This window comes from Rhizobium sp. 10N414 (assembly GCF_056394785.1).
The window spans coordinates 341,364-386,088 of sequence record NZ_JBFTIN010000002.1; the positions used below are offsets into that span (position 1 = coordinate 341,364).

At 58.2% G+C, this 44,725-nt stretch carries 39 protein-coding genes and 1 pseudogene (1 of these 40 running past the window's edge); 27 read left to right on the forward strand and 13 right to left on the reverse strand.

Translation table 11 applies throughout. The features are described 5' to 3' along the window. The 6 genes from AC1DE4_RS04820 to AC1DE4_RS04845 all read left to right on the forward strand — a co-directional run. Positions 1 to 1,605, forward strand: the 3' portion of a protein-coding gene (locus AC1DE4_RS04820; protein ID WP_477880286.1) for an ABC transporter substrate-binding protein. It extends 336 nt beyond the left edge of the window; the window shows 1,605 of its 1,941 coding nt (coding positions 337-1,941); the start codon falls outside the window, past its left edge; its stop codon occupies positions 1,603 to 1,605. A gap of 69 nt (positions 1,606 to 1,674) precedes the next feature. Further along, positions 1,675 to 2,661 carry an ABC transporter permease gene (locus tag AC1DE4_RS04825; protein WP_025658556.1) on the forward strand — a complete coding sequence of 329 codons (987 nt, stop codon included), beginning with the start codon at positions 1,675 to 1,677 and terminating at the stop codon, positions 2,659 to 2,661. Next, a complete protein-coding gene (locus tag AC1DE4_RS04830; protein WP_025658557.1) occupies positions 2,658 to 3,812 on the forward strand; it encodes an ABC transporter permease subunit in 1,155 nt (384 codons plus the stop codon). Before AC1DE4_RS04825 ends, AC1DE4_RS04830 begins: the two co-directional genes overlap by 4 nt. Next, positions 3,809 to 5,509: an ABC transporter ATP-binding protein gene (locus AC1DE4_RS04835; protein ID WP_025658558.1), complete on the forward strand. Its 1,701-nt coding sequence runs from the start codon at positions 3,809 to 3,811 to the stop codon at positions 5,507 to 5,509. The genes AC1DE4_RS04830 and AC1DE4_RS04835 overlap by 4 nt, the downstream gene beginning before the upstream one ends. A 3-nt stretch (positions 5,510 to 5,512) precedes the next feature. Next, positions 5,513 to 6,721 carry a D-mannonate dehydratase ManD gene (gene manD / locus AC1DE4_RS04840; RefSeq protein ID WP_025658559.1) on the forward strand — a complete coding sequence of 403 codons (1,209 nt, stop codon included), beginning with the start codon at positions 5,513 to 5,515 and terminating at the stop codon, positions 6,719 to 6,721. Positions 6,722 to 6,734: 13 nt separating this feature from the next. Further along, the gene (locus AC1DE4_RS04845) at positions 6,735 to 7,889 is read left to right on the forward strand and encodes a mandelate racemase/muconate lactonizing enzyme family protein (RefSeq protein ID WP_025658560.1); all 1,155 of its coding nucleotides are present in this window, start codon (positions 6,735 to 6,737) and stop codon (positions 7,887 to 7,889) included. 280 nt (positions 7,890 to 8,169) lie between these two features. Here the strand turns inward: AC1DE4_RS04845 and AC1DE4_RS04850 are convergent, their stop codons facing one another. The 3 genes from AC1DE4_RS04850 to AC1DE4_RS04860 are packed head-to-tail and all read right to left on the reverse strand — an operon-like array spanning position 8,170 to position 11,778. After that, positions 8,170 to 9,324 (reverse strand): amidohydrolase, encoded by a 1,155-nt coding sequence (locus tag AC1DE4_RS04850; protein ID WP_025658561.1) that lies wholly within the window; start codon positions 9,322 to 9,324, stop codon positions 8,170 to 8,172. 4 nt (positions 9,325 to 9,328) lie between these two features. Further along, a complete protein-coding gene (locus AC1DE4_RS04855; RefSeq protein WP_477880291.1) occupies positions 9,329 to 10,573 on the reverse strand; it encodes an allantoate amidohydrolase in 1,245 nt (414 codons plus the stop codon). Then, positions 10,570 to 11,778: a diaminopropionate ammonia-lyase gene (locus AC1DE4_RS04860; protein WP_477880293.1), complete on the reverse strand. Its 1,209-nt coding sequence runs from the start codon at positions 11,776 to 11,778 to the stop codon at positions 10,570 to 10,572. The genes AC1DE4_RS04855 and AC1DE4_RS04860 overlap by 4 nt, the downstream gene beginning before the upstream one ends. A 109-nt stretch (positions 11,779 to 11,887) precedes the next feature. On the opposite strand from AC1DE4_RS04860, the gene AC1DE4_RS04865 reads away from it, so the two are divergent. The 3 genes from AC1DE4_RS04865 to AC1DE4_RS04875 all read left to right on the forward strand — a co-directional run bounded on the left by AC1DE4_RS04865 (position 11,888) and on the right by AC1DE4_RS04875 (position 15,036). After that, positions 11,888 to 12,370 (forward strand): Lrp/AsnC family transcriptional regulator, encoded by a 483-nt coding sequence (locus AC1DE4_RS04865; RefSeq protein ID WP_025658564.1) that lies wholly within the window; start codon positions 11,888 to 11,890, stop codon positions 12,368 to 12,370. Between the two features lie 357 nt (positions 12,371 to 12,727). Beyond that, a complete protein-coding gene (locus AC1DE4_RS04870) occupies positions 12,728 to 13,543 on the forward strand; it encodes a PDZ domain-containing protein (protein ID WP_477880295.1) in 816 nt (271 codons plus the stop codon). A gap of 320 nt (positions 13,544 to 13,863) precedes the next feature. Further along, a complete protein-coding gene (locus AC1DE4_RS04875; protein WP_025658566.1) occupies positions 13,864 to 15,036 on the forward strand; it encodes an adenylate/guanylate cyclase domain-containing protein in 1,173 nt (390 codons plus the stop codon). 814 nt (positions 15,037 to 15,850) lie between these two features. Here AC1DE4_RS04875 and AC1DE4_RS04880 read toward each other — a convergent pair. After that, entirely contained in the window at positions 15,851 to 16,723 is an 873-nt protein-coding gene (locus AC1DE4_RS04880) for a LysR family transcriptional regulator (RefSeq protein ID WP_025658568.1), read from the reverse strand. Positions 16,724 to 16,805: 82 nt separating this feature from the next. Here AC1DE4_RS04880 and AC1DE4_RS04885 point away from each other — a divergent pair, with 82 nt between their 5' ends. The 4 genes from AC1DE4_RS04885 (at position 16,806) to pmtA (ending at position 20,095) form a co-directional block, all read left to right on the forward strand. Then, entirely contained in the window at positions 16,806 to 17,720 is a 915-nt protein-coding gene (locus tag AC1DE4_RS04885; RefSeq protein ID WP_477880298.1) for a DMT family transporter, read from the forward strand. Positions 17,721 to 18,119: 399 nt separating this feature from the next. Next, the gene (locus AC1DE4_RS04890; RefSeq protein WP_051420122.1) at positions 18,120 to 18,473 is read left to right on the forward strand and encodes a hypothetical protein; all 354 of its coding nucleotides are present in this window, start codon (positions 18,120 to 18,122) and stop codon (positions 18,471 to 18,473) included. A 498-nt stretch (positions 18,474 to 18,971) separates the two neighbouring features. Next, the gene (gene panD / locus AC1DE4_RS04895) at positions 18,972 to 19,427 is read left to right on the forward strand and encodes an aspartate 1-decarboxylase (protein ID WP_025662241.1); all 456 of its coding nucleotides are present in this window, start codon (positions 18,972 to 18,974) and stop codon (positions 19,425 to 19,427) included. Between the two features lie 77 nt (positions 19,428 to 19,504). Then, entirely contained in the window at positions 19,505 to 20,095 is a 591-nt protein-coding gene (gene pmtA / locus AC1DE4_RS04900) for a phospholipid N-methyltransferase PmtA (RefSeq protein WP_477880301.1), read from the forward strand. 95 nt (positions 20,096 to 20,190) lie between these two features. On the opposite strand, the gene AC1DE4_RS04905 is transcribed toward pmtA, so the two are convergent. Beyond that, positions 20,191 to 20,523, reverse strand: a complete 333-nt coding sequence (locus AC1DE4_RS04905) for a DUF982 domain-containing protein (RefSeq protein WP_025662243.1) — start codon at positions 20,521 to 20,523, stop codon at positions 20,191 to 20,193. Between the two features lie 1,047 nt (positions 20,524 to 21,570). Between AC1DE4_RS04905 and AC1DE4_RS04910 the strand changes: the two genes are divergently transcribed. Next, a complete protein-coding gene (locus tag AC1DE4_RS04910; RefSeq protein ID WP_018855691.1) occupies positions 21,571 to 21,843 on the forward strand; it encodes a hypothetical protein in 273 nt (90 codons plus the stop codon). 372 nt (positions 21,844 to 22,215) lie between these two features. On the opposite strand, the gene AC1DE4_RS04915 is transcribed toward AC1DE4_RS04910, so the two are convergent. Beyond that, complete coding sequence (locus AC1DE4_RS04915; RefSeq protein WP_025662244.1) at positions 22,216 to 22,752, reverse strand: Lrp/AsnC family transcriptional regulator; 537 nt, start codon at positions 22,750 to 22,752, stop codon at positions 22,216 to 22,218. A gap of 101 nt (positions 22,753 to 22,853) precedes the next feature. Here AC1DE4_RS04915 and AC1DE4_RS04920 point away from each other — a divergent pair, with 101 nt between their 5' ends. From AC1DE4_RS04920 to AC1DE4_RS04935, 4 genes are all read left to right on the forward strand, one after another. Then, on the forward strand, positions 22,854 to 24,353 hold the full coding sequence (locus tag AC1DE4_RS04920; protein WP_025662245.1) for an aminotransferase class V-fold PLP-dependent enzyme: 1,500 nt from the start codon (positions 22,854 to 22,856) through the stop codon (positions 24,351 to 24,353). After that, positions 24,340 to 25,218, forward strand: a complete 879-nt coding sequence (locus AC1DE4_RS04925) for an MBL fold metallo-hydrolase (protein ID WP_025662246.1) — start codon at positions 24,340 to 24,342, stop codon at positions 25,216 to 25,218. The genes AC1DE4_RS04920 and AC1DE4_RS04925 overlap by 14 nt, the downstream gene beginning before the upstream one ends. Next, positions 25,187 to 26,005: a sulfite exporter TauE/SafE family protein gene (locus tag AC1DE4_RS04930; protein ID WP_477880305.1), complete on the forward strand. Its 819-nt coding sequence runs from the start codon at positions 25,187 to 25,189 to the stop codon at positions 26,003 to 26,005. Before AC1DE4_RS04925 ends, AC1DE4_RS04930 begins: the two co-directional genes overlap by 32 nt. A 472-nt stretch (positions 26,006 to 26,477) precedes the next feature. Beyond that, positions 26,478 to 26,720, forward strand: coding sequence for a DUF982 domain-containing protein (locus AC1DE4_RS04935; protein WP_025662248.1), 243 nt, complete (start codon positions 26,478 to 26,480; stop codon positions 26,718 to 26,720). Between the two features lie 140 nt (positions 26,721 to 26,860). Here AC1DE4_RS04935 and AC1DE4_RS04940 read toward each other — a convergent pair whose 3' ends face one another. After that, a complete protein-coding gene (locus tag AC1DE4_RS04940; RefSeq protein ID WP_025662249.1) occupies positions 26,861 to 27,349 on the reverse strand; it encodes an SRPBCC family protein in 489 nt (162 codons plus the stop codon). After that, complete coding sequence (locus AC1DE4_RS04945) at positions 27,349 to 27,684, reverse strand: ArsR/SmtB family transcription factor (protein ID WP_025662250.1); 336 nt, start codon at positions 27,682 to 27,684, stop codon at positions 27,349 to 27,351. The genes AC1DE4_RS04940 and AC1DE4_RS04945 overlap by 1 nt, the downstream gene beginning before the upstream one ends. A 145-nt stretch (positions 27,685 to 27,829) precedes the next feature. Between AC1DE4_RS04945 and AC1DE4_RS04950 the strand changes: the two genes are divergently transcribed. After that, positions 27,830 to 28,471, forward strand: coding sequence for a dihydrofolate reductase family protein (locus tag AC1DE4_RS04950; RefSeq protein ID WP_477880307.1), 642 nt, complete (start codon positions 27,830 to 27,832; stop codon positions 28,469 to 28,471). A gap of 160 nt (positions 28,472 to 28,631) precedes the next feature. Here the strand turns inward: AC1DE4_RS04950 and AC1DE4_RS04955 are convergent, their stop codons facing one another. After that, a complete protein-coding gene (locus AC1DE4_RS04955) occupies positions 28,632 to 29,648 on the reverse strand; it encodes an Lnb N-terminal periplasmic domain-containing protein (RefSeq protein ID WP_477880309.1) in 1,017 nt (338 codons plus the stop codon). A 365-nt stretch (positions 29,649 to 30,013) separates the two neighbouring features. Next, a complete protein-coding gene (locus tag AC1DE4_RS04960) occupies positions 30,014 to 31,096 on the reverse strand; it encodes a LacI family DNA-binding transcriptional regulator (RefSeq protein ID WP_025662253.1) in 1,083 nt (360 codons plus the stop codon). A gap of 249 nt (positions 31,097 to 31,345) precedes the next feature. On the opposite strand from AC1DE4_RS04960, the gene AC1DE4_RS04965 reads away from it, so the two are divergent. From AC1DE4_RS04965 to AC1DE4_RS04995, 7 genes are all read left to right on the forward strand, one after another. Continuing rightward, entirely contained in the window at positions 31,346 to 32,320 is a 975-nt protein-coding gene (locus AC1DE4_RS04965) for an autoinducer 2 ABC transporter substrate-binding protein (RefSeq protein WP_025662254.1), read from the forward strand. 115 nt (positions 32,321 to 32,435) lie between these two features. Beyond that, complete coding sequence (locus tag AC1DE4_RS04970) at positions 32,436 to 33,926, forward strand: sugar ABC transporter ATP-binding protein (RefSeq protein WP_477880312.1); 1,491 nt, start codon at positions 32,436 to 32,438, stop codon at positions 33,924 to 33,926. Next, a complete protein-coding gene (locus AC1DE4_RS04975) occupies positions 33,919 to 34,935 on the forward strand; it encodes an ABC transporter permease (protein WP_477880314.1) in 1,017 nt (338 codons plus the stop codon). The genes AC1DE4_RS04970 and AC1DE4_RS04975 overlap by 8 nt, the downstream gene beginning before the upstream one ends. Continuing rightward, positions 34,932 to 35,927 (forward strand): ABC transporter permease, encoded by a 996-nt coding sequence (locus AC1DE4_RS04980; RefSeq protein ID WP_025662257.1) that lies wholly within the window; start codon positions 34,932 to 34,934, stop codon positions 35,925 to 35,927. The genes AC1DE4_RS04975 and AC1DE4_RS04980 overlap by 4 nt, the downstream gene beginning before the upstream one ends. A gap of 2 nt (positions 35,928 to 35,929) precedes the next feature. Next, positions 35,930 to 36,778 (forward strand): TIM barrel protein, encoded by an 849-nt coding sequence (locus AC1DE4_RS04985; protein ID WP_113160778.1) that lies wholly within the window; start codon positions 35,930 to 35,932, stop codon positions 36,776 to 36,778. 69 nt (positions 36,779 to 36,847) lie between these two features. Continuing rightward, a complete protein-coding gene (locus AC1DE4_RS04990) occupies positions 36,848 to 37,495 on the forward strand; it encodes a nucleoside triphosphate hydrolase (protein ID WP_477880316.1) in 648 nt (215 codons plus the stop codon). 89 nt (positions 37,496 to 37,584) lie between these two features. Then, positions 37,585 to 38,454: a D-psicose 3-epimerase gene (locus tag AC1DE4_RS04995; RefSeq protein WP_025662260.1), complete on the forward strand. Its 870-nt coding sequence runs from the start codon at positions 37,585 to 37,587 to the stop codon at positions 38,452 to 38,454. Positions 38,455 to 38,874: 420 nt separating this feature from the next. Here the strand turns inward: AC1DE4_RS04995 and AC1DE4_RS05000 are convergent, their stop codons facing one another. Continuing rightward, positions 38,875 to 40,422, reverse strand: coding sequence for an acetolactate synthase large subunit (locus AC1DE4_RS05000; RefSeq protein ID WP_477880319.1), 1,548 nt, complete (start codon positions 40,420 to 40,422; stop codon positions 38,875 to 38,877). A 262-nt stretch (positions 40,423 to 40,684) separates the two neighbouring features. Then, positions 40,685 to 42,622 (reverse strand): GTP-binding protein, encoded by a 1,938-nt coding sequence (locus AC1DE4_RS05005; protein ID WP_477880321.1) that lies wholly within the window; start codon positions 42,620 to 42,622, stop codon positions 40,685 to 40,687. Positions 42,623 to 43,066: 444 nt separating this feature from the next. On the opposite strand from AC1DE4_RS05005, the gene AC1DE4_RS05010 reads away from it, so the two are divergent. Further along, the gene (locus AC1DE4_RS05010) at positions 43,067 to 44,170 is read left to right on the forward strand and encodes an NADH:flavin oxidoreductase/NADH oxidase (protein WP_477880342.1); all 1,104 of its coding nucleotides are present in this window, start codon (positions 43,067 to 43,069) and stop codon (positions 44,168 to 44,170) included. A 162-nt stretch (positions 44,171 to 44,332) separates the two neighbouring features. Here AC1DE4_RS05010 and AC1DE4_RS05015 read toward each other — a convergent pair. Then, positions 44,333 to 44,725, reverse strand: a pseudogene (locus AC1DE4_RS05015) (sugar-binding domain-containing protein); the annotation flags it as partial.

The window sequence follows — 44,725 nt, forward strand, 5'->3', positions numbered from 1 at the left end:
GAGGAATTCACCGCATCGGATGATGCCACCACCTATACCTTCAAGCTTCGCAAGGGGCTGAAGTGGAGCGACGGCCAGTCTTTCACGGCCGACGACATCATGTTCTGGTACGAAGACGTGTTCATGAACGACGCGCTTTCGCCGGCCAAGAACCCGACCTTTACGGTCGCGGGAAAACCGGTAAAAGTGCGCAAGATCGACGACCTGACAGTCGAATTCAAATTCGACAGCCCCTATGGCCTGTTCCTGCAGCAACTCGCCTACGGCCAGGGTCATCTGCCGGTCATCTACCCCAAGCACTACCTCAGCCAGTTCCACGAGAGGTATAACAAGGACGGCATCCCCGCTCTGCTGAAAGCCAATCCGGCTGCAGGCGATTGGGTGGCGCTGTTCAACTCGAAGGTCTCCCTGACCTTCCAGCCGCCTTACTGGCAAAACCTTGAGCTGCCAACGATGAACCCTTGGATCCTGACGGTACCCTATGCCGACAGCGAACGCGTCGTCGCGACCCGCAATCCCTACTATTGGAAGGTGGATCCTGAGGGCAACCAGCTGCCTTATATCGACGGCGTCACCTGGGCAAAGCTCGACGACCCACAGCTGATGGCGCTGAAGATGACCTCGGGCGAGTTCGATTTCGCGTTCCGCCACATCAATAATTCGACCTTCAAGTCGGTGCTCTTCGATGGCCAGGAAAGCGGCAATTATCGCTTTGTCGACGTGAAGGACCTGCCGGCGAATGATGCCGTCATCCTGCTCAATCTCAACTCGACCGACGACACCAAGCGCAAGCTTTTCCAGAACAAGGATTTCCGCATCGCGCTCAGCCACGCAATCAACCGACAGGAGATTATCGATCTCGTCTATGTCGGCCAGGGCGCCCCGGCGCAGGTGGCGACGCAGCCCGAGCACGAGCTTTTCAACGAGCGTGAAGCCAAGCAATACACGGAATTTGATCCGAAGCTTGCCAACGACATGCTCGACAAGATCATGCCGAAGAAAGACGCGGAAGGTTTCCGTCTCGACGACAGCGGCAAGCGCTTCACCATCAACTTCATGGTGGCGGACGTTTTCGGGCTCTCCTATCCCGACGTGATGCAGATGGTGCAGAAATACGCCAAGGACGTCGGGCTCGACATCCAGCTGCGGACCACGGATCGCGCTCGCTTGAACACCATGTGGGCAGCAAACGAGCAGGACGCCTATATCTGGAACTGCGTTGGCGGCCTGTCTGAAGTCTACACCGACCCGCGTTGTTACATGCCGTTCCAGAAGGCAGACATCTTCTTCGCGATGAAGTGGAGCGAATGGTATTCGAACCACGCCACGGGCGAGGAACCTCCAGCCGAGATCAAGGCTCTCATGGCAGCCTACGACAAGGTCAACGCTGCCGTAGGCGACAACGATCGCCGCGAGAAGATGAAGGAATTCCTCAGTCTTTCCGCTGACAACTTCCTCAACATCGGCATTTCGCGCCCCATGCCGAAATACATGATGGTGTCGAAGAACCTGAAGAATGTCGTCAACGGCATTCCGATCACCGGCAATCTCTGGCATCCGGCCCCGACGCTGACCCAGTGGTACTTCGACAAGCCGGCTAACTAAACTCCTCCGGGCCGGCGGGGAAACTTCCCCCCGGTCCGCCCCTTCGATCCTATCGAGCGGTCAGAAATCATGCTCCGTTATATCGCCAAACGGCTGGTGTTCGCGATACCGACACTCCTTGCCGTTTCCATCATCGCCTTCGTCATCATCCAACTCCCGCCCGGTGATTATCTCACGACTCTGATGGCCGACTGGGCAAGCCAGGGTGGGGCGGTCGAAGAGGGCACGGTTGCCGCCATGCGTGAGCGCTACGGTCTCGATCAACCGATGTATTTCCAATATTACAAATGGATGGCCGGGATCCTCATGCATGGCGATTTCGGGATTTCATTCGAGCTCGGCAAGCCGGTCACCGAATTGATCTGGGGCCGCCTTGGCTTCTCTCTCCTCCTGTCCTTGCTGACGCTCTGCTTCGTATGGGCGATCGCCATTCCGATCGGCATCCTGTCGGCCGTGCGCCAGTATTCGATCTCCGACTATTCCGCGACCTTCCTTGCCTTCTTCTTTCTGGCCGTGCCTGACTTCCTGATGGCGCTTTCGGCGATGTACGTCATGTCGGCCTATTTCGGCCAAAGTGTCGGCGGCCTGTTTTCGCCCGCTTTCGTCGACGCGGCCTGGAGTTTTGCCAAGCTTGGCGATTTTGCCAAACACGTCTGGCTGCCTGTGCTCGTCATCGGCCTCGGCTCGCTTGCAGCACTCGTTCGCATCATGCGCGCCAACCTGCTCGACGAATTGTCCAAGCCCTACGTGACGACGGCCCGCGCCAAGGGCATGTCCGAATTCGAGCTTCTCATTCGCTACCCGGTGCGCCTTGCACTCAATCCGCTGATCTCGACGCTCGGCTGGATCCTGCCCGCCGTTATTTCGGGTGAGATCATTGTCTCGGTTGTCATGAGCTTGCCGACGACGGGACCGCTGCTGCTGCGCGCCTTGCTTGCACAAGACATGTATCTCGCTGGCTCGCTCATCCTGTTGATTTCGGTGCTTACCATCATCGGCACGCTGATTTCCGACATCCTGCTCGCCATCACTGACCCGCGGATCCGGTTCCAATGACAGACATCACTCAGCTCCCGCCGGAGACCGGCACATCGATCGACCTTCACCGCAGTGATATTGCCGTTGCCGGCCAATGGCGGCTCTTCTGGCTGAAATTCAAGAAGCACAAGATCGCTCTGGCAAGCCTTGTCGTCATCGTGTTCATGTATCTCGTCGCTGCCTTCGCGGATTTCATCGCACCGTTCGATCCCAACGCGACCAATGCGCGTTTCACCTACGCCCCTCCACAGGGTATATCGCTTCTGCTGGACGGCTCCTTGCGCCCACACGTCAATCAGCTGAAGATGACGTTGAACACAGAATCCATGCGGCGTGAGTTCACCCCGGATCCTGCCAAGCCGATCCCGGTCGGCTTTTTCGTACCTGCGGCGCAACCATACACTCTCCTCGGCTTCATCCCTATGAGGACCAAGCTCTTTGGCCTCACCAACCCGATGCCGGGAGACAGCATGTACATCTTTGGCGCAGATCGCCTCGGACGAGACATCTTCTCGCGCGTGGTCCATGGTGCACAGATCTCCCTCTCGATCGGCCTTGTCGGCGTCTTCATGAGCCTGATCCTTGGCGTCACGATCGGCGGCATATCCGGATTTTTCGGGGGCTGGGCCGATATCGCCATCCAGCGTTTCATCGAGCTGTTGCGCTCGATCCCAACGATCCCGCTATGGATGGGGCTGGCGGCAGCAATCCCCGTTGGCTGGCCACCGCTCAGGACGTATTTCGTCATCACCCTGATCGTTTCGCTGATTGGCTGGACGAGCCTGGCGCGGGAGGTGCGTGGCAAGTTTCTCTCTCTGCGCAATGAGGACTTCGTGATTGCCGCACGTCTCGACGGCATGAGCGAGCTCGGCATCATCTTCCACCATCTGGTGCCGTCCTTCATGAGCCACATCATCGCCACGCTGACGCTGGCGATCCCCTCGATGATCCTGGCTGAAACCGCACTCTCGTTCCTCGGCGTCGGTCTACAGCCGCCGATCATTTCCTGGGGCGTGCTCCTTCAGGAGGCGCAGAACATCCGTGCGGTCGCTCAAGCGCCCTGGCTCCTGTTCACGCCGGCTGCCGCAATTGTCATCTCGGTGCTTTCCCTCAACTTCCTCGGCGACGGCCTCCGCGATGCCGCAGATCCCTACGAGTCGGTGTCATGACCATGAACAACGATACACTCCTCAAGGTCGACAACCTGAAAACCTACTTCCCGACGCGAACGGGTCTGTTCAAGGCGGTCGACGACGTGTCCTTCGAGCTGAAACGCGGAAAGACACTCTGTGTTGTCGGCGAATCCGGATCCGGGAAGTCGGTTACGGCGCGCTCCATCCTGCAGATCGTCGATAAACCCGGTCGTATCGAGGATGGTTCGATCGTATTGACGCGGGGAGACGGCACATCGGTGGATCTCGCCAAGCTCGACCCGCGCGGCAAGGAAATTCGCGGCGTTCGCGGCAAGGAGATCGCCATGATTTTCCAGGAGCCGATGAGTTCACTGTCGCCCGTCCATCGTATCGGCGCGCAGATCGGCGAAGCGCTGCGCATACATTTCGGCGTTCGCGGCAAGGCGCAGCGCGACCGCGTTCTCGAGCTGCTGCGCCAGGTCGAAATACCGCGCCCTGAAACCGCAATCGACCGCTACACTTTCGAATTCTCAGGAGGCATGCGCCAGCGGGTCATGATCGCCATGGCGCTCGCCTGCAATCCCCAGGTTCTGATCGCCGATGAGCCGACGACAGCACTCGACGTCACCACCCAGGCCGAAATTCTCGATCTGATCAAACGACTGCAGCACAGCCACGGCATGGCCGTGCTCTTCATTACCCACGACATGGGTGTCGTTGCCGAAATCGCCGACGAAGTCTTGGTGATGTATCGGGGCAAGGTGATGGAGCGTGGCTCCGTGGAGCAGATTTTCCACGCACCAAAGGACGACTACACGCGCCGCCTGATCGGTTCGGTCGTCAAGTTGGAGAAGAAGGCGGAAGTTCGGCTGACACGATCCGAAATCCCCGTTGGCGCGCCGCCGCTACTCGCGGTCAAGAACCTCTCGCTGACTTTCCCATCCGGCCTGAAGGCAGTGGACGACGTGTCGCTGATCGTTCGTGCCGGTGAAACCCTCGGCATCGTCGGTGAATCCGGCTCGGGCAAGACGACAATGGGACGTTGCTTGCTGCGCATTTACGATCCGCAAGCCGGCGCTATGAATTACCGCCGCGCTGACGGCAGCACGGTCGATCTTTGCTCGGCCGACAAAACGACATTGAAGGATGTTCGCCACGATATCCGGATGATCTTCCAGGACCCGGTCGGATCGCTCAGCCCACGCAAGACGGTCGGCCAGATCATTGCCGAGCCGCTGAAGCTCGCTGGCGTGAAGGGCAGATCCCTCGATGATCGGGTCTCGGAACTTATGCAGCAGGTCGGCCTCGAACCGGCCTGGCGTGAACGCTACCCGCATGCTTTTTCCGGCGGTCAGCGACAGCGTATCGGTATTGCGCGGGCGATTGCGCTCAAGCCGCGGCTGATTGTTGCCGATGAAGCAACCTCGGCACTCGATGTGTCGTTGCGCTCACAGATGCTTGACCTCATGATGAAGTTGCAGGACGAGCTCGGTCTCTCCTACGTCTTCATCTCGCACGATATGTCGGTTATCCGCTACATGTGCGACCGCGTTGCTGTGATGTATCGCGGCAAGATCGTCGAGGCGGGCGACACCGATCAGGTCGTCAACAATCCGGCGCATGACTATACCCGCGCGCTGCTCTCCGCCATTCCTCATCCCGACCCGCGCAACCGGCGCATCCACAACCGGTTCCGCTACGACCCCGCACGTACAGTTTCAGCCAACGGATAAGTCATGAAAATTACCGACGTCAAAATCATTGTCTGCTCGCCCGGACGCAATTTCGTCACCGTCAAGATCTTCACCGACGAGGGGCTGACAGGGGTCGGCGACGCCACTCTGAACGGTCGTGAAAAGGCCGTCGTAGCCTATCTTCAGGATCATCTTGCACCATTGCTCATCGGCCGCGATCCAAGCCGCATCGAGGATATCTGGCAGTATTTCTACAAGGGAGCCTATTGGCGCCGCGGTCCTGTGACGATGGCGGCGATCGCCGGTATCGATACCGCACTTTGGGACATCAAGGCGAAAGCCGCCAACATGCCGCTTTACCAGCTGCTGGGCGGCGCCAGCCGCGAGAAGGTGCTGTGCTACACACACGCGCAGGGCACTGATATTGCCGAAGCGGTCGAAGCGGTCGGCAAGCGGATAGAGCAGGGCTACAAGGCGATCCGTGTTCAGGTCGGCATTCCCGGCCTGCCCGACGTCTATGGCACCGGCAAGAAGTCGGTCACCAACAACGCTGCAGACGATGCCATTCCCCACGAAGAAACATGGTCGACGTCGAAATATCTGCGCTATGTTCCCGAACTCTTCAAGGCGGTCCGCGAGGCGCATGGCTGGGACATTGAGCTCCTGCATGACAGCCACCATCGCCTCACGCCGATCGAAGCGGCGCGGTTGGGTAAAGACCTCGAATTTGCACGGCTCTTCTGGTTGGAAGACACGGTGGCGGCCGAGTATCAGGAGGGCTTCCGTCTGATCCGCAAACACACCACGACACCGCTTGCCGTGGGTGAAGTCTTCAACACCATCTGGGACGCGCGGCTATTGATGGAAGAGCAGCTGATCGACTACATCAGGACGACCACGGTACATGCCGGCGGTGTGACCGCCCAAAGGCGCATCATGGATTTCGCCAGCGTCTACAATGTCCGCACTGCCTGCCACGGCGCAATGGACATGTCGCCGATCTGCCTCGGCGCCAACCTGCATCTCGACCTCTGGGTGCCGAATTTCGGCATCCAGGAATATTCGGGCTACCTGCCGGAAATCCTTGAGGTGTTCCCGAGTGCCTGGAGCCTGGATGACGGTTATCTCCATCCGGGCGATGCGGTCGGCCACGGCGTCGATATCGATGAAAAGCTTGCCGAGAAATATCCATATCAGCGCGCCTATCTGCCTGTGAACCGTCTCGAAGACGGCACGCTCTGGCACTGGTAACCGGAGAACGGACATGAAGATCACAGCAATCAAGAGCTACGCCGTCAAGGTTGGCATTCGCAACCAGCTTCTGGTGAAGGTCGAGACCGATGACGGGATTTTCGGCTGGGGCGAAAGTGGACTCTCCGGCCGCGAGAAGGCGGTCGTCGGTGCGCTGGAACATTATGCGGAATTCTTGCGTGGCCGCGACCCGTTCAAGATCGGAGCGCTCTGGCAGGAGATGTATCGCAGCCAGTATTTCGAGGGCGGTCGCGTATTGCAGGCTGCGATCTCGGCGATCGACATCGCGCTCCACGACATCAAGGGCAAAGCGCTTGGCGTGCCCGTCTACGAGTTGCTCGGCGGCAAGCAGCGCGACCGGATACCAACCTTTGCGACGACCTTCGCGGAGCCGGGGCCAGCGATGATCGAGCAGGCACAGATGCTGGTCGAGCATGGATGGAGGGCCATGCGACTTTCGCCCTCGGGTCACGAGCACAAGGAGATTTACGAGCCCCGCGAACATATCGCGATGACAGCGAAATGGTGCGTCAAAGCTCGGGAAACACTGGGCGAGGAAATCGTGCTAGGCATCGACTATCACCACCGCCTGACGGTCGCTGAAGCTGCAAGCTTCTGCCAGAAGATGCCGAAGGGCACACTGGACTTCCTCGAGGAGCCAATCCGCGACGAAACACCGGGCGCCTACGAGGCGCTGCGTCGAATGACCGATGTTCCGTTTGCGATCGGCGAGGAGTTCTCGTCGAAGTGGCAGTTCCTGCCCTTCATCGAGCGCGACATTCACCAGTTCAATCGCCTTGATGTCTGTAATGTCGGCGGTCTGACTGAATCGATGAAGGTCGCCGGCTGGAGCGAGGCTCACTATGTCGACATGATGCCTCACAATCCACTCGGCCCGGTATGCACGGCTGCCACGATCCACTTCTGCGCCGCGGTTGCGAATTTTGCCTGGTTGGAAACGCGGGCGAGCCCCGCGGAGACGCATCTGGGTTTTGACAATTCTGACTTCTTTCCGGTCCAGCCACGGCTTGAGGCTGCCTGCTATCCAGTTTCCGATGCGCCCGGCCTGGGGGTCGAAGTGAACGAGGAGTTGATTGCCAGGCAGAGCTTTGAATTCTGGGAGGCGCCTCATCTGAAACGCCGGGATGGCTCGGTGACGAATTGGTGAGAAAGGGAAGCGAGCCGACTTGAACGGGCGAGAAAATTGCGCGCCGGGTTCATCGTACCTCGCACATGGCGCAAGCGCACTTTTCACCGACCCTTTCGCGGTCCAGGCAGAGAACGACCGCAGGGTACTTGGCTCGATTTTGAGATTGAGGTCGCCCGCGTTGGGCCCAGAAAGACCGGCGGACCAACGTCACTGCGTCGCACGTTGCGATGATCGTCTTCTGTGGCAAGGCGCTAGATCCTGGATGCCGAAAATTTGCCTGCAACTGCCGTCGCTTTGGTCAATTTGCTAGGCGTCGACGCGCTATTGCTGCATGAAATCGCATGCCATGGACAAGGCCGTTGTCATTGAAGTCATAATTCGGATTGTGGAGCGGAGCCGATGTCTCGCCATTGCCGAGGAAGACGAAGCACCCAGGCACCCGGCTGAGGAACTGCGCGAAATCTTCTGATCCCGTCATCGGTTTTGATGCGACCCTTGCGTTCGACGCGCCATATAATTCCACCGCCACGGCCATGGCTTCGGCAGCCAAGGCGGTGTCGTTCATAAGTGGAACGAATTCACGCGTGTAACGGACATCGGCCTCGACATTATAGGCAAGCGCAGTGCCTTGCGCGATAATCCGCATCTGCTGCTCGATGCGCTCGCTGATCTCCCTGCGGAAGCTGCGGGCATCACCGAGAATGCGTGCCATGCCGGGCAGGGCATTCCTGGTGCCGTCGGTGATGAGCTCAGTGACGGATACGACGCCGATGTCGGCCGGGTCGATGCGCCGCGCGACGATCGTCTGCAGATTGGTAACGATGGCGCAGGCGGCGACCAGGACTTCGCTGCCCCAGTGCGGTCGGGCGGCGTGTCCCCCGACGCCCTTGAGCGTGATCTCGAAATTGTCCTCCGCCGACATGAATTCTTCGGGTTTTGTCTCGAAATAGCCAACAGGAAGACCCGGCATATTGTGGATGCCATAGATTTCATCAAACGGATATTTCTCGAAAAGACCATCGGACATCATCGCGAGTGCGCCTTTGCCCCATTCCTCGGCCGGCTGGAAAATGAAGCGGACCGTCCCGTCGAAACCGCCTTCTGCGGCAAGCATCTTCGCGGCTCCGAGGAGCATAGCGGTGTGACCGTCGTGACCACAGGCGTGCATGAGCCCGCAGTTGCGGGATTTATGTTGCATGTCACCCTGCTCGGTAATGCGCAGGGCGTCCATGTCGGCTCGCAAGGCGATGGCGCGGTTGCCGGTCCCTCGCTTGAGGGTTCCGACAACCCCGGTACCACCGACGCCTTCGGCGACCTCATCGAGGCCAAATGCTCTAAGTTTGTCGGCGACAAACGCAGCCGTGGCTTGCTCCGCAAAACCGAATTCTGGATTGGCATGGAGGTGTCGCCGCCACTCGCTCATTTCGGCATGGAGCGTCTCAATGTCGGTCATGAGATCAGTTCTCCGGTGCGGTGAGATTGCGGACCACGTCAAGCAACACATTGGCTCCTGCGACCAGATCGGTGTTGGGCGTGAATTCCTTGGGGTTATGGCTGATGCCGCCGATACTGGGTACGAAAATCATCCCCGAGGGTGCGATCCTGGCGATCATCTGAGCATCGTGCCCTGCACCTGAGGTCATCCTTTTCGATTTCAATCCGCGGGCCGTCGCAGCCTCCACGACCGCCGCCACAATGCCGCTGTCGAAAGTCACCGGCTGAAATCTTGCCAGACGTTTCGTGGTGATTGTGACCTGCTCATCGTCCGCAACCGTATCGAGGTATGTTGCCAAGGCAGCTTCTTCCGCCAACAGTTTCTCCTCATCGGGATCGCGCAGGTCAACCGTGAAAGTCGCTTTCGAGGGGATCACGTTGATTGCGTTCGGCTCGAACTCCATGCACCCGACTGTGGCGACCGTAGGGGTGTTAGAGGCCTTCGCCCGGTCGCGCAGAAAGGTGATGATGCGCGCTGCTGCCAAGCCGGCATCGCGGCGCAGCGAAATGGGCGTCGTGCCTGCATGGTTGGCATCTCCCTCGATGGTTACTCGCTGCCAGGAAATGCCCTGCAGGTTCTCGACGGCCCCAACCGTGGTCTCCTCGCGCTCGAGGATCGGCCCTTGTTCAATGTGGAGTTCGATATAGGCGTGCGGTTGCAGGAAGCCGGGCTGATGTGGTCCGGCATAGCCAATCCTGGCAAGCTCCTCACCAAGGACAGAGCCATCGGTGCCTACGGTGGCAAGCGCTTCATCGACATCAAGTCCGCCGACATGGACCAGCGACCCCATCATGTCAGGCGCATAACGCACGCCTTCTTCGTTGGTAAATGCAGCAATCGCGATAGGTCGGTTTGGATTGAAGCCCTCCGATTTCAGAGTTTCTACGACTTCCAGTCCCGAAAGGACACCGTAACAGCCGTCAAACACCCCTGCATTGATCACAGTATCGATATGAGACCCCAGCATCAGCGGTTTTGCTTTATCGTCGGCCTGTATCGGCGCCCAGATGCCGAAGATGTTGCCGATGCGATCGACTGCGACATCGAGCCCGGCTTCCTGCATCCAGGCGATCAAGCGATCCCGGCCGTGCTTGTCCGCGTCGGACGCCGCGAGCCTGACAAGGCGGCAATCCATGTCTCTGCCAATGGAGCCGAGTTCACGCAGACGTCCGAGCAAGCGTTCCTCATTTACCGATGATCCAGTCATGCCGCCGCCCCTGCGTTTCTCGACAAAACAGATCCGGGTGTTTCCCCGACGATCGCCTCATACTTGAGCGGATCGGTCGCTCCTTCGGTGTTGATCACAAGGACACGCGATTGATCTCCAAGCCGCAAATGAGCCTTGATCTGCCGATCACCGATGGCCCTGATCAATCCGGCCAGGCCAACGCCACCGCTTTCGCCCGCCACGACGGCGGGGTCTCCCCCGACCGGGTGGGCCAGCCTCTTCATGACGGTGACTGCGTCGTGTTCGTCTACGGTCATGAACGCGTCGGCCACACGCGAAAGGATGCGCCAGGCTACCAGGGACGGCTGGTAGCATTCGAGCATGGCCATGATTGTCGGCTCACCGTGGTCAACCGTCACTGGATGCCCGGCCCTGGCGCTCTCGACGATGCATGCTGCACGTTCGGGATCAACAACTGTGAAGATCGGGCGTGTGTCCCCCATGACAAGCGCGAGATAGCCGGCTGCCGCAGCAGCGATGCCGCCAACCCCTGACTGAACGAAAACATGGGTCGGCGGGTCCTGCAACTCCCGGAGTGCCTCGCGGAATATCGCGGTGTAGCCCTGCATTACAAGGCTTGGAATGCGCTCATAGCCAGGCCAGGACGTATCCGACACGATTGTCCAGCCACGCTCGATCGCAACCTTGGACGCTTCCTTGACAGAGTCGTCGTAGGTTCCCTCGACGCGGCACACGTCGGCGCCAAATCCTGCGATGGCCGCCACCCGTTGGTCGCTGACGCCCGAGTGAACGAAAATCACGGCACGTGCGCCGACGGTCTGCGCCCCCTGGGCCACGGAACGTCCGTGGTTGCCGTCGGTGGCACAGGCAACCGTCATGGTTTTTGCAACGGCCAGGACCTCCGGTGAACCAAGTTCAGTTACATCGACTTGCCTGGAAAGGCGTTTGCTTGCCTCCTCGAGCACAAGACGCATCACCGCGTAGGCACCGCCAAGCGCCTTGAAGCTGCCAAGGCCGAACCGGAAGCCTTCGTCCTTCATATGGATGCTCGAAACCCCGAGTTTGCGGGCAAGGCCGCCGAGGGACACCAAGGGCGTCTTCGCGTTGTTTTGGCGGTGCGACAGGAACCTCTCGACCTCCGCGGCAGCCACCGGTCCAAGAGCTTCCGCGTCCCGTGGGTCAAGTGGAGACTTGTAGGCGCTATTCGAATTTATGAGAAACATGGGGGCCTCGCTCGGGTTCGAGGGGAAAATATATTGCATTGCCTCCGCATCGTGCGCTGAATATTGGGGACTGATTTGCAAGGTTGTTTCGTCAAGGGAGCGAAAAAGTATGGGTGCGCTGGCGCAGAAGATCATTTTGGATGACTTCGACCGCAAAATCCTCGCCCTCCTCCAGAGGGACAACCTCACGCCGCAGAGAATGATCGGCGAAGCCGTCAATCTGTCGGCTCCAGCGGTTCAGCGCCGGATCAAGAAGATGACGGAAGCCCGTGTGATCAAGGCAAATGTCGCGATCGTCGATCCCGCAGCGCTGGGGCATCCGATCACAATCTTCGTTGAAGTGGAGGTGATCAGCGAGACCGCAGAACAAATCGAAAGCGCCAAGCGGGAATTCGCGGCGACCCCCGAAATCCAGCAGTGCTACTATGTCACGGGCGAAGCGGATTTTGTCCTCGTCGTCGTCGTACCATCCATGAAGGCATATGAATCCCTGACCCGGCGGCTCTTTTTCGGAAACAACAACGTCAAACGTTTCCGGACGTTTGTCGCGATGGACCGCATCAAGAGTGGACTGGAAGTCCCGGTTCCGTGAATTCGGCGAAACTCGTGCAGCGCGGATCAGGACCAGGAGGCAGCGGGAGGTCATTTCGCCCTTGGCCGTGCGCGGTCAACGGCGACCGCAGCTTCTTGGAGGTGACCGCCCCCTTGTGGCGAAACCCTTGCGACCAGGGCGGACGATGCAGCGCCAGCTCCCTAAAGGCTAATACATCGCTACAGTTGCAAAAGCTTGCGATCAAGTATTAAATTATTTTAATACATTACTTATTGGCAATGAAATTGTAATATACTTTTAATTTGAAAACATAATTGGCTGGCTTCATATCCTCGCCAAGCGTTGAGCTTCACTGAGAGGCTTTACGCAGTGAAGCAATTTAATAGGACTGAAATCGTGACAAGCATTGTCAATCGCCGCAGATCTGCGGCTCTTCTGGGCGTAGCCATTATGATCGGCGCGGCCTCCATCTCCCTCGAAACGTCATCTGCATTTGCCGCATCCGCCATTCAGGCCGATCAGGCAAAGGTGGTTGTCGCAAATTCTCAGAACGCCGGTTCCGTCGACCACGGCTACCTCGGTGTCCAGATCCAGCCGGTGACGCAGGAAGTTGCCGAGGCGATCGATCTGGCAAATCCGGCTGGTGCGCTTGTTGCAAACGTCTCGAAAGACTCGCCCGCCGCTCGCGCCGGTATCAAGCAGGGCGATGCCATTACGGCGGTTGGCGAAAAGCCGGTGTCGACACCGAAGGACCTGTCGCAGCTCGTGGCGGATCTTACTCCTGGTGACAAGAAAACCGTTACGGTTTGGCGTTTTGGCAAGAGCGTCGACCTTAAGGTCGAGATCGGCAGCAGCGACGACGGAATGGCTCAGCTTGCTGCTCCCAAAGGCTCCGAACAGGCGATCCCAGCCGGTCCGCGGATTGGTGTCGCACTTGTCGACCTGACGCCGGAAGTTCGTGAGCGGCTGGACCTCTCCCAGGACGTCCAAGGTGCCGTCGTTGCCAACGTATCGCCTGACAAACCGGCAGCCTCGGCGGGGCTGAAAGCCGGTGACGTCATTCTGTCGGTCAACGACAAGACAATCCAGAATGCCAGTGGAGCCAAGAACGCAGTTGCGGATGTTGCGAAGGCCAAGAAGAAGTCAGTGCTGCTGCTGATACAGCGCGGCAATAACACGACCTTCGTAGCCGTGCCGTTCACGACGGCTTAACCGGCAGACTGGGGCCGACGCGAAAGACGCGTCGGCCTTTTTGCTTTGGCCGACCGCGCAGCCATTCGCAAACCGCGACCCGCCAATCAATCTCGCGAAGAGGCGCGCATCCCTATGAGGCGGCAGCAATAGGCGAGGAAACCTGGTTCTGGCCTTCTACGACGGTAAAGGCCCGCAAGCGCGGAGAACTTTCGAAGGTAGCTTCTACGACCGCCCGCCTCGTCGGAAAGCCTCCTTTTTTTCTTTTGGATTTCGTTTGCCTTCTCGACCGGGCATCCAGTGCCAGCCTATGGTGGATGCGCGATGATGGAGGATTTTTCGTGCAGGGTTTGCAGGAGCTGATCGACTGGATCATCGGGGAGGGCCTATCCAGCCGGAGCGTCGAGCAGATCATGGAGGGACTTGGGCCAAGATTGGTCGCTTTAGGTTATCCGATTGTCCGCGCCTCGATTGCAATGCCATCCATCGACCCGATGCAGAAGGGATTTTCGGTCGCGTGGTCGCCACACTCGGTCATGTCCGTTGACATCCAAGGGCACGATGACGCGGGACAGGAGATGTTCGAGCGCTCACCGATCTTCCATCTGCTGTCGAATAACCTTCTCTACGGCCGGTGGAGCCTGCCGGCGAACGAAACCAATAGCTTTCCGTTGTTTGACGAATTGGCACAGCTCGGCGCGACTGAGTACTTGATCAAGCTTGCGGAGTTTCCTGGAGAGACTGCCCTTGGTGGCGTGGGCTTCTCGATAGCAGTCGATGGACCCGGCGGATTTTCAGAACAGCAAATTGCAGACGTCGAACGCTTGATGCCCGCGTTGGCACTGACTTGCTGCCGAGTTGCAACCACCCGCGTTGCGACCGACATGCTTGCCGTCTACACCGGGACGCGAACCAGTGGCCGCATTCTCAGCGGACAGACCCGTCGTGGAGATGGCGCCTCGATATACGCAGCAATCCTGCTTGCCGATCTAAAAGACTTCACGTCCTTGAACGAGCGGTGGCCACCGGAGAGGATCGTCGGCTGGCTGAACGAACACTTCGAGGCGATCGCCGGGCCGGTGGAGGAGAATGGTGGCGAGATCCTCAAATTTATGGGTGATAGCCTGCTGGCGATTTTCCCTGCTGACATCGACGATCCCTCCGAGGCTTGTGGCCGTGCTTTGTCGTCGGCTCGGATGGCCATGAAAGCCAATCAATTGCTGAATGCAAGGCGCAACGATGAAGAGGAGCCGCAGCTGTTGGTCGATATCGCTCTGCACGTTGGCGAGGTTTTCTACGGCAACATAGGTGCCTCCCGCCGCCTCGATTTCACGGCGATCGGCCGCGCAGTCAACGAAGCGGCCCGGATCGAAAAAGTTGCAGATACGGTCGGCTACAGCCTTCTGGCATCAAGGCCATTCGCAGCACAGGTACCGAAAGGGTTTAGGAATGTTGGTTCATTCGTGCTTAAGGGTGTGGCAGAGCCAGCGGACGTATACGCCTGGACGGGCTGATAGGCCTGACAGTTTATCGCCCATCTTCCGGGGTATGACGATTGGCTTCCAAGTGAGAGCCACCCTTTTAGATTGGCGGATGGATGACGTTCACACCAGGCCTGCCTTTAGGCCCGTTCAGTCGGCTGTCTGCTTGGGGGTCGCCCTCCATTGGTCTGCTGAAGCACGAGTATCGCCTCACCGAAAACCTCCCGGCGCCGGAGTGTTCGAGCGTTTGCCGCGCGTGTCCTTTCCACCTCTGACATTGTGGTTGCGTCGGCTAGCGAAGCCTCGTTTTCCACCATGTCGATCAGAAGGTTGCGCATCACTCCGTTCTCTTCCCGCAGGCGGTGCAGCTCGGCGCTTATCGGGGATGTCGACAGCTTGCGCTCAATCGTTTCCTCAATTGCCTTTTCGACCAACCGGGTCTTTGCGGCGTACAAACGTCCGACGAAGTATGTGCTGGTTAAAATGCAAAAGCTGAGGGCGAGAGTTAGGTATAGCATCCGTCAGGCTCCAATCATCACTTTGAGATTGTGATTTTGAACGCCGTTTTCAATAAGGCGTGGCAATCGCGGGGAGGCAAGCGGTGCTCTGACCTGGCGTTATGGGTGGTCTCCGGTCATCACGAAAGTTGCCCCGGAAACGACCATGTCTCACACGCTTCTTGAGGCTTTGGTCAACAGGCAAGCGGGTCCATCATGTCATGGTTATCGATGGTCCTTCGATCAAGTTGTGGTTAAACAATCCAGCCATATCGGAAAATGCCGCCATCGAGCCACAGCACCTCTCGGGGGCGTCATCCTGGCGCCATGCTGCCAACGGACACGGAAAATCAAGGCTGGAAATTCAACACTTGAAGGACCTCGCTGTGCATAGCGTCGACCGCCGCAGAGCGCTTAGAGTCTTTGCTGCGAACCAAGGCTACTTCCATTTTAGGCAGCTCCGGCAGACCATGGCGAGTATCCAGTAACTTGAAATGGCTGGGAACGCTGGATCGTGCGAGCACGGCAACGGCCAAACCTGCCTCTACTACCGCCAACTGTCCCGTTAGGTTATGTGAGCTATAGACTACACGGTAGTCCCGCCCAAGTGCCGCGATGCCTGCCAAAACTTCGCCACGGAAGCGGTTTCCCAGTTCGTGCAAAGCCAAGGGCAGCGGGTTTTTCCGCCATGCCTCATGTTGGTCTGACGCAACCCACACCAAGGGTTCGTAGAAAAGGAATATGCCGCGATTTGGCTCCCCTCGGGTCGCCATATCGCGTGTCACGAGTGCCAAATCCAAATCACCACGGTCGATCCTTGGCAATAGCGAACTCGATGGCTCGCAAACGACTGATATTTCTACTTCGGCAAAACGGTTGGCGAAGGTCCGCAAAATTGGCGCGAAGTAACTCGCGACGTAGTCGTCAGGGACACCGACGGCGACCTTCCCAGAAACCGTTGATCCGCGCATCGCGATCTGGGCGCGGCCGTGCAATTCGATCAGTTGTCGGGCGTAAGCGAGTAAATCGAAGCCGGGAGGGGTCAGAGACAGGTGGCGTGGCCCCCGGTTTAGCAAGGAACTCCCTACGCATTCCTCGAGCTTCTTGAGTTGCATACTGACTGCCGACTGGGAGCGGGAAACCTGACGGGATGCTGCCGTGATGGAGCCCGTGTCGACAACTGCCACGAAGGTTCTAAGCCAATCAATCTGGAGATCGTTCATCTCACCGTCCATTCGATTATCGAATGATACTTGTAACAGATATTCGCTTTTCTGGATATCGATCCAGCGCCATTATTTTCCGATGGACACACGGGGTCTCACATCACTTGCAACATCTGCCGGTTTCGCCGTCCCGGGTGACTCACGGGAACGCCAGGGCACGATCCTTATTGTGCTTGGCGGGCTGATCCTTGGGACGGTGGGCATCTTCGTGCTCCAGGCGAACCAAGACCCGCTCACTACGGTAGCATTTCGATGCTTTTTTGGGTTTCTTACTCTGCTTTCGTGGGGCGCGTTGAGTGGGCGGTTGGCTGAAACCAGGCTGCAGGCACGGGACCTACTCGGCGCTGTCGCGACGGGCGTTCTGATGATTATTAGCTGGGCGCTCCATTTCGCCGCGATTCCACGTACGTCAATCGGCGTTTCCACTGTCGTATTCCATATCCAGCCATTCTGGACGATGGCGCTCGGTGTGTGGCTTCTTCGGGAAAAGGTGTCCCGAAAGCAGGTGGGCGCGGCGCTCTTGGCATTCGCTGGATTGGTGCTGACGACCGACGTGATGGGTACGGGCACGCGGCATCAAGAGTATTTCTATGGTTTGCTGATGAGCCTGTCGGGCTCGTTTGTCTACGCCTGGGTTCCATTGCTGACGAAAGTGATGAGATCCGTAAGTTCATTCGCCCTCGCTTGGTGGCAGTGTCTAGTTGGCGCTGTCCTTACATTTTGGTGGCCAGTTCTACACGGGTGGCCGAGCCATTTGGACACAATTGCCTGGCTAGCAGGGCTGGGTGCGATCCATACGGGTCTTGCCTATGTCGTAATGTTTGCCGGGTTTGCTCGCCTAAGCACCGGTCGAACTGCCGCACTGCAGTTTGTATATCCCATGACGGCTTTTGTGATCGATTGGAAAATCTATGGCCATTCGCTTTCACTCGTTCAAATGTCCGGACTTGCTTTGATGGGTATTGCAATCTGGTCTGTCAAAAGCAGCCGCTAGGTCGAGAGTTCGGTTGGAGCTTGCATCGTTTCGACATCGGGATGCGGCGGAGCGGTGGATCACGGCTCACAGCAGGCAGGAGAGGGTAGTTGCGATCACACGCAGCTAATACTCCGCTCGCGTCACAGAGCCTGCGTTCGGAATCGCCCCACTCGGACCGGAACTCATGCTGGAATACCCCCCGCTCTCCACCGCGAACGGGCAGATGCTGCCGGAAGCCCTTTCTCGGTTCGTCGACAGCTTAGAGGGTGGCGAAAACCTCGAGTCGGGGTGGAACAGGCTTTTACCCCCGGCTCGTCCAACCGGATCCCAAAACTCTTGCACACAGGGTACGGGAATTGTTCGTTCTCCATCTTGGGCGTAAAATGCGATGTTCTGAACGATCGGGGGGAGGGTCAGATGACCGCGTCGTCGTTCACAATGATAGCTGCAACCATCCTCATCGGTGCAATGTCGAGTATTTCTTCCGACGCGCACGACGCCGAATCCGGCTGGACCTACCCTCCAGCTTGCTGCAGGGGGCGTGGCCAGGGTGGCGACTGCGATGCTATTCCGCGCGAACGCGTTCGAAAGATGCGCGGTGGCTTCTCAATTATCCTGCATCCGGGCGACCACTTCCTCGCCAAACGACCACACATGTTTTTCGTGCCCTACGGCGACGAGTTACCTTCGGGAGACGGGGAGTTTCATGTCTGTCTTCACCCTAACGAAGATTACCTCAACTGCTTCTTCGCACCGCCCCAGAGCATCTAGCAAAGCGCGCCTTGGCTTGCTGAGGGAGGGCACCCGAGCCTCATGGTGGTCGGGTGCGTTCATCCTTCGAGACCTCGAAGAACAAATCCTTCAAGAGCCCTCTGGATGGCTTCCTTGGCCTTCCCTGAATTTGCGACAGGTGGATCAATAGTGGCGGCCCAGTTACGCAGGGGCTTGCACATGTCTCGATGAGGGCGTGAGGCGAGGTCAACGATCAACGCTCGCGCGAACGGAAAGTGTTTCGAGTTGCTGAGCGGCAAGCAAACTGGCGCCCGCCGACTAGGCGTCGTTGGCATGCGCAATAATTGCCTAACCGTACCCAAACGACATATTCTGGCCTGTTAACGACGCCTCCAATCCGATAGCACCCACTTAATTAGCTGGTTGGAAGTTATTTCTTGAGTCTCTGACGCGAGCCTCCAATTTCCGACGGCTGCTTTACAGTGCCGGACAGCCGACAGCGGTCGGAGCGGGCAAGACCGATAGCGAAGGGGCAAAATGCGAAAATTGGTGGCCGGGAAGCTCCATGGGATCCATGTGACTGAGGCAAATCTCAATTACCACGGATCGATCACACTCGACCCCGCTCACTGCGAAGAGGCCGGGATCCTTCCGATGGAGTTTGTGGAAATCTGGAACAAGAACTCCGGCGCCCGCATCTCCACATACGTCATTTTAGGTGTGCGCGGATCCAGATGCTGTGTCCTAAACGGTGCCGCCGCCCGCACATGCCAGCCCGGGGACCAGATTATCATCTGCAATTCGATCTATCTCGCCGAGCACAAGATCACGGAACTTAAGCCCAAGGTTCTTACCTTTGACGCCGAAAACAACGTCGTCGACAGGCTGACCTACTCGGTATCGTGCGACGAAGACAATCGTTACCGGTTCGAAATTCTTGACGACAACGCGAAGCCCCTCTCGGTGCCACAGCTCGTGTCCGGCGCCTCCTAAAGATTTTCACAAGCGCATTTTGGCCTCGCAGCTGACGGCTCGTGATGAGGCTTCGTAACGAATGAAGGGACAGTTGAATGAGTATGCGGAAGCGTGTCGGACTTAAGTTCAGGGATGAAATTGCTTTCTTAAAGGGCTGGAAACGTGATCGAACTTCTGTCGGTGCAATTGCGCCGACCTCCACCGTGACAGCTAGAAAGATGGCTAGCGTTGTGCATCTCGGTTCTGGGCTACCCGTACTTGAACTCGGTCCAGGCACGGGCGTGATTACCAAAGCAATTCTGGCACGCGGCATCGCACCACAAAACCTTACCTCCATCGAGTACTCGCCAGAGTTCTGTCAGCATCTGCGAAGTCTTTTCCCACAGGTCGATATTCGATGCGGCGACGCTTTTGCACTCGACCTAACGCTGGGTGAGAAACGAGCCGCCAAGTTTGATTGCGTCATCTCCGCCATCCCGCTTTTGCACCTGCCTGTGGATCGGAGGCTGGCACTCGTCCTCGATCTGTTGGAACGCGTTCCCGTCGGGAGACCGGTTGTTCAAATAACCTACGGCCTATTGTCTCCGGTCGTGGCACTTCCCGCCGGCTACGAGGTGCGCCATTTGGCGTTCATGGTACGAAATATTCCTCCGGCCCAGCTTTGGATTTACCGGAAGATTCCGTAGGCTTATGGCGTTGTCCGGCGATTTAATGCGTGGAGGGATAGCGTGCACGGAGCAACGGAGCGTACCGTCGGGGCAAAGCCGATCGTGGTTTAATCTTATGCGGAATGAACCCCTTTCACTAACGAAACGCCGCCTTCCACAACTGAAGACTGCTCGTCGCAGATTGTTGGCACGACGGTGATGACCGGTATATTTGCTTCTGCGGCAGCACGAATCAACGCGATCCGTGCCTCGTTCACCGAGCAGGTGCCAAGGTGCGCATCCAGGCAAATTTTCGCAGCCGTCAGGTATTCCTCACCGTCAAAGGAGGGCCAGGCGGCAATAAGAACTTCAGCCATTTGCCGAAGCGAACGGATCTGCCTGTATTTTTGTTGACCATGGAACACGAGGATCAGTGGAGCGAAACTATCGGATTTGTGCCAGTTCATTACACCCAGCCTCCCAACCGCAAATTATATTAGAGACCATGCAATTGCTGTTCCGACAGGCCCGGGGAGCGGCATATATCCGAGAGGAGCAAAGATCGACGTCACCATGTAACTCGGCTTTTGCGGTATACGCGGCTCGACGCTAGACTAATCATCTACTTTCCTCCTTAGGAGATCGGAAGGTCGGCAGGCGCTTCCCCACCGTTGCATCGACAAATGGATAGTCGAGACAGCACCAGCAAGATGGCTGGCGGCTAGAAGCAAATCTCTGGCAGCAAGAAGCAATAGTTGAAGGGGCGATCCGGCACCAGGTTTCGACCTCTTGCGCTTTGTTCAAAGCCGAAAAGTTGGCGCGCCAGACCGCGGTTGGCAAGAAGGGCCTGCTTATGATTGTCAGCCAACTTGACGAACACGGCGGTCACCTCTTCGAGATTGGATCGCGGCGTCGAACAGGGCCGAAAACGCAGCTTCCATGTGCTCCTGACAAAGCCGGAAACGGTCTGCGTTGCCTTCGGAAGATCGGGGCACCTCCACTCTCTTCGCGAAGAGAATTGGGTCGGTCAGCGCGTCGTCAAGGTTACCGTGGCGGGTTGGTCTGTCCAATGGAGACACTAAGGCATCGGACAGCAGCCTCTTCCGTGGCGGGCATAGAGGAAGGCTGGTATTATCTGACCTTGTCGTTGCGGGGTCCGGAGGACAGTGCGTTGAAAGATCCGAAATCGAAGGACCTTGGCGAACCGGGCGACGATCCTGCCTATCGCCCGATCGGATTCAGGGCGATAGCCGCCGCGTTCAGCGTTCGCCGACCATCCGCTTCGTCTCGGAACGATATCGAAGTCCCCTCGGCTGGATCCTTCCTGCCATCTGGATTTCATTCGCCACCAGACGACTGATCCTGCGGGTGGCTTTCATAACGAACTCTGCGACGTGGAACTCCGTCATCCCACCGCCACCAATTCACAACCCAGCAAAAACAGGGCACAGTAGCTTTGCGCGATGGACCGCGGCCCTTGATCCGGCCGCCGTCGTCGTCGCAGGGAGGATGCCATGCCGACGATTATTGGCTATCACAACATCACAAAGGGCGCGAAACACTGGCTCACCTCACCAAAGCGGGAGGAGTTTTTTGGTCCGCTCGGGGTTACCAACATCCGAACGTTTGTTGATCCTCAGGATCCGACTCGCGTGGCGTTGATGATGGACGTTGCAGATATGGATGGCTTGCAGGCGGCGATGCAGAGCAAGGCCGCCGCTGATGCGATGGCCTTCGACGGGGTGGTGCCGGAGTCTCTGGTGATCCTCGTCGAATCGAAGGGGTAATCGCTTCGCCTGAATAGGCTCTCCTTCGGTGCCGTTTCAACTTCGCTCACCGCCGGACGTCCAACCGACGGCTGGCGGACGCCGCCGTTCTGGCAACGCCTTGTCCCTACCCGCGGCGGGCGAGACAGCCCAGGGTGTGCGAGTGAGTTTGGCGAGACCCGGGACGGGCGGGGAGGTTGGGCGGCACCTTCCTGCCGCTTTCTGCAAGGCGGTCGGCGTCGAAGGAGAAGCAGGGTGAGCCTGCGTCGCTGCCTTGCCCCGCAAAATGGAGGTCCTTTTGCGGTCGAAAATGTTGATCGTTTTCTTCCTCCACGGGGATGTTTGCGGTGCGAAAGCAACACCGGCGGAAGAATTCAGTCCGTTGCCGAGGCACTAGAGGCGGTCACGCGTCGGGGTCACTTTCGGCGGGGTGGATCCCGGGGCCTTGGAGGTCAGTTTTCTCAACTCGACCGGCCGATTGTTGATGATCGCTTCCATGGAAAAGAAGCCTGTCACCGTTGCAAGGTCGAAGTTCGTGATCAGTTTCTGATAAAATGCGTCGTAGCCGGACATGCCTTTGGTGATGACCTTGATCAGATAGTCCCAATCCCCGCCGATCCGATAAAAGTCGATTACCTCCGGCAGGCCCTCGACATGCGCGCGGAATCCTTCGCTCCATTCCTTCGAATGGTGGCGCGTCCGGATCATCACGAAAACGGTGAGGTCTAACCCCAGCGCCTGGAGATCGATATCGCAGTGTGCGCCTTTGATCAGGCCGATGGAATGAAGACGTTGCAGTCGCCGCCAGCAGGCATTTTGAGACAAGCCGATCTTCTCCGCGAGATCGCGCTGCGAGAGATTGGCATCGTGCTGCATCGCACTCAGTATCTTCATATCAAAATCGTCAATTTTTGTAGCTTCTTCGTTCATATGATACGTCTTTTACAGAAATTAGCGAAAATTAGGTGACTTTTTTGAGCCTGAAGGAGGATACGATCGGTGTCAACGCCCCGAGGCGAAGGAGAACGATCGTGGACTTTGCACAACCTGCGGCACGACAGACTGAATCCCCAATTTCCAGATTTCGCCGAAGTTTGAAACGCAACGGCCTCGTGGACAACCTCCGGGAAGGGCTGGTCGGATCGCATGCGACGATCGACGGGCCGTACGGGGCGAAGGAACTGGTCTATGCAGACTACGTTGCATCCGGTCGCGCGCTCCACCAAATCGAGCGTTTCATCCTGGAAGACATCCTTCCCTACTATGCCAACAGTCACACGGAGGCTTCCTACTGCGGAGGGTTCATGACCCGTATGCGCCGGGAAGCACGCGCGATGATCGGGGAATTCTGTGGGGCGAGTGAACAACATGCAGTAATTTTCACGGGCTCAGGCGCGACGTCTGGCATCAATCGCCTCGTCAAGCTCTATGGCATTGCCGAGGCGGTTTCGGCTGGTAAGCACGTTCGCATTGTTGTCGGCCCTTACGAGCATCACTCGAACATCCTGCCCTGGCGGGAAAGTGGTGCCGAGGTTGTCGAGATAGCCGAGAGTCCATCGGGCGGACCTGACCTGTCGCTGCTGACAGATGCGCTCAAGCACGGTAACGCCGATTTGGTGGTGTGCGCGCTGTCCGCTGCCTCAAACATCACCGGCATCACCAGCGACGTCGCGGCGATTACTGCGATGGTCAAGGCTGCTGGCGCAAAGATGATTTGGGACTATGCGGGGGCCGGTCCCTATGTGCCGATTTCCATGTCACCTGCCGCCGATGCGGAAATCGACGCGATCGTTGTTTCGCCGCACAAGTTCATCGGTGGCCCAGGTGCCTCCGGAATCCTGATCCTTCGGCGCGACGGGCTTTCGACGAAGAAACCGACCTGGCCGGGTGGTGGCACGGTGAAGTTCGTCTCGCCGCAGACGCATGATTATAGCGACAGTCTCGAATCGCGCGAAGAAGCCGGTACACCGAATGTGGTCGGTGATATCCGTGCGGCCCTCGCATTCATCGTCAAGGATGCGATCGGGGCTGATGCGATGACGATACGCAATCGCGAGCTTGCACGACGTGCACTCCAAGCCTGGAAGGACGTCCCGCAACTGGAGTTGCTCGGTCTGTCCAATGCCGATCGGCTGCCGATTTTCTCCTTCAGAGTGAGAAACGGGAAGGGCGGCTACGTCCACCAGCAACTGGTGACGCGAATGCTCAGTGACCGCTTCGGAATCCAGGCGCGCGGTGGCTGCGCTTGTGCAGGGCCTTATGTCCACCGACTGCTGTCGATCGATGAACAGCAGTCCGAGGAGATCAGACAGGCCATTCTCTCGGGAGACGAACTAAAGAAGCCCGGCTTTGTCCGGCTGAACTTTAGTGTGCTGCTACCGGACGAGAAGGTGCAGTTCATTCTCGATTCAGTGGCAACAATCGCAACTGACGCGACGACCTTCGAAAAGGATTACGACGTCGATCCGAGCCGGGCGATCTTCTTTGCGCGTGGAGCAGCACCGGAGGGCAGCCCCCATGCAAAAACCTGAGGTCGCCGGATTTTACGACCCGCGCACTGGCAGTATCCAGTATGTCGTCTCGTGCCCCAAAACGCGAAACTGCGCCATCATCGACCCGGTGCTGGATTTCGACGAGAAGTCCGGCACGACCGCTTCGACAAATGCGACCATCATCCTCGATTATATCGAGGACAACGACCTGAAGCTTGAGTGGATCTTGGACACTCATCCTCATGCGGATCACTTCTCGGCAGCCAGTTATCTCAAGGCAAAAACCGGAGCGCCAACGGCGATCGGGGAGCATGTGACGGCAGTGCAGCAGATCTGGAAAGATATCTACAACTGGCATGATTTCGCATGCGACGGTTCGCAATGGGATCGGCTCTTTCGTGATGGTGACACATTCAACATCGGCGAGCTCGAGGTCCGCGTCATGCATTCGCCCGGCCATACCCTGGCGTCGATCACCTACGTCGTGGGCGACGCAGCCTTCATCCATGATACACTGTTCATGCCCGATGGCGGCTCCGCCCGCGCTGACTTTCCAGGCGGCAGCGCAGCCAGCCTGTGGCAGTCAATCCAGGATATCCTGAGCCTGCCGGAGGAGACACGCCTCTTCACCGGCCATGACTACATGCCGCAAGGACGTCAGGCACTTTGGGAAAGCTCGGTTGCAGAGCAGCGTAGGAAGAACCCGCATGTCGCAGGCCAATCGCGACGTGACTTCATCGGCTTGCGGGAAGCCCGCGACAGGATCCTGCCCATGCCAAAGCTTATCTTGCACGCGCTGCAGGTGAATATACGGGGAGGGGAACTGCCTCCGATCGAGGAGAACGGCCGTCGTTATCTAAAAATTCCCCTCGATGCATTGTCGGGATCGGCGTGGGGCGCGTAACAAGGTGGATGGCAGTCTCTCGCAACTCATGCTTGCTCTCGGCTCAGGATCGTTGATCGGCTGTATTCTCGGTTTGATTGGCGGAGGCGGATCAATCCTCGCCACGCCGCTGCTGGTGTATGTTGTCGGAATGCGCGATGTGCACACCGCGATTGGCACAGGGGCTCTCGCTGTTTCGGCCAATGCCTATCTCAATCTGGCCGGCCATGCGGTGAAGGGTCATGTCTGGTGGCGATGCGCCTTGATCTTTGCGATCGCCGGATGTCTCGGTGCCTACATGGGTTCCAGTCTGGGGAAGCTCATCGACGGCAAAAATTTGCTCTTCATGTTTGGCCTCATGATGATGCTCGTCAGTTTCATGATGCGAGGGACGAGGAACCGAGCGGATGTTACCGAGCAGTCGCTGACGATACGGACACACGGGAAGACAAGCCTGATTGCGCTTTTTGCCGGCGGATGTTCCGGCCTTTTCGGAATAGGGGGCGGTTTCCTTATTGTGCCCGGTCTCCTCGTCGCAACGGGAATGCCTCTCATAAACGCGATTGGAACCTCGCTGCTCGCGGTCGGCACCTTCGGATTGGCGACGGCCGTGAACTATGCCGCGTCGGGCTTTGTCGATTGGCTTACTGCGGGCTATTTCATTCTAGGTGGCATCGGTGGCGGTATCATCGGCACGATTGCCGCCACGCGACTGGCGAACTACAGGAACATCCTCGCGCAGGTCTTCAGGTGGGTGATATTTTGCGTCAGTCTGTATGTTCTCTGGCGAAGCTACGCGGCATTCTAGCGACGAACAACCAAGACACGACGACAGTTGAATGCAAAGGCGGCAACGCCGGATGACTGCTCACGGGCCAGAACTCACTCTGGACGGGCGCGAGAACTTGCTACCTGGCACGCGCTAAGGCGTTCCTCCCGCAGCGCCATCCCGACAACCGACGCGTGGGCAGTTTCCGGTGGCAGCAGACGATCCACCGCCTATCAACAGGATAACCACAGCCTAACCAATTCAACAGGCAGGATTCTCTCTCCTTTTGAACCACTGCTACCTGGACCACGTAGGGAGAAGACCGGGAACAGGTTAGTATCTGCTGATCATTGGATGGGGCTGGGTAGCACACGAGGCGTGGGCGGTCGGCGACACTTTCTAGTCGACTGTCCGCGCGCTCGCGGCAGCATCTCGTGACCGCTCTAGGGGTCACGGAACTCTTCCACGAATTGCACGTTTGCCCGTCGCTAGAGCCAGTTGGGAGATCGTCATGTCAATCGTCAAGTGGGAGAAGCCCATTCAAATCTCAGTGGGCTCGCGAGGCAGCGAATTCGTATCGAGCGCCTTCGATGCCGTCCTGTTTCTGAAAGATAGCTGGGAGGACTGTGAAACGGTGTCCTTCCTCCAGGCGCGAAATGCCTGCCGGGGCGCCCTTGCCGGTCGCGTCGACGCCGAAGTAGCGCGTGCAAAGTTTCTGGAAGCAGTAACCGCGGCCAAGATGCGCGTGCACTAGCAAAGGATTGACGTGAGGAATCTCCCGTCAAACAGGCCTTCCTTGGCCGATTTCGTTCCGGGCCCATTGCGGTCATTGTCTCCGGGCAAAGCTTGTAGCAGCCTAAGTCAATGGCGATCTAGGGCTGATAGGCCAAACGCTCAGCGGTCGAGCCAGGCTGCCAGGCCATCGAGGGTTTGCAGTCCGTATTCGACTGCGCCAAAACCGATGACGATCCGACGCCGTACGGGGCTGGGGTGGAGCTGGCGCAAGGTCAGCACTGTTTTGCCGTCGGCCTGCTCATCGAAAGTCACCGTGACGCGGAAGCGGTCGGGATCGTCCGGGTCGGGTGTGCCATAGTCCATCACGATCCGCTCGTTCGGCACGATCTCCAGAAAGCGCATCAGATTCGGGAAGCGCTGCTCCTGGTCCTCGAACACGCCCACCATGTCGAACCGCCAGAGCCCACCCTCACGGATATCGGCCTCATGGCTCTCGATCCTAAGGCCGGCCGGACCGTACCATTCGGCAAGCGCCGCGGGGTCCATCCAGGCAGCAAAGACCTTGTCACGCGAGTGATTGAGCAGCTTCACCAGCACAATTTCCCGGTCAAGCGACCAGGTGTCAAACAGGGTTGCCATGGTCTTCATCAATCATCCTCTCCCGCTTTGTCCAGATAGACCTCCAGACGATCCAACCGCTCGGTCCAGCGCCTGCGCTCCGCTATCATCCAGTCCGCCGCCTCGTCGAAGCGCGCCTGTACCAAACGGCACCAGCGGCTGCGCCCGCGCTTCTCGCTGGCAATCAGTCCGCAATCTTCCAGTACTTTGAGGTGCTGGGCGAAGGAGGGCAGCGCCATGTCGAATGGCTCGGCCAGAACGCTGACCGGCACCTCGCCATCAGCCAGCCGTGATACAACCGCGCGACGCGTCGGATCGCTGAGAGCATGAAAGGCAAGGTCGAGTGGGGTCGAATGATAGGGCATGCGAATTGTTATGACGCATCGGAGTGGTGGTCAAGGACAATAAGGCACTTGCCTTAGTATAATAATCAATTATAAAGGCACCTGCCTTAGTATCGATGCCCTGGCTTGGGCGGCTAGGGCGCAACCACTCGCAAGGAGAGCTCCCATGGCAGTTCGTGTCGATCTCATGATCTCGCTCGATGGTTTCGCGACCACGACGGATCAAACGCCCGAGGTCCCGTTCGGGGAGGACTGGCCGCGCCTGGTCGGCGCATATGTGGCAACGCGAACTTTCCGTGAGCGCGTGCTCAAGGATACCAGCGGAGCCGGGACCACCGGGGTCGATGACGACTACGCGAAGGAATATTTCGCCAACGTGGGCGCCGAGATCATGGGCGCCGGCATGTTCGGGCTCCACATCTTCCCCGACGATCCGAACTGGTGTGGTTGGTGGGGCGAGGAGCCGCCCTTCCGAGTTCCGGTCTTCGTTCTCACACATAAGCCTCGCCCCTCCATAGAGATGGCTGGCGGTACCACTTTCCATTTCCTCAATACCACTCCGGTTGATGCGCTCAAGCAGGCTGTTGCGGCGGCGAGCGGCAAGGATGTGCGGATCGGCGGTGGGCCGACTGTTGTTCGTGACTTTCTGAGAGCAGGTTTTGTCGATCGCCTTCATGTTGCAATTGCGCCGATCCTGCTCGGTCGCGGCGTACGCTTGTGGGACGATCTACGTGGCTTGGAGACTGGCTACGAAGTCAAAGCTGAAACGGCGCCGAGCGGAACCATCCATCTTACCTTCCAACGCTGACCGCCAGCCTGTAACTTGGGAGGTCACGGCCTCAAGCATTCTTCCCAAGCCAGGAGTGTTGTCTCGCTGGCCAACCTGCGTCACCGCGACGTGAAGCTATTCCTCCTTTCGAGGTTTCGGCAGCTTCCAGGCGCGATCGAAACAATGGCACGTCTCTCGCTTATTGCGGATCCGCCGGCGGTGTCGAAGGTACGCCGACGCGTATCGACTTTGAGAAGCGCGGCGACAATGCGTCGACCCGCGCCCGCTGGTCAATATGAGCGGCGGTCCTGAGTTCGGCGAGCGACACTGACATATCCAACGCCCCATGATCGTAGGCGTAGTCCGGGAGATAGCCATTGACGATGAGACGCCAGTCGAAGGGAACGGTGCCTCCAACCACGCGCATCATCTTGACGACCGTCGTCGTGCAATTGCTCGTAAGCGAGTTGTAGAAAGCCGGCGTCGCGGCAAGGGCATTGGCGTCGGCAACATACTCGCGCAGGAGCGCACGTGCCTGTTCCGGGGATGCTTTCAGGCGGTAGATTTGCACATCTTCGCGACGGACGTTCGAACGGACGCCCACGACATCCCGCTCGTCTGCCGCGATGATCACCAAAGGATTGCTTTTGAACAAATCGGCGACGGGCGAGAATGCACCTCCAACCCGGCGACGGACTTCGATCGACCACGCAAGCTGCTCGCCACCTTCAAAACCAAAGCTAAAAATCACGTGGGCAATCTCTGGCCCGGCCCAATAGGACATGAACAGGTCGACTGTCCGAAGCTTGCCCATGTCGTAGGAGCGCGTCGTCCAGCGCTCGAGGAAGTCAGTACTGCCATGCCACTCGAAATCCCGCACATTTGTCAGTGTCAGCAGGTCGCCGTTGAATTCGCCTGTGACCTGTCGAGCGACATCGGGTGCCCAGGATGCATTCTTGAGGGGCTTGATCGTATGCCACCAGACCAGGACAAGTGCGAACGTCGCTGCGAATATAACGACGGCTTTGAAACGCCACGGGCCAAACAATCTCGTGATTGTGAACAACCCCAAAAGAGCGAATAGCCCGGCGGTAAAGCCTCTGGCCAACTCCGAAACGGGAAGGCGATACCACAATGCAAGTAATGCCCATGTAACGGCTATCGCTATGAGGATTGCGAGTAGAACAGCGAGAATCGCCCACACTGAACGACGCAATTTACTCTCCTCCCGTTTCAATTGGTGCAGAAAATCTCGCTGCAGCACACTAGCCGGCGAGATCAGCAAGACGCCACAAAGAGCTTATTGCGACCGCAATTCGTACAGGTCTTACCACATGCTACAGTATTCGTTTGTTCAAATGCTTTCTGTTATGGGCACCGTGCGAGACGTTGCATCGCCTGGTAGCGAGGTCGTCCATCTCAGTGCATTAGCCCCATGGCGGCAATTGTCGCAAGCCAGCCACGGCCGTTGCATACTTTTCTCGAACGGCGGCTTCGCACCAAACGTTGCCTTTGAAGGCGGCACCCATCCGCAAAGCGTGGCGATTTCCCACCTCCCACGGATCGAGACGTTTCACCACGTCATCGACGCGCGAGGTCATGTACCGCAATCGGATCCTTCAAAGCGTCGAGCGGCCCTTCCAACGCAGTTCGCGGCGGAACCAACTGTGGCTCGATCATCACGAGCTGTGGGTTCGTGTCCTGCTCTTCTAAAAGCTCGAAGCCTCTTTCGAGCATATCAGCTGTGTTCGGCCTGATCATATAGACAGGAAACGGCAAAAATGAACCAAACGGGTCATAGTCGAAACATCCGACCACGATATCTTCGAAAGCTACCCCGCCGTGGCGGCTCATGAAGCGCAGCAACCCCTCGAAATTTATGGACGAGTTAATGAAGAAGCAGCGCGGCAGCCTGCCATGGCGTTCGAAGAACCGCTCGAAGGCAAGCTGTGTCATGCCCGGCGAGTATCCCGTGGTCTCGATATCGCCCTCGGTATCCACTCCAAAAATAGATCGCTTCACCGCATGAAAGCCCAGGATGCGATCGCGGCTGGCATGGTCGTCGCGGCCGCCAAACATGAATACGTCCTCAGCACCGAGTGGCCCCATTCCTTCAGCGTGGCGGATAATTGCCGAGGTCAGCGCTTCTGCACCCCGTCGGTTGTCCGAGATCACCGACGGTGCGTACTTCCCGGGAAGGTCGATATTCACGTGCGGCAATCCCGCACGGGCGCACACCTGATGGACGCCGTCCGGATCAGTGGCGCCTGCGATAAATAGCGAATCAATCGAATACGCGATCAACGACTCTACGGTGCGCCGTTCTTCCTCAGGATCGCGCCGGCCGGAGACCACCACCGGCAGTAAACCGCGCTTGCGTGCCTGCGCCTCGAAGGTCTGAGCCATCGAGGAAAAGAAGCGGGTGTCGTAAACAGGCAAGAGCAGTCCGGCCAGTCCCGAGCGGGAACTTCTCAACGCCCGAGCCTGGCGATTGGCGGTGTAACGATGCGCTTTTGCGAGCGACAGGATCTTTTCGGCTGTTTCTTCCGATATCCGCCGCTTCCGCCACGTGCCATTGAGGACGGAGGCTACCGTCGAGGCGGTTACGCCCGAGATCACCGAAAGATCGTAAATTGTTGCTTTCTTTTGCTCTTTTTCCGTCATCCGCAGACTCCTCCACCGCTCCGTTTCTCTAGATCAATGGTCCTCTTGACGAAAGTCCGTTCCGTGTTAATGTTATTGCACCATCGATGGTGCTCAATTGCAAGAGCGATTGTGCGCGATGGCAAGTCACTTAGAGGAGGTGACAGGGAGGAGGTTCCGATGGTCGGAGCCGAAACGTTCAACGCGGGAGCGCTACCGTTCCTGTGAACGGATCTTGCTTGTCAGCACTATTGGAGGAGGAAAGATCCAATGAGAAAAATGCTCGCCGCGACGCTTGGTCTGTCGCTCGTACTTCTGGCATCCACCGCCTTCGCTGGTCCGAAGATCGGCGTCGTCGTTAAAATCGGCGGCATACCGTGGTTCAATGCCATGGAAGCTGGGATCAAGGAACAAAGTGCCAAGCTCGGCGTCGAAGGCTTTATGGTTGGGCCGACCAGTGCAGACCCGGCACTCCAGGTCCGCGCCATCGAAGATCTGATCGCGCAGAAGGTTGATTATATCGGCGTGGTGCCGAATGACGCGAAGGTACTGGAGCCGGTTCTCAAGAAGGCGCAGGAGGCCGGCATCAAGGTCATCACGCATGAATCGCCCAAGCAGGTCGGTGCCGACTGGGATTTTGAACTCGCTTCGGCCAAGGGCTTCGGCGAAGCACATGGCAAGCTCCTCGCCGAGAAGATGGGCGGCAAGGGCTCCTATGCGGTGTTCGTCGGCTCCTTGACCGTTCCGCTGCACAACGCTTGGGCCGACGCGGCGATCGCCTATATCAAGGCCAACTATCCCGACATGAAGCTGGTGGGCGACCGCTATGGTGTTGCCGAAGACGTCGACAAAAGCCGCTCGACCGCTCTCGACCTTATGGCGGCCAACGCCGATCTCACGGGCTTCCTGGCATTCGGCTCGCAGGGGCCGATTGGCGCAGGTCGCGCGGTGGAAGAGCGCCGCAAGGACGGAAAGGTATTCGTCATCGGTCCGTTCTCTCCAGGGCAGGGAGCAAAGCTCATCAAATCAGGTGCTTTGACGGGCGGCTTCATGTGGAACCCGAAGCAGGCTGGCGAGGTCTTCGTGACGCTTGCCGACCGAATTTCCAAGGGCGAGACGCCGAAGGCTGGYGACGACATTGAGGGCCTTGGAAAGATCAATCCCGAGGGCAACACCATCATCGTCGACCAACTGCTGGCCATCAACAAGGACAGCATCGACAAGCTCGTTGGCATGGGCCTTTAATCCTCCCGGGACCCACGCCCTGAGGTCGCGGGGACATATTCCCCGCGACCTCCTTACGGACAATGCAAAACCTGGGGCCGACCGCTGAAGCAGCGGTTGAACAGGAGGATATTCCATGAGCGTCGAACCGCTGCTTTCACTCAAGAACATCAAGGTCACCTTTGGCGGCGTACGCGCGCTGAAGGGTGTGTCCTTCGAGGTCAACCCCGGAGAAGTCCACTGTCTCGCTGGCGAGAACGGATGCGGCAAGAGCACGCTCATCAAGGTGATTACCGGCGTCTACAAACCACAGGACGGTGCTGAATTCTATTTCGACGGCAACCCGATCTCGGCCATGACACCCACTCTGGCGCAATCGCTCGGGATTCAGGTGATCTGGCAAGACTTGGCGCTATTCGGCGAAATGAGCGTCGCCGAAAACATAGGCTTCCAGTACGCAGTCAACGGCAAATATGGGCTTGTCGACAAGCGTGCCATCGAGGACGCGGCTGAAAAGGCACTCGCCCGCCTTGGGGTGAGCATCGACATTCATCTCCCCCTCAAGGAGTTGCCGATCGCGCAGCGCCAGATCGTTGCGATAGCGCGCGCCCTTGTGGGCGAAGCCCGGCTCGTCTTCATGGATGAGCCGACGGCGTCGCTGACCCAATCGGAAACCGACTATCTCATTGACATCGTCCGCAACCTTTCCGCTTCAGGAGTGGCGGTGGTCTTCGTGTCGCACCGTCTCGCGGAAGTCCTCGAAATATCCGACCGAATGACCGTGCTTCGCGACGGGGCGCTCGTTGGTGTCTTCCCAGTCGAGGGGATGACGCAGTCACGAGTAACCGAACTGATGACCGGCAGGAACTTCGACAGTTCCGTTATCGCTACCGATCACGACAACGAGGCGGTCGTGCTCTCCGTGCGGGGACTGACGCGAGCCGGCGAGTTCGAGGATATTTCGTTCGATCTTCGCCGAGGAGAGACGCTCGGGATCACCGGCCTTCTCGGAGCAGGGCGCACCGAGCTAGCTCTTACGCTCTTTGGGATGCACCGTCCACAGGCGGGCGGGGTCACCATCGAAGGTGAGCGGGTCAGGTTCGGTTCCAATCGAGACGCCATTCGTGCTGGTGTTGCCTACCTTTCGGAAGACCGCTTGTCGCTTGGCCTCAATCAGCCACAGTCGATCGCCGACAACCTTGTTATGGCATCGCTTGATAAGCTACTGTCCGGCGGGATGATCTCGCCAGCCAAGAAGGCGAGCGTTGTCAGCCATTGGATCTCGGCGCTCGGCGTCAAGATTGGAACGCCAGACGACCCCATCCGGACTTTGTCTGGCGGCAACCAACAACGCGTGGCAATCGCCAAGTGGCTCGCGATCGGCCCGAAGATCCTCATCCTGGACGCCCCAACCGTAGGCGTCGACGTCGGCGCGCGAGCGGGCATCTTCGACATTGTGCGCAAGCTTGCGGCTCAGGGGCTGGCGATCATTCTGATCTCCGACGAGCCGCCCGAGGTCTACTTCAATGCCGACCGCATCATTCACATGGTCGAGGGCAAGATCCACGCGACCTATGATCCGCGACAGTTGTCGCTCAGCGAACTGGAGTCTGCCGTCTATGCGTAGGCTGATCCTTGGACACACAACCGAATTCACACTTCTGGCGGTCATGGTCGTGCTTTGCATCGGGCTGTCTTTTGGCACCGACCGTTTTCTTACGATCTCGAACGCTTTTGATGTGCTGAACGTCTCGGCCGTCAACATCATCTTTGCCGTCGGACTTCTAGTCGTCTTGATTTCTGGCGGGATAGACATCTCCTTCGCCGTTGCCGCATCGGTGGTCCAATACGTCACGGCGCTTGCGCTTGGCGCGCTGGGTGGCGGCAACTGGGCTGAAGGCTTCATCATCGCGGGGGCCGTTGGGGCCGGCCTCGGGCTGATCAATGCCGCATTGGTCTACCGGCTTCACATCATCTCGATCGTAGCGACGATCTCGACCTTCAACATCTTCTTCGGACTGCTGATGTTCTTCACCAAGGGCGTGTCGATCTACGATCTGCCGGAATGGCTGACGACGCGCGTCGTGTTCTTTGAACACGAGATGGCCGATGGATCGTGGGTCGAACTCACACTTCCGGTGGTGGTGATGATCCTCTGCTGCTTTGCGACCTGGTTTATGATCTCGAGGACGACGATCGGCCGACAGCTTTACGCTTTCGGAGACAATCCCGAAGGAGCACGTCGCTTCGGGATCAACATCGGCGCAATGCACTACATCTCGTTTGGATGGCTTGGCCTGATGGCTGGCATCGCCGGCCTGATGCAGGCTCACTACGCCGAGGAAGTTGTTCCGAATGCGCTTTATGGTCGCGAACTCGACGTCCTCGCCGCCACGGTTCTCGGTGGTGCGCGGCTGGGTGGTGGTAAGGGATCCGTTATTGGCTGCGTCCTCGGGGTCTTGATGGTTTCGATCACGCAGAACGGGCTCAACCTGATGGGCGTGTCGCCCTTCGCGTTCAAGATGATCGTCGGCGCAATCATCCTCATCGCCATCACGCTCTCTTCCGCGCGCATCGACAAGCTTCTGCCATTCCTCGCGAAAAGCAACGCCAAAAGGGGGAGCTCGCACTCATGAAAGCCATCGCTCAAAAGTTCAACGCCACCTTCGGCGCGGATATGACCGGCCCGGCGATCGCATTCTTAGCGGTGATGGTGATCTTCGGACTGGCCGCCAACAACTTCATTTCGGCGGCAACCTTCGGATCGGTGGCATTCCAGCTTCCCGAACTCGGACTTCTGACGCTTGCGATGCTGCTGCCACTTTTGACGGGCGGGATCAACCTCTCGGTGACGTTCACCGCAAACCTATCTGGACTGGCCGCGGCCTGGGTCATGCAATCGTACGGCGGCGTAGATGCCTCGCCGACGGCATTCCTGCTGGGCGTCCTTGCTGCGCTGGCGACCGGCGGCGCCGCAGGCCTCATGACCGGCGCTGCCATTGCCTACACGCGGGCCCACCCGATCCTTGTCACGCTGTCGATGATGATCTTCTTGCGCGGGCTTGGCGAGTTCCTCACGCGAGGCGGCGACGTGTCCGGGTTTCCGAGCTTCATCGCTCCTATCGGACACGGGTCGCTCTTCGGATTTCCTATTCCGCTCCTGATTTTCATAGCCTGCGTCGGGATCTGGCAGCTTCTGCTGACGCGCTTCAAGCTCGGCTTCGGCCTGCTGATGATCGGTTCAAACATCGAGGCGGCTCGATACTCCGGCCTGAATACGCGTCGCATACTGGTGCTGGTCTACACGCTGTCGGGTCTGATGTGCGCCGTCGCAGGTGTGATAATGCTCGCCCGCTTCAACTCGGTCCGCGTCGGCCACGGCGAGTCCTATCTGCTGATCACCGTGCTCGCCGCGTTTCTCGGCGGCATCGACCCGTTCGGCGGTTTCGGTCGCGTATTGCCGGTCTTTGTCGCTCTCATCGTGCTCCAGCTCCTTTCGTCGGGTCTGAACCTGATGGGTGCAAACCAGCATCTGGCAACGGCGCTCTGGGGCGTGCTGATGATCGTCGTCATGGCCGCAAGAACTATCGTTTCAACTTACATCGCATCACGCAGAAAGAAGGGATGACCGTGCAAGGTTTCGGAATTCACGCGAGCATGTGGACTATGAACTGGGACCGCGCAGGCGCGGAGCGGGCCATTGCCGGTGCTAAAAAGTACAAGATGGAATTTATCGAAATTCCACTCGCTGACGCGCCGTCGGTCGATGCCAAGCACACTCGCGACCTTTTGGAAAAACATGGCCTGCGTGCAGCATGCTCGCTCGTACTGCCGGAAGCGGCATGGGCCTCGGCAAGGCCGGACGCCGCTATCCGGCACCTGAAGGTGGCGATAGACAAGGCGGCCGAGATGGGCGCCGAGGCACTTACGGGCGTCACCTACGGCGGTACCAACGAACGCACTGGAGCTCCTCCGACACAGGCGGAGTACGACAACGTCACGCGTGCGCTCGAGGCGGCCGCGAAGCATGCCAAATCCCAGGGCATCCAGTTCGGCGTTGAAGCCGTGAACAGGTACGAAAACCATCTGGTCAACTCGGCAGAACAAGCCGTGGCTTTGGTCGAACGCATCGGTGTGGACAACGTGTTCGTCCATCTCGACACGTTCCACATGAACATCGAGGAGAAGGGGGCCGCAAACGGCATCCTGGCCGCGCGCGATCACCTCAAATACATGCATCTTTCGGAAAGCGATCGAGGAACCCCCGGTGCAGGCAACGTGCCTTGGGATCCGATCTTCGCCGCTTTGTCGGCGATCGGCTTCAAGGGCGCGCTTACCCTGGAGAGTTTCGTCAGCATGCCGCCGGAGATGGCTGGCGACATATCGACCTGGCGGCCGGTTGCGCGTGACGAGGAGGAAGTCATGGGCAATGGCCTCTCTTTCCTGCGCAACAAAGCCGCACAATACCAACTGGCATGACCTCGCAACGGTGAGCGCCCCCAACGGCGTTGGTAGCGGAAAGTGCGAAGTGGCAATGGGAGGAAATCCTTGAGCAAGATTGAACGAAACGCGCGGGAGATCGCGAAGATCGCGGCACAACTCTTCAACGAAAGCAACGGTCGGAGAGTTCTGATAGCCGTAGCGGGCGCACCCGGTTCAGGTAAATCCACGCTCGCGGAGCGCGCCGTGGAGACTATCAACAAGGATCATCACCTCACCGCAGCCCTGTTTCCGATGGACGGATACCACTATGACGATGTCGTCCTGGAGCAGATGGGGCGCCGGCCCTACAAGGGGGCAATCGACACCTTCGATGCTCATGGTCTGCGTCACATGCTCAAGCGCTTGAAGGCCAACGAGGACGACGTCGTTGCCGTTCCGGTATTCGACCGCTCTATCGAGATCGCGCGGGCTGGCGGCAATCTAATTCCCCGGTCGACGAACATCATTGTCTGCGAAGGCAACTACCTGCTGGCGCGCCAGTCGCCCTGGGACAAGTTGAAGGAGATTTTCGACTTCACCGTATTCGTCGACGTGGACGAGGATCACCTGCGGCAGAGACTTCAGAACCGCTGGCGGAGCTACGGCCTCGATCCGACGGAGATCAATCGGAAGGTCGAAGAGAACGATCTGCCGAACGGACTTGCGATCGTAGCGGGAAGCGCGGAGCCCGACCTCCGCATCGAGAACAACTGATCAGTGAAGGTCGACCGGAGGTAGCTGCGGTCCGCCACTGCCAACCCCGCCAGGGACATTCGGCGGGATCTACTACATTGGAGACTCCTATGAAACACGGAATTTACTACTCTTACTGGGAACACGAGTGGAGCGCAAAATTCGGCCCCTACGTCGAGAAGGTAGCCAAACTCGGCTTCGACGTCATCGAGGTAGCTGCACACCATATCAATGAATACAGCGACGCCGAACTGGCAGAAATCAGACGGGCCGCAACGGACAATAACATCGTCCTCACGGCCGGGATCGGTCCTTCGAAATCCAAGAACCTTTCATCACCGGACATTGCGGTGCGCCAGGCGGGAAAGGCATTCTTCGAGCAAACGCTTACAAACGTCGCAAAGCTTGACATCAAGACGATCGGCGGCGCGCTGCATTCCTATTGGCCGGTGGACTACTCGAAGCCAGTCGACAAGGAGGGCGACCGGGCTCGCGGGGTCGAGGGTATTCATGGCATTGCGGATTTCGCCGCCAACTTGGGAATTAACCTCTGCATCGAAGTCCTGAACCGCTTCGAGAACCACGTTCTCAACACCGCCGCAGAGGGTGTCGCATTCGTGAGGGATGTCGGGAAGCCGAATGTTAAAGTGATGCTCGATACCTTCCACATGAACATCGAGGAGGACAGCTTCGGCGAGGCGATCCGCACCGCCGGCCCGCTGCTCGGACATTTCCATACGGGTGAAAGCAACCGTCGAGTGCCCGGTAAAGGAAGAATTCCTTGGCACGAGGTCGGCCTGGCACTTCGCGAGATCAACTATACCGGCGCTGTGGTCATGGAGCCGTTCGTAAAGACCGGTGGAACGATCGGATCTGATATCAGGGTCTGGCGCGACCTCACCGACGGCGCAGACGAAACGAAAATGGACGAGGATGCTCGAAACTCTCTGGCATTTTCTCGATTTGTACTCGGCGGCTGATCTTGACAGTGCGTTCAGCCCCTTGGATCACGTTGCATAGATGCAAGAGGGATCCGAATTGGAGACCTCAGAAGATTGGCGAAACTCAGGCCACAAGGACCGCGGCGTCATCGCCAATTGAAAGGAACATAGACCAACCCTGCGCACGTGCGCAGGGTATCTACCCGTAACCCGCTGCGCAAAAGACCGAAACCACCGGATGAGCAGCCATTCCATCGAGTTCTTCAGCGATACGGCGCTTTGCGGTCATCGACCCTCGGGCGCCGGCCAGACCAGTCATTGATCAAGGGAGAGGTATCCCGACGCTCTGCAATAGCCAGCTCCAAGGGTTGTGGGGAACAGGGAACCGCATCTGCGGCTCAGCTTTCCACCTGACTTCGAAAGATGCTGCGCTCCTGTTGAGGAAGGTCCCACCCCAAGTCAGATGATGGCCTCTATAAGAAAGGGGCCGCTACGCTGCAATGCGGTGCTGAGGAGATCGTTGAATTCCTCACAGGACCGCGCTCGTGCAGCTTCGACTCCCATTCCTCTTGAAACAGAAACCCAATCCCATTCCGGTTTATCAAGGTCCAACATGCGCCGCGCGTTCGTTCCGATCGACCCCACGCCAACGTTCCGCATCTCCCCGTGGAGGACAGCGTACGCCCGGTTGGCGAATATGATGGTCACTACGTCGAGGTTTTCACGGGCCTGTGTCCACAGGGCTTGCACAGTATACATGGCGCTTCCGTCCGCCTGCAGATTGATGACTTTCCTACCCGGACATGCAATTGCTGCGCCCGTGGAGAGAGGTATCCCGCACCCAATGGCTCCTCCCGTCGTCATCAGGTAATCATGCGGGGCTGCGGCGGCAGACAGCTCGAAGAACCTACGCGCAGACGTGATCGCCTCATCGGCGACGATAGCATTCTCCGGGAGTTTCTGGGTGACCATGAGCGAAATGGCGTCGTCGGTCAGCTGTCCGCGCGGAATGGAGTCGTCACGGAGGGCGGAAACTGTCCTCGGCGGGCTCCTGGCCTCTAGTTCGTCTCTCAGTGCTTCCAGCGCGGCCTTCAGATCTTCTCCGTGTTTCCCCAGAGTGAGGACCTCACAGCCTTCGCGGAGGAGCTTCCCCGGTTTTCCGGGATAAGCGAAGAACGCGACAGGTTCTGGCGCCCCCACCAAGACCATCACGTCGATGTCGCGCAGTACTCCTAATGCGGCGTCTATAGGGTAGGGGATGCGGGCAGGCGCGGCCCGACCTCCGCCTCGCTCCATCCTTGCTACCAGGACCTCGCTAAAAAGGCGGGCTTCGGTGGCGGCCGCGATTGAGCCTGCAATTTTGAGGCAATCTTCACGAGCGGCGGCTCCGCCGACGAGGATACCAGTTCGACCCCGCGCGTTGCGGAGCGCGGTGGCGGTGCGGTGCACAGTTTCCACGCTTGGAGCGGTCGGCTTTGCCACAATCAACCTTTTCGCCTGCGAAGGGGCACAGTCGCCCCATGCCGCGTCCGCCGGTAGTATTATCGTCGCTATCCCTGGGGGAGATAGTGCTGCCCGGTAGGCAGACTCAATGGACGGGGCCACATCCTCAGAACTGCGGATGCGATGCACCCAGTTAGACATAGGCGCTGCGAGACTTTCAATGTCACTGGTGAGCGGGGCGTCGAGTGGGAGGTGATAGGAGGCATGATCACCGACAATGTTGATCATGGGAACTCGGGCCCGACGTGCATTGTGGAGGTTTGCCAATCCGTTTGCGAGGCCAGGGCCCGTATGAAGCAAAGTCGCCGCGGGGCGATCTGTCATCCGCGCGTATCCGTCGGCTGCCCCCGTAACGACCCCTTCAAAGAGGCCGAGAACGCAGCGCAATTCCGGCTTTCGGTCCAGCGCCGCGACAAAGTGCATCTCCGACGTACCAGGATTCGCGAAGCATACGTTGACGTCATTCGCCAAAAGCGTGTCGCATAAGTTGTCAGCGCCGTTCATCGCAGCTCCCCCGAACGTTGAACGATGCTCGCATAAGGATGGGTACAGCGCAATCTGGCAGATGGGTATCTTGGCTTGGCGGCGCGGCGCGGCGCGGCGCGGAACAAGTCCTAAGGCTTTCCAAAGGTTGCAGCCGCCACTGCGGCCAGTCGACATTAATCGTGTTCACGCCCGGAATGTGTTCGTTCGTTTGGCGACTTGAGGTGGACACATGGTCATCACTTGTGGGAGCGGCGCGTGCGATGCCGCTCCCGCGAGTGTCTCAATGGATCGCCCGAAGATAGTCGGTGCTATCAAAGGGGTTTGCGCCCGTGCGAGCGCGAGGACGAGGCGGGACCGCAATGGGGCTGTGATGATCGAACGCGCTCTCCAAAACCCCGGCACCGCCGGACAATCCGGGCAGGGCCCGTCGAATGGTCTGAACCTGAGCGGAGGTAACCATGCCTCGCAATTGGGCGATACCGCCTTCAATTAGCGTTTCCTCGGTCGACGCTCCTGATTTTGCGAGTGCGACCAGCACGTTGGGTAATGCGGTTGCGGGGACCTGAAGCCGAAAACGCTCTATGGGCTCGCAGAGGATCGTTTGCGCGGAAGTAAGAGCTGCTGCCAAAACAAGTGGTGTAAGCCCTCGGAAGTCAGCTGCAGTGCTCGACGGCGAGTGATGTCGGACCGAAGTGAGCGCGACATGACAGTCGATTACCTGCCAGCCATGGATGCCAGCTCTTAGGGTCTCGGATACCGTCTCCTCAATGGCTCGGTAAAACCCAGCGGGCATTTGCCCCACATCCACTTCCATCGCGAAACTATTTCCTGTCCCTTCCGGGCGTGGCTCGACCCGTAGGCCAATCGTTGCCAGAAAGGGGTTAGGCTCCTTGAAAATGACTTCAAGTCCGCGTCCTGTCCCAATCGGCCGCTCGACAAGGATGACCGTACTTTCCTGAAACACCGCGTTAATTCCGTAGTCTGCAAGTAACGTTGCCTGGATGACTTCCTTCTGAACCTCGCCATAAAGCGACAGATACATTTCACTCGCATCTTCATTTGTGTGCAGGTTGATTAATGGATCCTGTTCCGACAGGTGTTGCAGGGCAACCCATAAAGCGCGGCTTTCCGACGGACGTTGCGGTGAGACCTGGGTCTCCAGTGTCGGTGGTGCGAATTGCCCTTCGAGATTAGAGCGACCGTCTGCTCCAACTTCATCCCCGATCCGCGCGTCGGTTAGCCCCCCAATCTTGGCGATTTGACCGGCGCGTGCATATTCGTGTCTATGCAGGTCTCCTTCGCCAAAAACCTGGATGCTCGTTACCTTCGCGTTGCCAGTTGGCAGTTGAAGCTGTCCACGCGCGGCTACCGTGCCAGAAGTCAGGTTAAGGTAGGCGAGCTTCTCTCCGCCCCAACCGCGCTCGATTTTGAAGATGCTTCCCTTTACCGGGCCGTCAGGAGAAGGGGTTCTGCTGGGCAAAAAGGTCTCGATTGCTGAGAGGAGTTCCGACACACCGGTGCCGGTCATTGCGACCCCGCAGTACACCGGATGAATCAGGCCATTGGCGACCTGATCTGAAAGGGCTGTGGTAAGCCGCGCTGGCGTCAACCGCTCCGGAGCAGCAACGAAGTCACGAAGCAGGCAGTCGTCATTGACGGTGAGCATCTCGCAAAGGGCCGAAAAACCCGGTTCGTGGCTGACATCGATTGATTTAGCGGTGGCAACGCGGCTTCCGATATCCCTCGCTTCCATCATGACTATCGGCCGCACCGCCAATTGCTTGGCGATGTCTGCAACGACGTCGAGGTAACGCGCTCCCACCCGGTCGATCTTGTTAACAAAGACAAGGAACGGAATGCCAAGTCGCTGCAGGGCGCGTACCAGCACTCGCGTCTGAGCTTGTACGCCTTCGACGGCCGATACGACGACAATGGCCGCATCGAGCAACCTCAATATTCGCTCGACTTCGGCGATGAAATCTGGGTGACCGGGAGTGTCGATCAGGTTGACGTCGAGGTCGTTGATCCGGAACGACACTACAGCCGCAGCGATGGTTATCCCGCGTTGTCGTTCTATGGCGAGGCTGTCTGTTTGGGTGTTGCCGCCATCGACACTGCCGAGTTTGGCGATTGCACCTGTATCGAAAAGGAGGCGTTCGGTAAGGCTAGTTTTGCCTGCATCCACATGAGCTAGGATGCCCAAATTTAATGTGCGCATGATCCATCAACTTCTCAAGATTTCGGGTTTGAACTTGTTGAGAAGTCACTCGGCGCATTGGGGCCTCCAGGATAGAGAGCTATCGGTATCTCAAGAAGGCGATACCCTTAGAACTTGTAGTGATGATGAGAAATTTCGTCAAGCGAGAGGCAGTCGGTGGTGGCCTCTTCAGCAGAAGCTCATCGTGGAAGGTCCGCAGTGTGTGGATCGTCAAGAAATGAGTAGCAAGCGGTGAGCTATCGAACGGCAGACCGATCGCAGGGATAGCGACGGAGCGGCGAGTATATGAATGCTCTGAGCCAAGCGCTAGCGTCGACTCGGGAGTGCCACTTCTGCGGCCGGGAAGTGGCAACTCAAAGACAATATGTTATTGAAAGGCCCGCTCAACGGAAGCAGTTGAAAGTAGACCTCTTGAAATGGAATTTCCCTGATCAAGGAGACTCAATGCCAAACCCTGTTCTGTTTTCCCCTTTCCGGGTTGCCGGGCTGGAGCTTGCGAACCGCATCGTCATCGCGCCCATGTGTCAATACTCAGCGGAGAATGGATGCACTACTGACTGGCACCTTATCCACTTGGGGCAGCTTGCGCTCTCCGGCGCGGGTTTGCTGACCATCGAGGCTACCGCTGTAGTGCCAGAAGGGCGGATCACATTCGCGGATATCGGTCTCTACGATGACGCAAGCGAAGCTGCCCTAGCTCGGACGCTGAATGGAGTGCGCCGATATTCGGATGTGCCGATTGCTATTCAGCTTGCACACGCCGGTCGCAAGGCGTCGACAGATATCCCGTGGCTGGGAGGCAAGCAGATCCCGCCAAGCTACGATAATGGTTGGCAAACTGAAGCGCCTTCTGGCGTGGCATTCCTTCAGGAGTACGTGCCGCCTACAGCGCTCGATCAGGAGGGACTAAAGCGTGTTCGCGACGCATTCGTCGCGTCGGCAAAACGTGCTGCCAGTATCGGTATCGACGCTGTCCAGATCCACGGTGCGCATGGCTATCTTCTGCATCAATTCCTTTCACCGTTGTCCAATCGGCGAACCGACGACTATGGCGGGTCGATCGAAAATCGAATGCGCTTTCCTCTGGAAGTCTTCGATGCCGTTAGGACTGCATTTCCAGCGGGCAGGCCCGTGACGATGAGGGTTTCGGCGACGGATTGGGTCGAGGGGGGGCTGGAACTGGCGGAGGTGATCGTCTTTGCAAAGGAGCTTGAGGCGAGGGGATGCGACGCGATCCACGTATCGAGCGGCGGGCTGGATGCCAAGCAAGCCATTCCCGTGGGACCAAGCTATCAGGTCCCACTTGCGCGGGCCATCAAGAATGAAATCAAGATCCCGGTCGTGGCGGTTGGTTTGATAACTGAGCCTGTGCAAGCTGAGGCGATCGTAGCCACCGGTGACGCGGATCTGGTCGCAATTGCACGGGCCGCACTCTACGACCCTCGTTGGCCTTGGCATGCAGCCGCAGCGCTGGGAGGTCAGGTATCCGCGCCTCCGCAATATCTGCGGTCGCAACCTTCACAGTACAAAACTCTATTCCGACCCTAGGGTTATACAGAAGTCTTAACCAATATGGTCAGCCGTTAACGCGCGTTAGGGCGGGTTCAACTCGGGCTCGGGATCAGAGAACTGGATGCGCGGCGAATGACGCCGAGGTCGAGGATAGCCGTGAACGTTCTGGCCACGTGGGCCACGGATGTTGCCAAGCGCCTAATCAACCAGTCTCTGAGCTGTGAACTTGTCTGTGATCAAAGTATCGATGACCCCGATTGGAAGGGCACCAGAAATTGCCGCGGTCTTCTCCGATCCGCCCGCCAAGGCTATAACGCGATCTCGCGGTGTAGGGTCCTCAAGTGGCAATCCCATCACCCGTTCATCCAGCGGCGTTTTCACAGCCTTCCCTTCTTTGTCAAAAAACCGAAGGGATATGTTCGCCAACTGCCCCAGCTTCAGCTAGCCTGAATCTCTCAAAGTAAAGGGTGCATCGGGCCCGCGAATCTGAGAAACTGCTTTTGCGACAAAGGCTTACCAGATTCGTTACGGAGGCCCGATGCAAACACACTGTATCTCCGCTCAGCTCGCATTTGAAGGCTTCGACGGTCA

Bases quoted from the DNA above. Each gene is read 5' to 3' on its own strand.
- AC1DE4_RS04825 (WP_025658556.1), top strand. From the start codon at position 1,675: ATGCTCCGTTATATCGCCAAACGGCTGGTGTTCGCGATACCGACACTC.
- AC1DE4_RS04830 (WP_025658557.1), top strand. From the start codon at position 2,658: ATGACAGACATCACTCAGCTCCCGCCGGAGACCGGCACATCGATCGAC.
- AC1DE4_RS04835 (WP_025658558.1), top strand. From the start codon at position 3,809: ATGACCATGAACAACGATACACTCCTCAAGGTCGACAACCTGAAAACC.
- manD (WP_025658559.1), top strand. From the start codon at position 5,513: ATGAAAATTACCGACGTCAAAATCATTGTCTGCTCGCCCGGACGCAAT.
- AC1DE4_RS04845 (WP_025658560.1), top strand. From the start codon at position 6,735: ATGAAGATCACAGCAATCAAGAGCTACGCCGTCAAGGTTGGCATTCGC.
- AC1DE4_RS04850 (WP_025658561.1), bottom strand. From the start codon at position 9,324: ATGACCGACATTGAGACGCTCCATGCCGAAATGAGCGAGTGGCGGCGA.
- AC1DE4_RS04855 (WP_477880291.1), bottom strand. From the start codon at position 10,573: ATGACTGGATCATCGGTAAATGAGGAACGCTTGCTCGGACGTCTGCGT.
- AC1DE4_RS04860 (WP_477880293.1), bottom strand. From the start codon at position 11,778: ATGTTTCTCATAAATTCGAATAGCGCCTACAAGTCTCCACTTGACCCA.
- AC1DE4_RS04865 (WP_025658564.1), top strand. From the start codon at position 11,888: ATGGGTGCGCTGGCGCAGAAGATCATTTTGGATGACTTCGACCGCAAA.
- AC1DE4_RS04880 (WP_025658568.1), bottom strand. From the start codon at position 16,723: ATGAACGATCTCCAGATTGATTGGCTTAGAACCTTCGTGGCAGTTGTC.
- AC1DE4_RS04885 (WP_477880298.1), top strand. From the start codon at position 16,806: ATGGACACACGGGGTCTCACATCACTTGCAACATCTGCCGGTTTCGCC.
- AC1DE4_RS04890 (WP_051420122.1), top strand. From the start codon at position 18,120: ATGACCGCGTCGTCGTTCACAATGATAGCTGCAACCATCCTCATCGGT.
- panD (WP_025662241.1), top strand. From the start codon at position 18,972: ATGCGAAAATTGGTGGCCGGGAAGCTCCATGGGATCCATGTGACTGAG.
- pmtA (WP_477880301.1), top strand. From the start codon at position 19,505: ATGAGTATGCGGAAGCGTGTCGGACTTAAGTTCAGGGATGAAATTGCT.
- AC1DE4_RS04905 (WP_025662243.1), bottom strand. From the start codon at position 20,523: ATGAACTGGCACAAATCCGATAGTTTCGCTCCACTGATCCTCGTGTTC.
- AC1DE4_RS04910 (WP_018855691.1), top strand. From the start codon at position 21,571: ATGCCGACGATTATTGGCTATCACAACATCACAAAGGGCGCGAAACAC.
- AC1DE4_RS04915 (WP_025662244.1), bottom strand. From the start codon at position 22,752: ATGAACGAAGAAGCTACAAAAATTGACGATTTTGATATGAAGATACTG.
- AC1DE4_RS04925 (WP_025662246.1), top strand. From the start codon at position 24,340: ATGCAAAAACCTGAGGTCGCCGGATTTTACGACCCGCGCACTGGCAGT.
- AC1DE4_RS04930 (WP_477880305.1), top strand. From the start codon at position 25,187: ATGCATTGTCGGGATCGGCGTGGGGCGCGTAACAAGGTGGATGGCAGT.
- AC1DE4_RS04935 (WP_025662248.1), top strand. From the start codon at position 26,478: ATGTCAATCGTCAAGTGGGAGAAGCCCATTCAAATCTCAGTGGGCTCG.
- AC1DE4_RS04940 (WP_025662249.1), bottom strand. From the start codon at position 27,349: ATGAAGACCATGGCAACCCTGTTTGACACCTGGTCGCTTGACCGGGAA.
- AC1DE4_RS04945 (WP_025662250.1), bottom strand. From the start codon at position 27,684: ATGCCCTATCATTCGACCCCACTCGACCTTGCCTTTCATGCTCTCAGC.
- AC1DE4_RS04950 (WP_477880307.1), top strand. From the start codon at position 27,830: ATGGCAGTTCGTGTCGATCTCATGATCTCGCTCGATGGTTTCGCGACC.
- AC1DE4_RS04960 (WP_025662253.1), bottom strand. From the start codon at position 31,096: ATGACGGAAAAAGAGCAAAAGAAAGCAACAATTTACGATCTTTCGGTG.
- AC1DE4_RS04970 (WP_477880312.1), top strand. From the start codon at position 32,436: ATGAGCGTCGAACCGCTGCTTTCACTCAAGAACATCAAGGTCACCTTT.
- AC1DE4_RS04975 (WP_477880314.1), top strand. From the start codon at position 33,919: ATGCGTAGGCTGATCCTTGGACACACAACCGAATTCACACTTCTGGCG.
- AC1DE4_RS04980 (WP_025662257.1), top strand. From the start codon at position 34,932: ATGAAAGCCATCGCTCAAAAGTTCAACGCCACCTTCGGCGCGGATATG.
- AC1DE4_RS04995 (WP_025662260.1), top strand. From the start codon at position 37,585: ATGAAACACGGAATTTACTACTCTTACTGGGAACACGAGTGGAGCGCA.
- AC1DE4_RS05000 (WP_477880319.1), bottom strand. From the start codon at position 40,422: ATGAACGGCGCTGACAACTTATGCGACACGCTTTTGGCGAATGACGTC.
- AC1DE4_RS05005 (WP_477880321.1), bottom strand. From the start codon at position 42,622: ATGCGCACATTAAATTTGGGCATCCTAGCTCATGTGGATGCAGGCAAA.
- AC1DE4_RS05010 (WP_477880342.1), top strand. From the start codon at position 43,067: ATGCCAAACCCTGTTCTGTTTTCCCCTTTCCGGGTTGCCGGGCTGGAG.